A 44038-nucleotide genomic window follows, 5' to 3' on the forward strand; every position below is an offset into this window, starting at 1 on the left:
AGCCCCTCTCCTTAGCAAGGAGAGGGGTGTCGTCCGTTGACGGAGTGAGGTGAGTTTCAAGTTATTTTTTTGGTAAATGTACTGTGAAAACGCTACCTTTACCCAATTCAGAAGTAACTTTAATTGTTCCTCCGTGTAACTCGACAATGCGGCGTGATAAATGTAATCCCAAACCGCTGCCAGCACGTTTATTTTTACCTTGGCGAAATCGTTCAAATAGTGTTGGCAGATCATCAGCAGCAATTCCGTAGCCGGTATCTTCTACTTCTAACTTAATCCAGCCTTGATCTCCAGAAGATGGAGGAGTTGCTGAAATGCGAACAGTTATGCTACCTGTATCTGTAAATTTCAAAGCATTTCCGACTAAATTACTGATTAGGCGACGTAGTTCTAGCCGATCGCCCAAAATGATACAATCATTTTCATCCTGTTGATTTAATTCACTGCTATCTACTTTGAGGAGTATTTCTTTTTCATCAGCCAATGCATGCAATTCTTCAACTACTTCTGTGGCAATTTCGCAAATATTGCAGTTTTCAAATTGCAGTGTTTTTTTACCTGCTTCTAGGCGATGGACTTCTAGCAATGTGTTAACCATGTCCAACAAGTTTTGGTTGCTGCGAATCATGGCCGCGATCGCCTGTTTCATGTCTGCCGAAATTTTGCAGAAGGTTTCCTGCTGAAATAAATTTAGCATTCTGTCAGCAGCAACTAAAGGAGTCCGTAAGTCGTGAGTTAAACGTAAAACAAAGTCTTCCTGCTGACGAAATAATTTTTTTTGTTCATCAAGACTACGTTTAAGTCTGAGTAGCGATCGCACCCTTGCTAATAGTTCATCTTGATCAAATGGTTTGCGGATAAAGTCGTCAGCCCCCGCATCCAAACCTTCCACAACACTCACATCATGAAATGCTGTCAATAACAAGATGGGAATGTAATCTAGAAAAGGGTGATTACGGATGCGCCGAGTGACCTCATAGCCATCTAACCCTGGCATCATCACATCTAGTAAGATTAAATCTGGGGGAGATTCTTCGACTTGCTTTAACGCTGTTACCCCATCTGCTACTAAATCTATTTCGTACCCTTCAATTTCTAAGATTGTCTGTAGTAAGAATAGATTATCAGGCGTATCATCAACAGCAAGAATTTTTTCTACTTTAGTACCTGTAGCTGAAAACATATTTGATTTAATAATAATATTGAGGAAAGCTGTATTGTCGTCATTTCTTATTTTTCTTTTTATGCACTCAGTCGCTAGTGCATCTATAATTATTTTTCATTTAACATTTCCACTTAATCAAAAATGACTAAATACATGAAATTACTTGCCTCTTTCTCTTGGTAGTTGCTGCACTTGTTCTTGAGCCAGATGAAGTGCCTCTGGCTGTTTACTTAAGGTCTTTTTTGGTGATATTATATTAGAAGCCTTTGGCGCTCCATCTTGATTTTGCGTCCTGGATAACAGAACTTGGCGTGGCAGTGAAATCCGAAAGACTGAACCCCGATTTAATTCACTTTCTATAGCTATTTTGCCCCCCATCATTTGGACTAGTGCATCTACAATTGGCAAACCAAGACCTGTGCCGGGATATTTACGAGTAATACTCTGGTCGAGTTGGCGAAAGGCTTCAAAGATATATTTTAGGTCTGAGGGGGCAATACCAATACCTGTATCCCATACAGCAATTTCTATCTGATTATCTGGTAGTTCTGTGACATCCACGCCGATACTACCTGACTCTGTAAATTTAATCGCATTCGAGAGCAGATTCATTAAAATTTGCCGCACACGTACAGGATCATTAAATACCATACTATTTTGTAAGTTATTTTGAACCTGTACAGAAAGTTTTTTGGCCTCTGCTAGAGATAAAGCTTCAGCAACGGTAGTTTTGACTACCTGTGATAAGTCGAATATTTCTGGTTTCAGACTTAATCTACCAGACTCCAGTTTAGAGAAGTCAAGGACTTCATTTAACAACATTAATAAATGCTTGCCATTATTGAGGATACGTTCTACCATATCCCTTTGCTGGGCTGATAAATCACCACATTTGGGACGCAGCAATAGCTGAGAGAAGCCAATAATCGCATTCATTGGTGTCCGCAGTTCATGAGATATTGTTGCTAAAAATTGGGATTTTAGCAGTGAAGCTTCTTTCAGCTTGATGTTTTGTAGTTCAATTTGTTGTTGTTGTGCTTCTAATTCTTGATTTTTACGAATTAGCAATTCATTACTTTCTCGAAGTTGCTGGTTTACCAAAGCTACTTGCATTTCTGCCCGGTAAACTCGAATGGCATTTCGTAAAACCTGAGTTAGTGTGACTGGTGAGACTCTTGATTTGGAAAGATAGTCTATAGCACCAGCTTTCATCAACTCAACAGCAATTTGTTCGTCTCCTTGCCCGGTAAGTACAACCAAAGGCACTTTGATATTACGAGAACGTACATCGTTGATCAAGGTCAATCCATCTTGATCTGGTAGGCGATAATCGAGAAAAACGCAGTCAAAAGAATTATCCTGCAAATGAGCGATCGCACTTTTACAGTCATCGGCTTCAAACAGCTGTACACTTATCCCTGCTGCTTTCAAAGCCCGCCTGACTGACATGCGGTCTACTTCATCATCATCTACAACTAATACTTTTAGCGTTTCTTCCATCGCTTTTAATTATTGCTCTTATATACAGCTTCTCGTATAATATTGAAGTTTTCCAGCCATCTAGATATTTTTTAGTTAGTAGTTAGTGGTTGGTTAATAATTATTTTCAACTGACCAGTGATTCCTCAATAGAACAAGCCCCTAGATTGATCTATAGATTCAATTAGAAATCAGGCAATATCATAATTTCTCAATAGTACAAGCCGCCAGATTTATGTGTGGAACCAATCCAAAATCCAAAATCTTAAATCGGATGGCACTTCACCAACTAAGGCATTTCACAGAGAGTCCAATACTTATTGAGCGTTGCCATGAGTTCAAGAAAATTATTAAATGTCACAGGCTTCAGAAGATAACCAGCCACATTCAAATTATAAGCTTCCACTCTGTCTTTATCTTGATTGGAAGTTGTCATGACCACCACAGGAGTAGGTCTGAGTTGGGGATCAGCCCGTAGTTCTTGGAGAAATTCGATTCCACCCATTTTGGGCATATTTAAATCTAGCAATATCAAACGTCGGTCATTAGGAACCTCAGGAGGTTGACCATTACTACTACGCAGCATTGCTAGGGCTTCTATACCATTAGTAGCAATATGTAATGGATTAGTAATATTAACTTTTTTGAATGCCCGTTTGACATTCATGACATCTACTTCGTCATCCTCCACTAGTAGTATGTTAATCACTCTTTGTGCCATCACTTGTTTTAAATTGATTCAGTTGTATCCTAAATTCACTTTCCTGAGTAGAGTATCAGACTTAGACTTACGGCTAATTACCAAAACATTAATACTTCTTAAAAATTAGTAATCGTGATTTGGCAATTACCTTTAGTGAAATAGATGCTCTGATTTTTGTATGCTATTGGTTGACTATGTTGTTTTGCCTATGCAATTTTTCAGGAAAAAATTAGTTTCCCAAATTGTTCTCCCTAATAAAAGATAGGCCACGTTTGCCTTGAGTATACATTCCTAAATCACACAATTTCAAAGCAAAAAAATAGTAAAAAAAATACCTCCTATACCAGTTCATCCCAATTGTAGATTCACTGGTTGAATATCGTCTTCAGCCATTGGTCAGAGTTGCAATAAAGTTTTGCGATGAAAATATTCCACAGAGTTATTCTTTTGGTTGCTTAGGCCAAGTGAAGCGGAAGGTACTACCTGCGCCCAGCTGAGAGTTTAAGGTGATCGTACCTGTTTCAGTTTCGACAATCTTTTTCACAATTGCTAAGCCCACCCCGGTACTTTCCTTATGATCGGGCGCTTCGAGTGTTTGGAAAATTACAAATATCTTATTCTGAAACTCACAAGCAATGCCAGGCCCGTCATCTGCAACGGCAAATTCATAGTAATCTCCCCGGTCTTCTACGGAAATTTTGACGTGACCATCAGATCGATTGTGATGTTGAATTGCATTACTAATTAAATTACTAAACACCTGTTGCAGAGGCAGTCGCTTTGTTAACAGAGTGGGCATTCTTGGTTGGATTTCAATTGTAAAAGTTGGTGGTGGTGCTAAAGATTCGATCACTTCTTGCAACATCTCACCGACTTTCACCACAGACACTGGTGTTTTGATTCGCCCAATGCGGGAATATTCCAGCAATCCATTAATTAAAGCTTCCATGCGCTGCACTCGTCCCCGCAGCAGACGCATCTGTTGTCGATTTTCTTCTGGTAGTTGATCTTGCAGGTCTTCTTCTATCCATTCTGAAAGATTAGCGATCGCTCGTAAAGGCGCTTTCAAATCGTGGGATGTGACATAAGCAAATTGATCCAATTCGTCGTTGCGCTTCTTCAACATTGTTGTAGTTTGCGCCAAAATAGTATTGACTCGTGTTAATTCTTCTGCCCGTTGCTGTACAGCCAATTCTGTTTGCTTGCGATCGCTAATATCAATACACGAACCAATATACCCAGCAAAACTACCATCTTCATTCCATCTAGGTGCGCCCGTATCTAAAATCCAACGATATTCACCATCAAACCGTCGCAGACGGTACTCCATGATAAAGTTTTGCCGGGTATCAAAAGCAGTAACACAAGTATGCAAACAACGTTCTAAGTCCTCTGGATGTACTCCCTCTGCCCAGCCGCTACCTAACTCCTGTTCCATTGTCCGGCCAGTAAAATCCAACCAAGGTTTGTTAAAATAATTACAAAGCTTCTCGACTCCAGACATCCAAATCATCACAGGTGCTGTATCAGCCATCGCCTGGAATAGCTGTTTACTCTCTCGCAATGCTTGCTGATTTAGTTTGGGTTCAGTAAGTTCAACTACCTGACCTTCCCACATTAATGCAATGATTTGTCCTGTTTCACCTCGAATTGCTTGCACAGAATATTCGATGGTCGAAGTTCTATTTTCTGTACCTAGAATGTGAAGTTGATCACGGATTAATTTTCCTTGGGCTGCACAAGCGATCGCTTCACGTAATTGAGTATTAGCCTGTGGTGAAATCGACTTGCCCAGAATATACCAAACCGGACGACTAACAACTGTAGTTTTCTCAAGTCCAAAAAAAGTTAAACTTGCCTGATTGACTTCAATAACAGTACCATCCAACCCCATCAATAGGAGAAATCGCCAGGTCTGGTTAAAAAATCCACACAAGCATTGTTCTATCTTACTTGCTTCTACCTGCCCTATTTTGTTAATGTTGATTGCAGCAGATTTGGACTCTAGAACCATACCTAAATTCTTGTAAAACTTTATAACTTTATATTTATTACTTTTTCATCAATACAGAACAAATTCGTACTTGTAAATTCAATATTGATTTATTACCCAAGAAAATTTATGCTTGCCGCTTTATACTAGCAATTTTGATTCATTAGGAGTCTGTAGTCGCGGCAATTTTAGCTTAGTGTCAGTATTCCATAGTTATTTGTGATTTAGCTATATGTCCTGGGCTAGATTTTCCGATCTCACGCCAGTAAGATAACGTGGAAATGACTATTTCTATTGGTGGATGCAAATTTATCAAAATATCATCTATCTTAGGTTTTGGAAAATAAAAAAAATAAATCACTAAATGTCGGCTTACGACAGATGGAATTAGTAGAGAGTACAAGTAGCAATGAGTGAAATTAGTATTGTTTTAATTGAAGACCATGACTTGACAAGAATGGGACTAAAAGCAGCATTGCAAACCGACAGTGCAGTTAAAGTTATCGGCGAAGCTGCAAATGCTACTAAGGGTCTGAAACTTTTGGAAAGCGCGAAGCCGGATGTAGCTGTGGTAGATATCGGCTTGCCAGACATGGATGGCGTTGAACTCACCCGCAGATTTCGGCAGTGGCAAACTGAAACAGGAGATACAACAACTAAAATCCTCATCCTGACAATGGAACATTCAGAGGATACAGTACTTGCTGCTTTTGCTGCTGGTGCAGATTCTTACTACATGAAGGATACAAGCATTGAAAGATTAACAGAAGCGATCCAAGCAACATACGAAGGTAACTCCTGGATTGACCCCGCGATCGCCAATGTTGTATTACAACAAATGCGACAAGTTTTCCCTGATAATCAGTCCGTTGACAAACCCAAGACTGTAAAAATAGATGCATTAGCGCCAGAATACGAGCAAGTCTTAGAAACTTATCCCTTAACTCAACGGGAATTAGAAATTCTGGAGTTGATTGTAGCTGGATGTAGCAATGGGCAGATTGCAGAAAAACTCTACATTACAGTTGGAACTGTCAAAACCCACGTTCGCAATATCTTAAATAAACTCTGTGCAGATGACCGTACCCAAGCAGCTGTTCGCGCCCTGCGTTCAGGGTTAGTAGCGTGAACTAATCCGCGCTATACCCTGAAGGTATAGCGCAGTTTTTCATTTAATCTGTTCATGCTGCTTATGATCAAATAAATTTAATTTAATATAGTGACATTTTTATTGAATTATTTAGTCAATTTTATTTTTATTTACAAAAATTAAAATATAGAGGTTTGAGACAGAATTTGTAATGCATAAAAATAGATCAATAGATGCATTAACTGTAACCTTTTCAATCATATTTTTGAAATAATAAGTATATTCACAGATTCTACTATTATCAGTCAGTCAATATTGGATTTTAGACTTTGGAGTCACTGCGTTGCGGTGATTCCTCCCACTGTAGTGTATGGGGTAATTTTAGATTACAAATCTTATAGAACTAATTGTTGTTGACACAGAACGTTAAAAGAGATTTATTTGTTTGATTTAATACTAAATCAAATCTATTAACAGATATAGATGAATATTCTCTTCATAGGTTTATTTTACTAGTAATTTTATTGGAGATGATGACGTAGATATTATTTCTTGCGATAGAGTCTCAACTGAACTTGAGATAGAAAAAATAATATTTAGTAATTGTTATACTAATAGCAAATAGTAAATTAATTGAGGAATACATTAATTATGCTCAATCTTATTGCTTGGATAATTTTAGGTATTCTAGCAGGAGCTATTGCCAAAGCAATTTACCCTGGTCGTCAAGGTGGCGGAATAATTGCAACCATGATTTTAGGTATCATTGGCTCCTTAATTGGAGGAAGCTTATTTAATTTGCTATATACGGGTAATTTGGCCATTACAGGAGCAGGTTTTAGCATTCCAGGTTTAATTGTTGCCATCATCGGTGCAATTGTTGCTATCTTCATCTGGAGTTTGATCACACGGCGTAGTGCAGTTTAGAGTCATGTTGAATATGTATAAATTGCTGGGTTAGATCCAAGTGAGGCAGGAACTAACCTTTTTTATTAACTAAGAATAGAAATAAGAGCTTATTTATAAAGTAAATATGTAAGTAGGGGAGCTAGTGCGTTGAACTTCTTTCCCGACATAAAGCACAAGTGCGTTGTGTTACAGATATGCAAGGATTTTGGACTTTGAGAGAGTTAGGATTAGCCGCAGGGCACCATCTTTCTCGGTGCGTTAAGTGTTGCAATCATGCGCCCTACAATTTAAGGTTTACTTTATAAATCGTCTCTAATATCATGTCTGCCTGAACAGTTATATTATCCGTCCTTATAATGGGTAATTGATAATTGGTTAGACTACTTACCGTCTTGGCTTGTTGCCAGATGGCAAAGTAGCGAACCCGAAGGGTAATGGGTAATTAAAATACTGATAATTTTTTCATGCCCAATGCCCAAGCTTGATATCATAAGCAATTAATCGGACATGATATAAGAAAAACTCCCCTAAGTGTATCTTGGGGAGAATTAAATAGGTACTACTGTATAAAAGTTTTTTAACAAATGGCTCTGGCAGTCATGAGGATTTCCTAAACAATCTGGCTAAGATAATCCGCTACGACACAAGCGAAACTTATCCATAAAATTTAGTAAAAAACAAGAATTTTTCGAGCTTAGTTTTGCAAAGTTTATTTGTATGTAAACAAATTGCAACTCCCAACCAAACTATGAAATAATATTTCTCAAATATCCTCTACTTGCTAAAGCCATAAACCTTGTTTTAGCGTACTGATACTACTCTAAGGACTTTTTCACATCATCTTTGATGTTCTCAACTGTATGACGTAGCTGTGCTTCTGCTTGCTTCGCTTGACCTTCGGCTTTATCCTGGGGATTTCCAGTTACCTCACCAACCATTTCTTGAACTTTCCCTTCTATGTTTTTAGCGGTTGCTTCTACTCTATTTTCGATACTCATAATTGTTTTTCCTCAATATATGTTGATCAAATAATATTGTTAGTAATTCAAAAAAAAATCGCCCTGTAGAGATAATTTTATTGAATTACTCTTTACCAAGAGATAGATTTTTGATAAAAAACTTAAAACTAAACTATGAAATTTAAAGCTAATATCTTCCATATGATAGATACAACAGTTCATGGAAGACTTCAAGCTTTTATTTCTAAACATCATTTATTTGGTTGTAAGAGCAGTAAATTAAACACTTAATTTATGCCTACATATCTATTTTCCAAGTAAGTATTAATTATATAGACAGAGAATAATGGGTGTAAAAAATAAACAGAACAAAAATGTATGGGTACGTGAAATTAACGATATTGTTAGGGGTATATGTGGTGGTTTTTTATTTGGAACCCCCTTACTTTATACGATGGAAGTCTGGTGGATAGGATCTATTGCTAAGCCATCAATGGTAATGTTAGCGATCGCATTGACGTTTATAGTGGTTTTCTTACTCAACCGTACAGAAGGCTTTCGCAGACGTAAACATGGTAGCCGACCTTACGAAGCACTTACAGATACCATAGAAGCGATGGCAATTGGTATAGCCTGTTCTGCATTGATACTCCTGCTATTACAAGAACTGACATCAGAGACTTCCCTTAGAGAAATTCTGGGAAAAATCATATTTGAAAGCGTACCATTTACTCTTGGTGTGGCACTAGCCAATCAATTTTTGGGAGACACTCGCGGTGAAACTAATTCACAGGGACAAAAACACTTCCAGCAAAACAAAGGTATTGGAAATAGTAACTCTGATCAATTACATGTCACCTTTGCAGATATTGGTGCGACTTTAATTGGTGCAGTCGTGATTGCATTTAACATTGCCCCTACAGATGAGATTCCCATGTTGGCAGCAGGAGTTTCACCACCCCGACTTATAGCTATTATTGCCGTATCCTTACTGATTTCCTATGCCATTGTCTTTGAAGCTGGCTTTTCGGATCAGCAAAAACGCAGACAACAACGAGGTCTTTTCCAAAGACCAATCAGTGAAACGATCATGTCTTATTTAGTATCACTACTAGCAGCAGCCTTTATGCTGTGGTTTTTTCAAAAATTGACTTTGAGCGACCCGTGGAGAATGTGGTTAGAATACACCTTACTATTAGGATTGCCTGGAACAATTGGTGGCGCTGCTGGTAGGTTGGCAATATGAACACAGAACAAGAACAACCAAAACGTTCAGCTGCGGAATGGACTACTTTAGGTATTGCCTCATTCATCCTTGCTGTTATTGTCAGCTTGGTTGGTTACATTTGGCTCAATGAAAAAGATCAGCCCCCCATTATTTCTGTCAGTAATAAACAGAAAACTTGGGAAGCCGACGGGCAATTTTATGTTCCTTTTGAGGTCGTGAATACAGGCGGGGAGACAGCCGAGTCTGTTCAACTGATCGCTGAGTTAGAAATAGAAGGGAAAGTTACCCAAACAGGAGAACAACAAATCGACTTTTTATCTCGTGGTGAAAAGCAAGAAGGAGCATTTGTATTCAACCAAGACCCCCGCAAAGGTAGATTAACTATCCGAGTTGGCAGTTATAAATCACCGTAATTAGTCAAGTGTCAAGTGTCTATAGTCAAGAGTTTTTTACTATTGACAATTGACAATTGACACTGGACTAAACAGCAACTTTCTTCTTCGACCAAATACCATTATCATCTTCATCAAAATTTTGGTGAACAGCTTCCCAAGCAGCTTGTTCTGCCTTTGTTTGGTCATTTGTCTCATCTAACACAGCATTGTAGCGCTCAATAAAGGTATTCTGAGCTTCAGCGGAAAGATGAGAGCGTACCTCAGCAGATAAATCCTCGGGACTATTGCAACGACCAGGACAAGGACGGGGTAATGCTGTTTCCATTGTATGAATTTCTTCACCGCCAGCACTTTCCATCAGTATTTGAAATTCCCCACTCCGATCAGCTGGAACTTCTGCCATGACTAAGAACTCTCCAGCTTGCAGACGAGTTTGATATACTGCGGCTTTATCTTCTGGCATACCTAAGGTGGCTAACACAGATACTAAACCTGCACCCGCGCTACCTGCGATCGCTCCACTTGCAGCCCCCAATAACAACGCACCAATCGGACCTGCTGCTACAATTGGGCCAACAAAAGGAATGAATAATACACCAACACCTGTAAGCAAGCTCAAAAAAGAACCAAACAAAGAGCCAAAAATTGCTCCTGTTCTTAAACCACCAAGAATTACATCTTTTTTAGTAATGAAACCAGCAATGCGAGTTTCTGATTTAAAGTCTCTGCCCATGACCGAAATATGATCTCTAGGCACACCCCGGTCAAGCAAACGCCGAATCACGTCATCTACTTGGTTTTGTTCTTTATAAACAGCCGAAATAGTCCGTTCAGCTTTATATTCTGCCGCCATTCAACACTCCTGTTATATTGTTTTTGCACATATCCAAACAAATAGTTCGTAGTAAGTCTCTAGTCTTGATGTATTTGGCAAAGATAATACTTACTACGAACTTTCTTATTTATGAGGTGTGTATTCTATCTACCTTTAGTTACACACCTACAGGTGTTTTCTGTGTTTGTGGTTGAGAACCATCAGCTTGCAATGCCTGTCCTTCAATAAATGAACGCAACATCCAAGCAGCTTCTTCGTGACCTTCCATTAATCCAGTTAAGAAATCAGCAGTTCCTTGATCGTGGAATTCTTCAGCACAGCGATCAATATGTTCACGAAGATTGCGAATAATTTGCTCATGGTCATCTACAAGCCGAGACACCATCTCGGTTGCTGTAGGTACATTACCGCCTTCCTCCTTGATAGTACCTGCCTTCAAAAATCCCTCCATAGTGCCAATGGGATAACCACCTAAAGCACGAACCCGCTCAGCAATAGCATCAATATTTTCACTCAATTGTTGGTATTGTTCTTCCCAAATTTCATGCAAACTGCGGAACTGAGGTCCGACCACATCCCAGTGGAATTTTTTGGTTTTCACTATAAGTAGATAGGAATCTGCCAAATCTTGATTCAGCAAATTAATCACACCTTGACGTTGCTCTTCTGTCAAACCAATATTTAATGGACGCATTGTTTCTCAATCCTTAAGCTAACTCCTCTTATAACTTCAGCAATTCATTAGTGACATAACATCAATCCAAAGAATGATTATGTTTTATTTAGTAATAATGGCTTTTTTGCTCTAATAAACTATCTTGTTATTGCTGAAATTTATGTCTATATATAGATTTCATTCAAGGCTATACTTCTTTTTCAAGGATTGCTATTACAGTGATGCATATATAGGCATATAAAATATATATCAACAAAAAATTGGTCTAAATAGCTTTTTTGGCAATATGAATATCTAGCAATCCTATTTTATTGGGGAAAATTATCAGACACAAATCCCCGACTTCTTAGAGAAGTCGGGGATTTGACTTTCTGCTATATAGAGAAAATTATAGAAAATAAATCCCCAGTTAAAAATACTGGGGCGAAGGACATTTGATGCCTATTACTTATTACCGGTAACTTTTTTCAAAAAGTTACTTACTTCTTCTTCTACTGAAACTGCTTCTTGAGAATTTTCAGGACGATTCATTTTTTCAGCATCAGCAGTACCTTGAACTTCGTTCAGTCCTCCTCCACTGGTACGCTGTTGAGTTTCTTTCAATCCCAGAGGAGCAGATTTAGCTACCTCGTCAGTTTGACGCTGAGTTTCAAGCAATTGATCGGTGGCTTCTGTTGGATTGCTTTGATAGCTTTCAATTGCAGCAGCAGGAAAAGCATTAGAGAATAACAGCAAAGCACATGTAAAGGCTACAACTAGAAAACGTACTGGACGCAAAATAGAACCTAACAAAGAAATAGATTTTTGCATTTTAATTCCTCCAGGGACTGGTGTAAATAATATAAAATCAAGAGAAAATTGAGCAGTCATAAATACTAAATGCTGTTGTTGATTTAGTATTCACTTTTATTTATCTGTCTCAATAAATTTTTCTTGATTGCATTTCACATTGATTTTTTTCAATGCGTGCATAGTAATTTTATAGTCGGGAATCTAGATTTATTGAATCGACCTGTAGACTGAAAGTCTGAATACAAAAATTTACAAAATACTCTCTCTAGAGATAGATATTTTGATATATATTTGCCAGGCTAGTTATTAAATTATTACTTATAAGTAATACTAATAAATACATTTTTGAATTATCAAAAATGAAAAGGACAGCAATTGTCTCTATCTGTAGAGCAGCTTCCCATCCTCATTTTTATGTATGATGATTAGTAATTGGTTTTGATTTTTCCGATTACCAGCCTGCGCTCAAGTGGATACAATATCATTCTATCTTTGGCGGTAGACTGTTACCCGCCTACTAGGGTCTTGCTTTCTGACCCAAGATAGGAATTTCTGCATTTGCGGCTCATTTCTAAGCTTCTCTATGGAATTAAGTTCTTTTGCAAGTAGTTTTGTTATCAAAAAATGCATGAATTTGTCGATGACAGGCTGAACAAATATTCACAGTTGACCCTGGGTCTGTTTTCTTACGTTTGGTGTTTTGTCTTGGAACCAAGTGATGAACGGTAAGACATTCCATCTCTCTTTCACACAGTTCACATTGCATAGTTGATCTTTTTGCTCTTTGCTTGTAATAAGCACACTTTGTGCTTATTACACAATTATTATATTTGTTTAATTGAAGATAGTGATCGCTTCTTCAGAAAAACAACTTACGTTCCAGATAATAAGTTTGTTGGAGCTTACGAATTAATTCTATCGCTTTTTTACTTTGTTGTTGGTCAAAGTGCAAGTCATCTTGAAAGTTATGATTCTCGAATTTATTTAAGTTTTGGCTGGCTGACGGAGGTAGTTTTCGGGAAGACAGAAAGTGAATGTATAACATAGCTGTTTCAGTAATAAAATTTTTGTCTTATATCAAGTTCGGTTAATCACTAAGAATAAAAAACCTTACCCCCATCCCTTCTGTTTGGCAAACACAGAGGTGCGGTCAGCAAAGTGGGATTAAATGGAAATCGTAAGTAATCAGCCGAACTTTATATTACTTTTAAATACATATATAATACAACAATAATACAAAATAAACCAAGGTGTTTAGAAAAAATTTTTGAAATTTTCTAAACTATCGTAAATTATTCAATGTCAGTATACAAACACCAATTTGGGTGATCGCTCCAGAAAACCTGGCAAAATTTTAATGAGTTAGTAGTTACTACTAACTACTAACTACTAACTACTAACAACGGCAGATAGATATTCAACTAGATTATTCACTCAAAACAGAGGCACAAGCTTGAGCAGCGACCCAGAGTTTGTGTAGTAAAAACTCAGTGCGATCGCTCAGTGTGGTAACAAACACACCTTGGGCATTCTCAGAACCATCTGATAACCAAGAACCACTCAGAGTAACTTCAATGTACTCACAATCAGATGCACATAAAGCGAGAATTTCTCTTTCTTCCCATTGCACCTGAGTTTTGAGTTGTTCTAGTCCTGGCAAATTCGCAGGAAGCAAAAAGGAAGCAGTGCTAGGTTCAACAGACAGACTTTGACCGACTCGCAGTGTCAAAATCACTCGCTGCGCTACCCACTCCTCAAGGGACTGAGCCAGACACTCTAGGTGAAAACTCGTTTCGGTGTAAGTTAATTTCAGCATTCCTCATGCTCTCCTGTTATTCCAGGTTTATTTGCATGTCCATCCAAAACTGTTCCGCAAAAGCAATCGCGGGATGGACTGGTGCTTTTGGTTTAGTACGTAGGCGCATACCCGCTTCTTGTGGGGTTTTATCTCCTTTTTTGGAGTTACACCGTTCGCAAGCAGCAACCACGTTATCCCAGGCGTGCTGGCCACCTCGAGAACGGGGAAGCACGTGATCTAATGTCAAATGTTTACTGCTACCGCAATATTGGCAACTGTGATGGTCTCGTCGCAAAACTTCCCGTCTATTTACTGGTGGAACTTTCCACATCCGTTCCCGAGAAGCTATTTTCAAGCGAATTTGTTTTGGTACATCAATAACCAAGCTAGGAGAGTGAACTTGCCAGCCACCATTAGTGGTAATATCTAGCGGTTCCGCCTTATTTGTGATCAAAAGTACAATAGCTCGCTTGATATTTACTCGACACAGTGGCAAGTAATTTTGAGAAAACACCACCACAGATTGATCTAAAACTTGCGTTGCGATCCTCACGGTTTGACTCCTCATTAAAAAACCCCCGCTTTTTTCTTTAGTTAAAGCGGGGGTTGAGAATTGACTTCAAAAGTCTTTTATTCCTGTATCGGTACAGCATCTGGGTGTCTGTACCTCCCGCTTCTCTCTTTTAGTTGTGGTGCTCGATTAAGTACACCAATCCTGGCATATTTAGAATCATGATTACCCTCTGTAAATTTGCCCAGTTTTAGGCAAATCAGCCCCATAAATAAATACTCCACTCCCATAGGCGCTGATTCCCAACTGGTTTGGGACTGATCAGCACGTAAAGAAGTAGAGATGGGGTAAATGGATATCACAGAAAATTTCACCTATTGAACATTCCTTTAAACATACTACACTTGTATTACTATCCTGTCTATAGTTTTAAGGAGAAAAACTCATGCATACCATCACTCGCACCCCTACCACCGATATGGAAGTCACCAGCATCCGTCTTGAGCGCGAATTAAAAGATAAACTTAAAGATCTAGCAGGCAATCAGGGATATCAAGCTCTCATCCGCGATATCCTTTGGAATTATGTCCAGCAAAAATCAGGAGAGTGGAAGCCTCGATTTTCGAGATCTGATATTCGAGCAAGCATAGCTGCTACAGCCCAACAAGAAGAGCGTTGTGTACTCACAGGTCAATTAATTCAACCGCAACAACCGATGCTGTTAGGACTGACGAGGACGGGCGATATGGTTCCTCTAAGTGTCGAAAGTTTAGCCGGATAAATTTGGATTCAGGTGAATGCAGCCTGGTTAATGTTGTTTCAAGCAAAACTGGGCTGTATTCACCATAAAGCTTAGGAGAAAGAAGGCAAAGAAATAATAAGGAAGCCTATTAGGTATAATTATTAACTATATAAATCAATACTATAATTCGTTATTTTATCTATTTATTCATCAAATCAATAAACACAGGAAGCAACAGTCGTAAAAATTCTGCCCGAATCATCAGATTCTTTCCCCCAAAATTAAATTAGCTCAAAAAACAAACATTTAACAGGAACAGAAATAACTGTTCCCTATTGCCCGCTCCCCTTCCCTTTTAAATTATGTTGAAATTATTTAGAGAGTTAGTAATTTATAACACAGGGGGTCTGACTACACTTGACAGATATAAAACATCAGCCTAAAGATTAAATGATTCTAAAGATGAGGAGTAAAGTAACTAGTCTCAATACAGATTTTTCCCTACCCCCTGTTTAGTTGTCGAAAATTTTGCTAAACCCTGACACTAATTAAATTTATTGGTGTCTGACCCAACTAAAAAGTCAGTTATCGAAGCAATTTATGAATAAAATATTACATTTTTTTCATAAATTTCAGTATTAATGCGGAATTTATTTAGGAACTCTTGGCGACAAGTCTAGAAAAATTACGGTTTATGTATAGTTCTAGACAGGATAATCTAAGTAGTTGTTAGTAACAAATATAGTTGTGTGAAAAGCTTTACTTATATTTTCTTGATGCAACTAAACTAAATTTTATGTATTTTATTACTCAAGGTTTCTGATATGAGATGATTTGACGATCTGCAATAGAAAAGGGCTATAACAGGTGAGAGTAAAGTTTTGAAGACAAGATGAAAGATTCAATCACAGGGTGCAGGGTTACAAAGGGATCAAGCATATGGCAGGAGGTTGGGTACAAAGGAAATGGGTTCAATATCCAAAAGCGTACCAGGAATGAGAAAGCGTTTGTCTTCGTTGCCACAACGCCCAGATGAAATAGATAGACTCACACACTACCCGGTCAATCTGATGCAACATGAGGAAGAGGCAGCCCTCCAGTTAGCACAAAAAATCAATCACATCATTGCTAATAGCTCAACATCAGCAATGATGCTGCAAGATATTGCCCAATTGCTTGGAGTTGCATTCAAAGTAGATTGCTGCTGCTTAGTGACTGCCCAGAAAGAGGTGACTGGTGGTGAAGAAATTGCTGCAAATTGGTGTCCCCAAGAGTATTTAGATTCGTCGCCAGATGAAATATTTTCACTAGAGCAGCTGGATTTACCAGTGGTGCAATGCGCTGGTGAACCAACTATAGAGGACATTGCCACAATTCAAAACAGTCTGAAAATAGGTTGCCAACAAGTGCCTATACCAGTGAAATCGGTTCTGGCAATTACTACCCATTTTGGAAACAAAAAGAATGGTGTCATTAACTTAATCAAGTCCCAGCTATATGATTGGAGTGAGTCAGAAAAATATTTGCTCACAGCAGTAGAGTCAGTTTGCGCGATCGCTTTAGAACAAGTAGCACAAGCACAGCTGATCACCTCACAACAGCAGTTTCTCCAAACTTGTGCTAAGCATCAAAATCTGATCAAGCAATTGACAATACTTGGTCGCAGCAACTTGGAGATTAATCAAATGCTTCAGGTGGCAATCGCATCTACTGCCGAGGCTCTAGAAGCAGACCGGGGTTTGATTATATTACTCAAATATACTGATCCGCTATTTAGAAATCTACCCAAAAAACAAATTCCCAAAGCGAAAGCTACTGTTATTGGTGAATGGTCTAGACAGCCAGAAAATTTTTACATTGAGAAACAAGATAACCAAGATCATTCCTTCTGGCTTTCAGAGTGTGGAATTAGTCGCCGCGCCTTTACAGCAGAGTCTGGCAAGCCTGTAATTATTAATGACACCAAAGATAGACGCAAGGATACCTCTACAATCGCCCAAGCGTTTATTTTAGAAAAACTGCCTGCAATGCTGTTAATGAGGTTGGAGAGTCAAGGCAAAGTTTTGGGATTTTTAGCACTACAGCAAACCCAACCTCGTTACTGGCATACAGCAGAAATCAACATGGTAGAAATGGTCTGCGCTCAACTCAGCAATGCCATCATTCAAACACAGACGCTACGACAAGTACAAATGTTAGTCGATGAGCGCACATCCCAATTGCAGCGCAGTCTAGACGTTCAAGCTAAACTGTATGAAAGAACAAAGCAATATGTTGAGCAATTGCGAGAACTCAACAAACTCAAAGATGAGTTTTTGAGCAACATGAGCGATCGCCTACGCTATCCTTTAACCAACATGCGTATGGCTTTGCGTATGCTGCGTCAACCAGGAAGAACCCCCGAACAGCAAACCAGGTATCTGGATATTCTGGAGGAGGAGTGTACTAAAGAAATCAACTTAATCAATGACTTATTGACACTCCAGAAGCTAGAGAATCATCAAGAACCCCCGCAATTTGAAACTTTAGACTTAAATCGCAGAATCGAAGACATATCAGCATCTTTTGAGAAAAAGCTGGTAGAAAAAGGATTAAATATTTCTTGTGAGTTACCGGAGCAATCTCTAGAATTACAAACCGAACTAGAAAGTTTCGACCGTATCTTACAAGAACTTTTAACCAATGCGGTGAAATTCTCCGAACGAGATACTAGCATCCAAATCCAAGCTACACACCAAGTTGTTCAACAACTTGATCGAGTTATTATTAAAGTAACTAATATAGGACGTGGCATCTCAGAGGCAGAAGGCACGTATATTTTCGATGCATTCCGTCGCGGTAGAGGAAGATGGACTCCTGGCACTGGCTTAGGACTTGCTCTGGTAAAATCCTTAGTGCAGCATTTGAGTGGGGAAATTGCTGTGGAAAGTACTCCGATTGAGGATACAGATATCAGCAAAATCTGTTTTACCTTAAATCTGCCCCAATTTTCAGACCAAGACAAAACCTACTCCGAAAGTGACTGAAGAAAAATATACACCAGAAGAACTCAACTTCATCGCTATTGAAGACGAAACGAACCTCAAGGCGAAAGATTTACAAGCTGTGGCTGTTCAAATCGAGAAAATCACAGACAGACAGCGACAAATTACCGCTAAAATTCAAATTCCCCAACCACTGACAAAAGTTTGGGAAGTACTCACCAATTATGAAGCCTTAGCCGACTTTATCCCCAACTTAGCCCACAGTCGTTTACTGGAACATCCCAATGGCGGTATTCGTTTGGAACAAATAGGTTCTCAGCGCTTTTTACGCATGAATTTTTCTGCCCGTGTAGTTCTCGATCTTGAGGAACACTTTCCCAAAGAAATTACTTTCCAGATGGTAGAGGGCGATTTTAAAGACTTCTCTGGTAGCTGGTGCTTAGAACCTTATTCTCTAGGTCAAGAAACAGGGACTAATCTCTGCTACACAGTCAAAGTTTGGCCTAAACTGACTATGCCTATAGGAATTATTGAGCGCCGCCTTGCGAAAGACCTACAACTAAATCTGCTGGCAATTTACCAACGTTTGGAGGGATAAGATAGCCGATTGGTCATCCGCTAACAGGATTTTGGATGTTGGATTTTGGATTGCCTCCAGAAGTGAGATGATCTTAAAACAGAATCCACTAATAGCAAAAAACACTCCACAAACCGTTCACTTTTGCTGTGGAGTATTTTCTCTGTTAATTTTCAGATACCCCCAGGGGAATTCGAATCCCCGTTACCTCCGTGAAAGGGAGGTGTCCTAGGCCTCTAGACGATGGGGGCGCGGGTCACACTTTTATTAATTTAGCGGCTTTTACTTTTGATGTCAACAGTTTAAATGAATAATTTGATAGCAAAATTTTAAATTGCAGCAGGTTAAACTGGGTGGAAGCAAAAGTGATTCATCGCCAAGGGTTAAAAAATGAACTTAAGGAGGTAAAAATGGCACTCAAAAGCTGATAAATCAAGCATTAGAGTCGTTACCATTTTACCAATCCTCGGGAACGGCTGTATTATAGGTAACTAAGTAATAAAACTTTTCTGCCCAGCAAGGAGTATTCAAGTTGTGATATTGCATCTGGTAAATTGAGTCTTTACAATTCTTTACAAAAGATTTTGAAAAACATAGCTCAAAATCTACAACATGGAAGCATCTTTTGAAATCACCTTGCAGATGGTTATTGCCGTCGTTGCAGGCATAAGCGCTCAGGTAGTAGCTGCGTACCTGCGAGTACCCAGTATTGTATTTTTATTGCTGTTTGGTATTCTGCTTGGCTCTGACGGTTTTGGGTTATTGCATCCCCATTTGTTAGGCACTGGATTAGAAGTTATTGTCGCTTTGGGAACGGCAATAATTTTGTTTGAAGGCGGACTTAACTTAGAACTGCGAGAGTTAAACAAAGTTTCTACAAGTTTGCAATTACTCGTAACTTTAGGAACCTTAATCACGTTACTGGGTGGGAGCATGGCAGCTCATTGGCTAGGTGAATTTCCCTGGCCGATCGCTTTGCTGTTTGCCTCTCTAGTAGTGGTTACAGGCCCTACGGTAATCAGTCCTCTGCTCAAACAAATTAATGTGGAACGACAAGTTGCCACATTGCTAGAGGGTGAAGGAGTGTTGATTGACCCAGTTGGAGCCATTCTAGCTGTGGTAGTGCTGAACACGATCTTAAATGATAACACCGACCCCTTTGTTGCCATCAGCAGTTTGCTGATACGGCTGAGTATTGGTGGCATAATTGGGGCAGTCGGTGGCTGGCTGATGGCGTTAATCTGCAAATTTGCCAATTTTCTCTCTTTTGAGGTCAAAAATCTTGTAGTTTTGGCTGGTTTGTGGGGCTTATTTGTATTAGCGCAAATGCTCCGCAGTGAATCAGGATTGATGGCGACTGTAGTCGCTGGTGTGGTGTTTGGAACTGCTTCTGTTCCAGAAGAACGACTACTGCGGCACTTCAAAGGTCAGTTAACGATTTTCTGCGTTTCTGTCTTATTTATCTTACTGGCTGCTGATTTATCTATTGACAGTTTGTTTGCACTAGGTTGGGGCAGTTTATTTACTGTTTTGGCGTTAATGTTTATCGTGCGTCCAATCAACATTCTCTGTTGTACCTGGAACAGTGACTTGAACTGGCGACAAAAACTGTTTCTTAGCTGGGTTGCCCCCAGAGGGATTGTTTCTGCTTCTGTAGCTTCTTTATTTGCAATTTTGCTGACTCAACACGGCATTAACGGTGGTGATGCCATTAAAGCCCTTGTCTTCCTAACAATTATCATGACAGTTTTCTGTCAGGGGCTAACGGCTGGCTGGATTGCTAGATGGCTGCAAATTACCTCCAAAGAAGCGACAGGGGCAGTAATTGTTGGTTGCAATCCTCTGAGTATTTTAGTTGCTCGCCTGCTGCAAGAACGGGGAGAAGCAGTTGTGATGATCGACACTGATCCCGAAGCAAGTAAGCAAGCCCAAGCCGAAAATTTGCGAGTGTTAACCAGCAGTGCTTTGGATGCCAATGTTTTAGAAGAAGCAGGATTGGCTTTGATGGGAACTTTTTTGGCAATGACCAAAAATGGCGAGGTGAATTTTGTTTTGGCACAACGAGCCGCAGAAGAGTTTAACCCACCCCGCGTCTTAGCAGTTTTTCCGCGTGATCCACAAGCCACTAATGGTACAAATAATACTAAAGTCAGCCAGGCTTTCATTCCAGACTTGCAAATTAAAACCTGGAATCAATATCTCAACGATGAGCAAGTGAAGCTAGGAATGACAACACTCAAAGAACCTGGTTTTTCATTACAAAAGGTTCAGTTGCAGGCATTAATCCGGACTGGCGAGTTAGTGCCACTCTTTTTAGAACGGGATGAGAAATTGCAGATCATGCCTGCGGGTGAAGCTTGGCAAAGTGGCGATCGCATCATCTACCTATTGCACGATCCCAGACCGAAGCTTTTAAAACGCCTATCGGGTGGTAGAGACTCAAATCGCCTCTCTCTAGAAAAATTACCAGAAGTTGAGGAAATCCCGATCGGGAAATTATCTCAGCTTTCTGCCAGTGATGCTCCTGCATCTTGAATCTGACTCGGTGGCAAGTTAGCACCTTCAGAGTTGAGAAGCTGAGCTTTCATTTGTTTTTCTTGCCACAATACGCTAAATAAATGCACACCAGAAATGATAATCGCAGAAATTGAAAGAATATAGCTGTGTATGGTGTAGAGTCTTTGGATAGTTAGCGTACTAATTGCACCACCAGTCAGGATTTCGCGTAGCTGCGAACCAATCAAAGGAATCGCTTCAATGGTTCCTAACTCAATACTAAAACGCCAGAATCCTTCTTGATCCCAGCTTAAAATCATTGCTGTCCAACTTAGCCCAATGGCAATGAGAGTGAAGAAAATTGCACTAATCCAGGCTGATAACCAACTCTTGCGAAACTGTCTGCCCAAAAATAACACTACAATTTGCACAAGTGCGATCGCAATCACTCCATTACCAGCAATATTGTGGGCTTTACGGAACAACCAACCATATTGCACCTGTTCTGTAATCAGTTTCAACGACTGATATGCCCTGCCTGCTGCTGGCTCGTAGTAAAAAGACAGCAAAATGCCAGTAGAAGCTGCAACCAAAGAGAGGGTAATAATTACGACAGATAATACTGTGGCTATGCGCCGCAGCACCCTATTAAACTCGGTGCTTTCCATCACTCACCGCTCCTTTTGTTAACTAGGAACTATACTTTTATTACAATTTTATCTAAGAAATATTAAGAAAGTATAATTTACTGTTAACAATTTATAGAGTTGTCTGAAGTTCCATCTGACGTAGTAGAAAGCCGCGTCATAGTTACTTTTTTAGAAGCAAAGCCAGTTCAATCCACTCCACAAATGATGTACTTTGGCATGTTGGCTGCTTCAAATCAACACTCAAGCGAAGAAGATTTCAAGGTGGATTTGCTAAAGGAAGAGGTTTGGTTCACCGTGACTTAAAGCCAAGTAAAAAGCTGCTTGCCACATACCCTGCGGAGCATGATGTTAACGGTGTTTTCGCTTATCTTAGGCAACAGAAAACCGTGATCGCCTACACTTCAAAAATCGCATTAGAGAAATTGCTGTAACCTTTCTGGTGTAGGTGTCACAACCACAAAGGAGCGCCAATGAACTCAGAAAAGCAAATACCAACAATAGCGATCGCTACTGGTGCAAATCGAGGTATCGGACTGGAAGTTACACGTCAACTCGCTCGTCAAAATATTACTGTGATTTTAGGAGCGCGTGACCTTGAAAAGGGAAAAGCCGCAGCCGAGACATTGGCAAAGGAAGGACTTGAGGTTTTACCGCGTTGGCTGGATGTGACGAATCAAGAAAGTATTGATCGTTTAGCAGCTCAAGTCAAAGAAGAATTTGGGCGATTAGATATCCTGATTAACAATGCTGGCATTCTCTACGATACTTGGCAGCAAGCAATCAATGCTAACTTTGATACAGTACGTGAAGCCCTGGAAACAAACACCTTTGGCCCTTGGCGCATGTGTCAAGCGTTTATTCCCCTGCTACGCCAAAGCAAACATGGACGAATTGTCAATGTTTCCAGTGGAGCTGGATCTTTAACTAGTATGAGTGGTGGCACACCTGCATACAGTGTGTCAAAAGTAGCACTCAACGCCCTCACCCGAATGCTAGCTGACGAGTTAAGAAGTACTGGCATTCTGGTTAACTCAGTTTGTCCAGGCTGGGTTGCAACTGATATGGGTGGTGCAGGAGGAAGACCAGTTGAGGATGGTGCAGCAGGGATTGTGTGGGCAGCAACATTACCCGATGATGGGCCAACAGGTGGATTCTTCCGCGATGGGAAACCTCTGCCTTGGTAGGCATAGCCTGAAAAAATTATGTTTAGAAATCGAACACCGATGCACACGGATACACACAGATAGATTATCCGTTAGTGGCAGAGATCATCGGTGTTTATCGGTGTTCATCTGTGTTCGTTTTTTCTTTTATATATTGACGCTTTCTGGTGTCTCTGTCTGCAACTTCTGTCCTAATTTTGGTTCAGTACCTGCGATGATGCGCTCAATATTAGTACGATGCCGCAAAATTACATATAAACCAGCCGCAACCCCAAACAAAATGTAGGGTAGGGGTTGGTGCAGAAGTACCATGAAAATGGAAACTGCGATCGCACCAGAAATTGAACTTAAAGATACAATCCTTGATATTGCTACGACAACGGCAAATACTCCTGCTGTCGCTAAAGCGACTTGCCAATTCATCGCCAGCAAAACTCCTAAACTGGTAGCAACTGATTTACCACCAGTAAATCCCAAAAAAATAGATTTACTGTGTCCGAGTACTACTGCTAGTCCTGCTAAAGTTACCATCCATGCTTGCCAGATTCCAGGATTAACGGTTGAGGGAATTAAATCTTGATTTTGGGCAAAGTTAAACAACCAGTAAACCAGAAAGATGGCTAAAACTCCCTTGAGGCAATCAATTAACAAAACAAATGCCCCAGGCCCTTTACCCAATGTTCTTAACACATTAGTTGCTCCCGTAGAACCGGAACCAACTTCCCGAATATCAATGCCTTTTAATAGCTTCACTACTGTGTAACCAGTGGGCAGAGAACCCAACAGGTAAGCTACAAATAGAATTGCCCCACACAAAATTAACCAAGTAGACATAATTTTTAAATTGTTGTTTGTTGGTTGTTGGTTGTTGATTGTTAGTAATGAAGAATCGAAATCACCAATGACAAATGACCATTGACTAATTAAAAATCATCTTCATAACTTCTCATCATTTTGGGGTCAGGGGCAAAGGCTAACCATAAAGGAAATTGCAACAGTGCCAAGCTGATTAACTCTTCAGAATCATCAATGATAATTAAAGGCAGTTGGTTGGATTTTTCCAACCGTTCAGCTTTTTGTGCCACTGCTTCTGGAGACTCAAATAATACAACTCCCCGATCAGGGCCAAAATCTGGACGACCAATTCCTAAGCAATCTTGTAAGCCACGACGCCATTCACCCAAGCGTTCCGGTGTATTAGCTAAAACTAAAGTACGGACGCGATCGCCATAAAGTTTGTGCAGTATTGAAATAATTGCTGAGGAAACCAGTATATTTTGCAACCTGCTACCCATTGTCCGCAAAGCACCCCGTCCACCTTGGTTGAAAAACCAGTTAGAAACTCTTTCGGCGTGGACAGGTTCAAATGTACGACGCAACTGCCACGGTGGACCATAATAATCTGGTTTGGTGCGATACTGATCAATCAGGCGACGAATTTGCTTGGTAGTGTCTTGAAACTGTTGCTGGGCAAATTGTGGTGTTCCTGGTTGGGTTTCAGCAGGTCTGACTTCTTTGATGATAACTTTTTCTGGTTCTGGTTTTGGTGCGGAAACTAATTGTAATTGTTCTGCGGCGGCTGCTAAATCCTGTAAGCTACCAGTGAGATAGTCTTTAAAACCCTGTACCCGAATTGCCAATTCTTGAGAAGCACCTGCAAACGTAGTTCGCATCTCGTTGCGAATACGTTCTTGACGCCGTTCGAGCTGTTCTACAGAAATTTGCAGGGCATTTTTACGCTGTTCTAGGCTAGAAAGCGTCTCCTGCACAAAATTCCCCATCAGAATTTGCGTTTGATTCATTTGTGCTTGCAGAGTTTTATATGCAGCTTGCAAGTCGGCAATTTCTGCTTTTAGGGCTTGTTCTTGTTTTTGTAACTCAGCAAGTCGTTGTTGTGTTGCTTGGACTTCTGCTTGATCTTCTAATCCCAAAGTGGTGATTTCCTCTTGTTGCTGCACCACAAATTCATCTTTAGAGTTGCTTGCTTGTGAGTTTGCTATAGGTAAGACAGAAGTTAGATTGTTTTGTTCTGTATCCACTGTAGAGTTGTGTGTTGTTGATTCTAAAACTGGTTCAACAGATAAGTTTTCTGTTTGTTCATTTGTAGATGTAGGGCTTTCTTCTGGTGATTGCAAAGACTCATCTGTTGGTTGTGGGTTTTGATATTCCTCTGGATACATAAAAAATAGTGTAATTCCTATGACGCAATTAAAAAACTTTCAGCAAATATACAATTTAAGACTAAATCAGTTATCAGTTACCAGTTATCAGCTAGCACTTGATCACTGATAACTGACAACTGACAACTGTTCACTGACTAAATGCGTGGACAGCGTTGTTCCAAACAAGTTTTTAGAGTGTTGGGGTCAAATAAAATTGGCAAAAAATGAATACTTTTAACTTCTTTAAAGTAAAACAGGATGGGAACACGCTCCCAGAATATCCGCCAGTTTTGCCATTCTTGGTAAGGAAATCGCCGAATTAATTTTTCTCCTCTATAAACATCTAAATCAGTAGCAGTAAATTGCAGACGGAGTGTGACTGTCTGAAACATGAGAAATAACCCAAATAGTGCGATCGCACCTCCTACCCAAGGTTGCACCAAAAGCAGTGGAATAGCCAAAATCACTAACACTACAGGGATGTTGTAACTAGGCTTAAGTTCCACAGTTGATGTTGATAATGGTGTGCTTGTTGTAGTCACAGTCTTGAATCCTGTTCTGTTAGTAGACATTAATTCCTATTCTAGGAGTTAGTGGTTAGTCAGTAATTGTTGTTTGTTGTAGGTTGTAGGTTGTTTGTTCTTTGAAACCAAGCAACGATCAACCACCAACTACCAACAAATCCTAAAACCCCTGCAATAACGCACTACCTGTTCCTTGATACATTAACCAAGAAAGAAAGAAATTACTAATAAATATGATCAACAAGGCAGTCACGACAGCAGTTGTCGTCGATTGTCCCACACCTTTGGCTCCTCCCGTTGTTGTCAAACCCCAACTGCAACCAATTACAGCTATCAAAACTCCAAAGCAACACGCCTTGATCATGGCGCTGATGATATCCCAAGTGCCAAGAAAATTACGGGCAGAGTCCAGAAATTGTGTGTCAGAGAGATTGTAAATATTTGTGGCAATGATCAAACCCCCCAACATTCCTGTCACCAGAGATAGCAGGGTCAAAATTGGCATCATCAATAGGCAAGCAAGCAGACGGGGGATAACTAAATAATCCACTGGATCAGTTTTTAGCATCAATAAAGCATCTATTTGTTCAGTTACCCGCATTGTGCCAATCTCGGCTGCAAACGCCGAACCAACACGTCCTGCGATCACCACAGCTGTTAAGACTGGCGAGAGTTCCCGTGTTAAGGCTACTGCCAAGACTCCACCAACAAGGTTTCCTGCACCAAAGGTGATAAACTCCCGCGCTACCTGAATAGTAAATACTGCACCTACAAAAACAGCCGTTAATAGGGCAATAAACAGCGAATCTGGCCCTACTACAGCCATTTGTTCTAAGGTATTGCGACGATGGATTTTACCTCTGAGGAGATGGATGATAACTTGTCCACCTAAAAAAATCGCCGCCAGTAACCGCTGACTCCATTTTCCCAAACTAGATGTTGATGTAATCTCGCTCAATGTTCACCAGCTAACTCAGTAACTGCAATAAGAATAGCAATTTAGTTGATTGTTGGTTGTTGGTTGTTGATTGTTGATTGTTGATTGTTGGTTGTTGGTTGTTAGTAGTTAGTAGTTAGTAGTTAGTAGTTTAGTTGTTCTTTAACATGACTTACTCCTCACACTCCACCCTTACCTTAAGCCGCTACGCGTCTACACACTTCCTCCATCTCCTCACACTCCTCACACTCCCCATCTCTCCATCTCCCCACCTCCCCATCTCCCCACTGCCCCTAATCCCCAACGCCAGGTGCTTTATGCCGGGAAACCCGTCCACCGCACTGGCTCCTCCCTGTCGGTCGTGGGGTCCGGTGAGTTCCCCATCTCCCCACCTCGGTTAACTAACTTTAAATCTCATCTCAGAAATTCTCAGAAATTAACATTGCTTTGTCTATGGGTATGTTTGTAGCTAGTCGCGTCAGGCTTGGTTTTTAGGGATTCTCTAGATTTAGTGCTTTGTTTAGCTTGACAATACACCTGAAAATTTGTGTGTAGGTATTTTAATGAAAACTTAAGATTTTTGAAATCTCGCCCATTGAAGAGCGATCGCACTTATTGTAGAAAGTGACTACTTAGGAAAACAGCTATTGTCTCTTAATTCAGGGAGCTAGACCTTCATGACGATTTGGATTAACTTTCTGCGATCGCTACTGCTGACGATTATTTTTAGCTTTGTCGCACCTATGTTCCTGGTCGGCAGCATACTGTTAACTGTATCGCTAATGGGTCATATCCCGGTCTTACAAACTGTGACTGAAGCGATCTCTACTCCCATTATGCAGTTTCTCGCTATTTTTGGTAGCGGCAACGCGATCGGAGGATTATTTACTATTAGTTTGACCTGTAGCTTTGTCGGGGGACTGTTTGATACTTATGCTTATTATCGGTGTCAAATCTTACGTTAATCTCCCTGATGGACTGCTGAGTTCAAGCTAATATCGTTGAGGATAAAGATGCAGCCAGTAAAAGAAGATACCTCTGCTGTAGATGGGCGTAGAGTCTTAGCATTTTTCTCTACGCCGAAGCCATTCCCGTAGCCGACTTACCCTACTCTTGCTACTTCTAATGAGAGTAATAGGTAGGCTGAGATCTGTGGAAGACAACAAGCTTAAATATAGTCAAATTTTAGATATAATTTAAATAATCTTATTAATTTTCGCTGTGACGTAATATTTAACTCGTTACAAAATCAAGCAAGATTTTTATAGATAAAAATTTCTGTAATTCAGATGTTAAATGAAAAAATTGTTTATCTCTGCAACTGGGTAAATTGAATCAGAACCAAATTAAATTTTTTTATGGTGCAAGGTCTACAAAAGTCTTGTAGACTTTGGTGTCTACACCCTGACTCGCGTGTAAAACAGATTGATAGAAAAGCAAAACATCAATAATACACACGCAAACCATAAAAATTCCATTAAAATTCGGATTAGCACTTTTGCCTTTTATTGACTTTAGAAGTATTCTTGACTGCACATGGTTTGGCCTTTTAAGCCTAGATTTCGTAAACAAATAGCTCGAATTGAAATTACTGGTGCGATCGCAAGCAACACTCGCAAACGGGTACTAGAAGCCCTAGAAACCGTAGAAGAGAAAAAATTCCCGGCTTTGCTGCTACGCATTGATAGTCCTGGCGGTACAGTCGGTGATTCCCAGGAAATCTACAGCGCCCTCAAACGCTTAGGTGAAAAAGTAAAAATCGTAGCTAGTTTTGGCAATATCTCCGCGTCTGGCGGTGTCTACATTGGTATGGGCGCTGAACATATCATGGCTAACCCAGGAACAATTACGGGTAGCATTGGTGTGATTCTGCGCGGTAACAACTTAGAACGCTTGCTACAAAAAATTGGTGTTTCCTTCAAAGTAATCAAGTCTGGTCCTTACAAAGATATTTTGGCATTTGACCGAGAACTGACTGAACCAGAACAAAATATTTTGCAAGAATTGATTGATACTAGTTATCAACAGTTTGTGCAAACAGTCGCCGAAGCAAGGAATTTAGCAGTAGAAACTGTGAGAAGTTTTGCCGATGGTCGGATTTTTACTGGTCAGCAAGCCTTAGAATTGGGTATTGTAGACAGATTAGGAACAGAAGAAGATGCTCGTCGTTGGGCAGCAGAATTAGTTGGTCTTGATCCGGAAAAAACACCCGTCTTTACCCTAGAAGAACGCAAACCTCTACTGAGTCGCTTACTTCCCGGGAATAGTCAGGCTGCATCTGGAATTAGCTGGCTAGAGTTTGAAATGTCTACAAGTGGTCTACCTTTGTGGTTGTATAGACCATAAATTTGTCATTTGTTATTTGTCAAGTGTCATTTGTCATTTGTCCTTTGCTAATTGACTAATGACACTTGATCTCTTTCCTGATGACCAATGACCAATGACTAACTAAGGAGGATAAATGGTAGAGTGGCGAACGCGTGCTATTCGCGGCGCAACAACCGTTTCCGAAAATACGGTTGAGGCAATGCAAGAATCAGTAATGGAACTATTAGATGAGTTGGAAAAACGCAATCAACTGCATCCTTCAGATATCATTAGCATTACTTTTACAGTCACACAGGACTTGGATGCAATTTTTCCTGCTGCAATAGCACGCCAACGCCCCCACTGGGATACTGTCGCCATGCTGGATGTACAGCAAATGCATGTCGAAGGCAGTTTGGAACGCTGTATTCGGTTTTTAGTCCATGCTTATTTGCCAGCATCTGGGTCAGTATCTCATATCTATTTACGCCATGCCCAAAAGTTGCGTCCTGATTGGGTTGTACCCCTAGCGCATCGGGATTAAGCCAGCCTCCTCTATGATCCTTTGTCCTTGATCGGTCAACAAAAGATTTGTATAAGCCTCTCCTGCTTGCTGTTGTTGACCATTATTCTGTTTAGTAATCACATACAATTTGGTAATTATTGGATAACTGCCGTTGTTAATAACCTCCGTATTTACTTGATTGCGCTTTTGCGGACACTGATTTTTTGCTACTAAAGGTTCAATGTAGGGTGAAACTAATTTTGTAGGAACTAAACCCACATTTAAAAGTTTGACTGTACATTGAGGTACTATTGTCCGAGCCCCAGCGTAATAAATACTACCAGGAGTCTGGTTAACTCGGCGCAGTGCTTCCGTAGGAGAATAGACATACTGAATTTTAGAACCAAAAGTTTGCGGGTCTAATATTTGCTTGTCAGCAGATATGACTGTATCTGCGCTCTCTGGACGCCCAGAAAAGGCAGTAATTACTAAATCAGGACCACCTACTTGCTGCCAATTAGTGATTTTGCCGGAATAAATCTGCTGTAATTGTTCTACGGTTATACCTGAAACTTGTAGTGATGGATGAGTTGCGATCGCCACACCATCAACAGCAACTTGACGTGATGCAAGTGTGAAACCTCGCTGCCTAGCTATTTCCTGTTCTGCGGCGGTGGGGAGACGAGAAGATTCAACAAAATCTAATTCCTGATCAAGTAACATTTGAATTCCCGACCCAGAACCGGGACTGCTGTTGATGGGGTCTACATAGCGTAACTGTAGTTCCGGACGAAGATTTTGGATCTGGGCGTCTACTAACGGTCTAACAGATGCCCAAGCAGTACTCCCACCATGTTTGAATGAGCCAATGGGAACATTTGTCACTGTCTGGAAAGTTGAATCGCTAAGATCAGAGGTAGTATTTGTACTTTGACTCGCAGGTCTAGAGAAAGCACGGTTATCGATTTGCAAGCGTGGTCTGAGCCATAACCAGAGTCCACCAATAATAATAATTGTGATCAGTTCGCCGACAACTAGACCTCTGACTATCTGTACAGCGTCTCTGCTGAGTGTGACGCTTCTTCTACGTTCATTAGTCATCTTCTCTTACTGGCGTTTACTAGGTCAAAGCAATTTGGATTTGAATGCACGCTCTTGATAACTCTTGATAAGATTTAAATGTAACTTCTGGTGGTTATACCTAAAACTTTCTTTATAAGAACTATATATTAAATCTATTAAGTAAATTTGATTTAAGTAAAGTTACTTAATATAGCCGTCAGATCAATCGTGACATGTTGAGTCAGTTGCTAGGAGAACGATACCGAGTTGTTCAAGTTTTAAGTCAAGGTATATTTTGTCAAACCTATGTAGCACAAGATATTTACTCATCCGGCTGTCCTACTTGTGTAGTCAAGCATTTCTTACCAAGTGATAAATGTCCTATTCCAGTAGAAATACGTAGACGACTGTTTATTCGAGAAACAGAAGCCTTGAAAAAACTGGGTGATTATAACCTAGTTCCCAATCTTCTGACTCATTTTGAAGATAATTTAGAGTTTTATTTAGTACAAGAATTTATTGATGGGCATCCTCTAAGTGTAGAGCTTACCCTTGGTAAACAGTGGTTAGAAAAGGAAGTTTTTCAACTACTAGTAGAAGTTTTAGAAATCCTGAATTTTGTTCATAGTCACGGGTTGATTCACCGAGATGTCAAGCCAAGCAACATTCTCAGGCGTAAGCAAGATCATCGCTTAGTTCTGATTGACTTTGGTGCTGTTAAGCCCATCTGGAATCAATTGGTCAAAGATTTTATTCCCCCTGAACAAAATACTACCATTGCGATCGGCACACCTGGCTATATGCCTCATGAACAAGAACGAGGCAAACCACGGTGCAATAGTGATATTTATGCTTTGGGTATGATTGGCATCCAAGCCCTGACAGGGGTACATCCAACACAATTACCAGAAGACGGGCATACGGGTGAAGTGATTTGGCAACATTTAACTCCAGTAAGTGCTGAACTTGCCTCAGTACTTAATAAGATGGTGCATTACCACTTTAAAGACCGATATCAATCAGCACAAGAGGCGCTATTAGCATTGCTACCGTTAGCTAACCTCTACGCATCAACACAGGAGACAAAATTTACTTCTACATCGCTATTCACCTTTACATCCCAAACTTTACCGCCAGAAGCGGATACTCATCTAATTTCTGGAGAGAATAAAATATCACCACCACTGTTGGATGAGCAAACGAGTAAATTCACCATCCCAGAGACGTTACTGTCACCAAGAAATTTTTACAAAATAAGGCAAGATAACGAGGGGTTGCAACTTCAAAACCTCTCATCTGGACAAAGTGATAATCAAGATTTTGAGGATGATAGTCAGACAAGAAATACCACTATTACTATTTTTCTTAAAAAACCAGCTTTGTTAATTGGTCTAGTGCTTGGTGCTGTCTCTGGTGTAATTCTTATGGTTGTCAGCTATTGGTCTGTACAGATAGTTAATCCTACTCCGAAAGTGCAAGACTTGCAATTACATAAACATGTCTCTCCCTAAGTACTGGTTTGCATTAATTCGTAGTGTTATTAAACGCAAAGGATCGCAAAGGAGAACGCAAAGGGGCGCGAAGTTTGGCAATTTTGTACTAAGTTTTGATTATCACTAATTTATGTTCACTGAGCGCTCGATTCTGGTTTGGTTGGACACTATCTCTATAAATCAAAAACGCTACAATTCCAACCACGACTAAGTTAGTAACGAGTAGTCCAATAGTACTCCACATCCAAATTTTCATCTTCATCACCAGTGCTTACTTTAGCTAGTGTTTTGCATACCATCCTAGTAAATAGTGGTTAGTGGTCATAAGCCCACTACCAACTATTAACTATTGTACGGAAGAAGAATTTTTAGGAAAAAATTTTTTAGTTTAATCTAAGGATACATGTTGCAATGTTTCGCTCCTATTCTACTGATTTTTTTCGGTGAAAACGAATTCCTAAAAAAATGTCGTAAAGGAAATCAAAAAAATCTTTTTTTTGGAGTAATCCTAAAGATTGATAACAATCTTTCTGATCTAACAGAGGTTTCATGAGATAGTATGTAGGCTGATAATTGTACCAAGGAATAGAAGGCCACAAATGATGAATTAAGTGGTAGTTCTGTCCGAGAATCAAAATGTTGAGAATTGGATTAGCGTAGACACGAGCATTTTTCCAGCGATCGCGCTCAGCAAAAGGACGATGGGGCAAATAATCAAAAAATAATCCCAAAGCTAACCCGACGATGCCAGAAGGTACAAACCAAAAATTGAGAACGTAACCTAAAAAATGGTAATGAACTGAGGCAAAGACAATTATCACCACAAATAAACGGCTGAGAAACCATTCAAGAAGTTCATACTTGCGCCAGAGACGTCGTTTGAAGAAAAATACCTCATGGTAGAAAAAACGCACTGCGATTAACCACAGGGGACCACCTGTAGAAACAAAATGATCCGGGTCGTTTTTTGGATCATTGACATGAGCATGATGCTGCAAATGTACCCGTGTAAATACTGGAAAAGCAAAAGCTAGCATCAAAGCACTACCATGCCCCAATATCGCATTAATTATCTTGTTGCGATGGGCAGACTGGTGGCAAGCATCATGAATTACCGTACCGGAAATATGTAGGGCAATGATGTTCATGACAAATGATATCCAGTGCGGCCAGTGCCAAACCCAGTAACCAAGGCAAGATAAAACAACAATCGCCACAGCTGCCAAAAACATTAGCAGCGTCGGATTAAAACCACCGGGAGGCGCTAACAATTCTTTGGGGGGGACTGTCAGTGGCTTCTGTGCCTCCGACGTCAGCATCGTGAACTCCTTAATTAATCAAATGTTGCTAGTAAAAAAAAGGCAGAAGACAGAGGGCAGAAGGCAGAAGGGGTTCCCCACAAATTCGCTCTCCGAATCGCGAATTTGTGGGGGCCCCGCAGAAGGCAGAAGGATAAAAAAATTTCATACTTCACACTTCATCCTGGAAATTTTCTACATAGTTATCCTCCTTGGCAATTGGCTGTTGGTCAAGAGATTTCATTTTTTATAGGGTAAGGGGGAAGGCTAAAGTAAAAAACATTCCCCTTCACTTTTCCCCTAGAGGAAAAGTGATAGCACTAAATCCACTGTGAAAAATAATAAAGTTTTAAAGTTTTGTGTAGCAAGATTTATCGATAATCTTCGCATATCATGGGCAAAATAACGGTATGATTCGAGTCGAAGCTTCAAGCTTTGATCTTTAACCTGCTAGAAGTTCCCGCTATTAAATCAGTGAACAGTGAACAGTTATCAGTGAACATTGATAAAACTGACAACTGATAACTGATAACTGATAACTGAATTTGTCAGCCTCTATGCAATTGAAAGACTCTTTACGCCGAACCAAAATTGTTGCCACCATTGGCCCTGCCACCAGCAGTCCAGAAATGCTCAAAGCTATTATTGAAGCTGGTGCAACGACATTGCGATTGAACTTTTCTCACGGTTCTCATGCTGATCATCAGCGCAACATTCGCCTGATTAGGCAAACAGCCTTTGAACTTAATCAACCGGTGGGAATTCTCCAAGACTTGCAAGGGCCGAAAATTCGCTTGGGCAAGTTTGAGAATGGGTCGATAGTGCTAGCAAAAGGCGATCGCTTTACCTTAACTAATCGTCCAGTAGTTGGTACACAAGAAATTAGCTGCGTTACCTATGATTATTTAGCAGACGAAGTGCCTGTAGGAGCAAGGATTCTCCTTGATGACGGGCGCGTCGAAATGCTTGTAGAGGATATTGAAAAGGAAAAAGGCGATCTCCACTGTCGTGTTACCGTCCCTGGGACTCTTTCCAACAACAAGGGCGTAAACTTTCCTGGAGTCTACCTTTCCATCAAAGCCATGACCGACAAAGACCGTGAGGATCTGATGTTCGGTCTGGATCAAGGTGTGGACTGGGTGGCACTTTCCTTTGTTCGTAACCCCCAGGATGTGATGGAAATTAAGGAACTAATTTCTAGCACAGGTAAAAATGTTCCAGTGATTGCCAAAATCGAAAAGCACGAAGCGATCGAACAAATGGAAGCTATTTTGGCTTTGTGTGATGGCGTGATGGTTGCTAGAGGCGATTTAGGGGTGGAACTGCCAGCAGAAGATGTTCCCATGCTGCAAAAGCGATTAATTGCTACTGCTAATCGTTTGGGAATTCCCATCATTACTGCCACCCAGATGTTAGACAGCATGGTCAATAATCCCCGTCCTACCCGTGCCGAAGTGTCGGATGTGGCCAATGCGATTTTAGATGGTACGGATGCGGTGATGCTCTCCAATGAAACTGCTGTTGGTAAGTTCCCAGTCGAAGCTGTGGCGACAATGGCACGGATTGCGGAAAAAATCGAGCAAGAAAACATCCAAAACAACAACGCTAGCCAAGTTAGAGATCGCAAACGTTCCATTCCTAACGCGATTAGCCAAGCAGTAGGACAAATCGCTCAACAATTGGGAGCCGCAGCCATTATGAGCTTGACTCAAACAGGCTCCACAGCTCGCAATGTTTCCAAATTTCGTCCTTGGACACCAATCTTGGCTATCACGCCCCATGTTAATGTCGCCAGACAACTGCAACTAGTATGGGGAGTCAAACCGTTATTGGTATTAGAATTGCCCTCCACTGGTCAAACGTTCCAAGCAGCAATTAACGTAGCTTTAGAAAATAATCTCGTTTTTGAGGGAGATTTAGTAGTCATGACCGCCGGTACACTCCAAGGAGTGTCTGGCTCCACGGATTTGATTAAAGTAGAAGTTGTGACAGCTGTATTAGGACGGGGAATTGGACTTGGGCAAGGTTCAGTCAGTGGTCGTGCCAGGGTAGCACACACTAGTATGGATGTGAGTAACTTTAATCCTGGTGATATTTTGGTTGCACCCCGGACTAGTGCCGATTTTGTCGAAGTAATTCGCAAATCCGCAGGTATTATCACTGAGGAAGACAGTCTCACTTGTCACGCCGCAGTCATTGGTTTGCGTCTCGGCGTTCCTGTGATAGTTGGTGTCAAGAAGGCAACACAAGTAATTCGAGATGGATCGATTCTGACAATGGATATGCAACGGGGTTTGGTTTACTCTGGGGCAGTAGGAACTCCATAAGAATTGTTGGTTGTTGGTGGTTGGTGGTTGTTCCTATCAACAAACAGCAATCAACTATCAACATTTTCAAAGATACTGTTTCAGCACTTCTGCCGTTGCTAGTCCTGTTTTTTCCCAGCTAAATTGATTTGCCCTAGTGATGCTAGCCATAGATAGGCGATCGCGCAGTTGGATATTAGTAGCAATTTTAGCCATTGCGTCTGTAATTTCTTTGATATTGTATGGGTCGATGAGAATGGCAGCATCACCAGCAACTTCTGGGAGAGAGGAAATATTAGAGGTAATCACAGGAGTACCGCAGGCCATTGCTTCTAGAACTGGGAAACCAAAACCCTCCCAGAGACTAGGAAAGACGAGTGCGATCGCACCACTTATAATTTTTGGTAATTCACTATAGGGAACGTAATCCAAAAATTTGACTTGCTTAGCGATACCCAATTCCTCTATTTGCGCTTGCAACAGGGGAGTATAACGTTTATCCTGTGGCCCTGCTAACCACAATTGGTAATCAAAATGATTTGGTAAGCCTGCAAAAGCAGCAATCAGTCTATGTAGGTTCTTATGGGGATCATGTCTACCAATGTAGAGAAAGTAAGGGCAAGATTTTGATGACGGGGCTATGAAAACACACGAGAGATGAGAAGACAAAGAAGAAAGACTACTTCCTTGTCCCCCATGTCCTCCTTGTCTCCATATTCCCGTATCTTCCCTAACAGGTCGAAAATGATTAACATCATGTGCTAAGAGAATTGGCGTGATTTTCCTAGCAGGAACCTGGTAAAAATCAGTAATATCTGTGGCTGTAGCTTGGGAATTACAAATAATGTGTTGTGTCTGCTGAAGAACTTGGGGAATATAGTAGCGAAAATAGGGTGTCAGGGGCGAAAAGCGCTTAGGAAAACGCAACGGAATTAAGTCGTGAACCATCACGACAAAACGACAATTAGAATAAAGCGATGCTTCTGGAAGAGGGGAAAAAATCAGTTGAGATTTTAAATTTTTATATATTTTTGGTAATTTAAACTGTGTCCATAGCAAGCGATCAAAATGGCCTTTTGTCCCATCCGCAGGGGTAAGATTACCAGGAATTGAGTAACATTTAAATTCTGGATAATTTAGGGCTGTTAATAAGGTGGGATCAAGAGGTTTTAAATAAGGAAAAATATTTTTAGCATAGTTACTTATACCTGTAGGTTGAGAAAATACCACAGATAAATTAATTAATAAATCGCTCATTTATTCAAACTTAATTCGCTCATAAATTTGATGATATGGTATTTGACAGTTTACTGAAAATAGAGTCAAAACTCCATCTTTATCCTCAGATTCTCTAAATAACCAATTACCATCAGAAGTTTTACTAAACTGCTCAATGTGGGTAGAATACTGGTCAATCAAAATATATTCTTGGAATTCAGGTATAGAACGGTAATAAGTAAATTTGTCACCGCGATCGCGACTGCTTGTAGACTTTGAGAGAACTTCAAAAATTATACAGGGATTGAGGACTGTATCGTTACGTCCTTCTTCAAAAATAGGTTCATCTTTGATAATTAAGACATCAGGATAGGTGTATTGACGATAGCGAGGAATCCACAAACGTAGATCATTGGCATAAACACTGTAACATTGTTCCTTGAGAGCAAAAGTTAGAGCAATAATTAAATTAACAATGATTTGATTATGATTAATCGAACCTCCTGTCATTGGAACAATTTCTCCATCACAATATTCGCTACGGTACTCAGCAGTTTCTTCATGTGCCAAATACTCTGCTGTTGAGTAGTAACGGGGTAGAGTTTGCACAACCATAACACTAGTCTGTAGTTTCAAGCTCACTAAGATAACCTTAGCCTAACATTTAAATTATCAGTTATTAGCAATCGTAAATTAGTTGTTAAAATTGATATATTAGATACCAGACTTCTTCAAGAATTCGGGTATCTTGTTGTTTACTCATTACCTCTTTTCCAAAAATAAAGAAAAACTCCATATATTTTCCCCAACCCTATCTGAGGCTTGATGAACATTAAGAACAACGCATAAAAAAACAGTCTGGTTAATCTCAAGCTAAAAACTAGTTGATTTGTATATCTATCTAAACTTAGTAAATAACCATAAGTACTATTTTTGATTTTGCGGAAGACATATTTATTAGTTATAGAAGACGGTTGATGTATAACTCCAAATTTCTGAGTTACTGCGATTAAATGTCCTTGTTGGGTGTAACGTTGACAAAAATCAAAGTCTTCATAATAAAGAAAGTAAGCAGGGTCAAATAAAGGGCATTTCCCAAAATTGGAAAGATTAATGATGAAACTACAACCTGTTATCCAATCACATTTAATATAATCTTGGTTTTGCTCAGTGAAGAAATTACGAGACGAAATTTCACCTGTTTTAACATTAAAATAACCACCTGCAAACCAAACTTCATCAGCAGGAGTATGAATAATTGTGCCAAGAATAGAAATTTCGGGATAAGATTTAAAAAATGATTGAACTTTCTCTAAATCACTTTCTATTAAATATGCATCCGGATTAATTATCCAAACAATTGCCTGTGGTTCTTGAGCATATATAAATTTCAGACCAAGATTACAGGCATTACCAAACCCTAAATTCTTGGTAGCATTCAAGATAATTACATTCTCATCTTTTAGACTAACAATGGAATTATCATCACAAGAGTTGTTGATAATAATTACTTGGAAACCTAATTTTTTATCCCTGGGTAGAGAACTTATTAATTTGGCAATAAGATTTGTTGAATAATAGTTGACTGTTAAAAAATAAATCACGTTAATTCAATTTGACAGTCATCACCAATCATAAACCGCAAAGCTTTAGGACGCTGTGGTGCAGTAGTTAATTGCGCCCTTTGTCCAATCACACTGTCAATTATACGTTGATGAATTCCTGTTATTTTAGCACCTTCCAAAACTACACTATGCTCTATGTCGCTTTCAATAAGTTGGGTATTATCGGCAATACTGGTGTAAGGGCCGATAAAGCAGTTTTCTAAATAACAATTGCTACCTATAACTACAGGACCACGAATAGTAGTGTTCACTAGTTGAGAATTAGCACCAATTTGAACTCGTCCAATGATATTACTTTCGGCATCGATTTCCCCTAAAATTTTTGTGTTTAAGTAGGTGTCCAGAATCAGACGATTCGCTTCTAGCAAATCATCTTTTTTACCAGTATCTAGCCACCAGCCTTCCAATTGGCAGGCTAGAACTTGCTTTTGCTGATCTATTAGATATTGAATAGCATCGGTGATTTCCAGTTCACCTCTTGCGGAAGGTTGGATACAGGCGATCGCATCATGGATAACATGAGAAAAAAAGTAAACTCCTACTAATGCCAAATTAGATGGGGGTACTTTGGGTTTTTCGATTAACTGCAAAACTCGCCCTGTTTCATCAATCTTAGCTACACCAAAGGCGCTAGGATTGCTGACTTGACGCAGGAGAATAATGGCATCTTGCTGTTGAGTAGTAAATTTTTGTAAAAAGTAGCTTAAATCGCCTTGTTGAATTAAGTTATCGCCTAAGTACATGACAAAAGGCGAATTTCTTAAGAAGGGATAAGCAACTTTCACGGCGTGGGCAAGTCCAGCTGGTTTGTCTTGTAGGATATAAGTAATTTTTGCGCCAAAGCGATCGCCATTTCCGGTTTTGGCTTGTACTTCTGTTCCAGTTTCTGGGCTAATGATGATGCCAATATCAGTTATGCCAGCAGCAACCATCTCTTCAATGCCATACCACAAAATTGGTTTATTGGCAACGGGAACCAGTTGCTTTGCCCCTGTATAAGTAAGAGGGCGTAAACGAGTACCTTTACCGCCAGCCAGAATTAATGCTTTCATGTTGTTTGTTGGTGGTTGTTTGTTGGTAGTTGTTTGGTTAGGAGGGCACAGCTAGCTATGCACCCGTACAGTAATTAGTAGATAGTGGTTGTGGTAGTAGAAAATGGGGTAATAAAAATAAAAAACACATCAATTACTAATTATTAACTAACAACAACCAACAACCAACCATCAACAATCAACTAACTAACAACAACCAACAACCAACCATCAACAATCAACTAACTAACAACAACCAACAACCAACCATCAACAATCAACTAACTAACAACAACCAACAACCAACCATCAACAATCAACTAACTAACAACAACCAACAACCAACCATCAACAAGCAACAATCAACTAACTACCAACAACCAACAACCAACCATCAACAAGCAACAATCAACTAACTACCAACAACCAACAACCAACCATCAACAAGCAACAATCAACTAACTACCAACAACCAACAACCAACCATCAACAATCAACTAATTACCAACTCTTTCAACATTTTCCTTAATCTCTGCCGCCAGTGGGGTGCATGATTTCCCAAAGTCTCAGTTATTTTGGCACATGCTAGAACTGAGTATGCAGGTCGACGGGCAGGTGTGGGATATTCTGAAGTAGTTATCGGAACAATTCGCTGTACTTTCAGAGGAAACCCTAATTCTTGGGCTTCTTCAAAAATTGCAACAGCAAAGTCATACCAGCTAGCAACACCACTGTTTGTATAGTGATAGGTTCCAGCAATTTCTGAATTCAACAAAGGTATTAATTTGGTTATGCTTTCTGCTATGTCTGTTGCCCAAGTAGGACTACCAATTTGATCTGCAACAACACGAATTTCTTCTCTTTCTCTTCCTAGCCGTAGCATTGTTTTGACAAAATTGCTTTTGCCAAAAGTGCCATAAACCCAAGCAGTACGCAGGATGAGATGATGAGTGTAAGTCTCGCGAATAGCTTCTTCTCCTGCTAGTTTAGTTTGACCATAGATACTTAAAGGGTTAGTTTTATCTGTCTCTTGATAGGGACGACAGCTGTTACCATCAAAAACGTAATCGGTGGATATGTGAATTAGAAAAGCTTGTTGTTTTTTGGCTTCCTGTGCGAGAATTTGCGGGGCGATTGTATTAATAGCTTTTGCTAATTCTGGTTCACTTTCAGCTTTATCAACAGCAGTATAAGCAGCAGCATTGATAATGATTTGTGGTTGCTTTTCTCTAATTAAATTGCATACAGTATCTGGCTGGGCAAGGTCTACCGTAGGACGTGCGACTGAAATTACATTTGCGTAGGTTGATAAACTTTGTTGCAGTTCTTTGCCTAATTGACCGTTGGTGCCGATTAGTAGAATTAGTTTACTCATAAATTGATGTTTTAAATAATACTTATAAGCTCCTGATTATGCAGCAAATCACCGATTTTTTAAGGTTTTTTTAATCTTAAATCAGCGGATGTCATTATGTGAATCATGAACAAAGATATAGGCAGGTAGCGATCGCCTTTTTCATGGTTAGTACAAAAATCCTTGAGTACTACTGCAACCTTGTGTTTTATTTCTTCTATTTTTTACACTATGTTACACACTTTGTTAGGTTTTATTGATACAATTATGCCCGTGTGTTCCCTTTTTATATTTTGTTAGACCTCAGCTATAAGAATTACTGTTTTTTATAGTCTTGTTTGTCTGTGGATAAGTAGAAGGCAGACAGCAGAGGACAGATAGCAGAAGGAAAAACCCTCTTTCTAACAGAGTTCCAAAAATTAGCATTTTACATTTGATTATGTCTAGCTACTTATTTCATATCCAAAATTGTAGAAGTAGTTGACCCATCATAGCAGTGAAATAGCCAGCTAATTCGGTGTTTTCTAGCCTCTAATTTTGGGAAAATATGCCACAGATTACGCCACAACCAAAATCATCTACTTCATAGCCAAAATTGGGGATTGAGTATAAACTTCGGACTCTTTTAAAGGTTTACCTGCTTTGTCTTTAGCAGATAAGATTGGTGATGTGGTGAGACGCCAATCTATCGCCAATTCGGGATCATTCCAAAGGATGCATCGTTCATATTGGGGTGCGTAATAGTCTGTGGTTTTATAGAGGACTTCGGCAACTTCTGAAAGGACAACAAATCCGTGAGCAAAGCCTGGTGGTATCCAAAGTTGGCGTTTGTTCTCGGCATTGAGTTCACAACATATCCACTTACCAAAAGTCGAGGAGCTTTTTCTGATATCTACAGCAACATCAAATATACTACCGATTACTACTCTGACTAACTTTCCCTGTGGTTGTCGAATTTGGTAATGTAAACCACGCAAAACGTTTTGTTTAGAGTAAGAATGGTTGTCTTGAACAAAGTTAAATAAATTACTAGTTGCTTCAGCAAATTTTTGGTAATTATAGCTTTCAAAGAAAAAGCCACGATCATCTTGGAAAACTTGAGGTTCGATGATGAGAATATCAGGAATTTTAGTACGAATAATCTTCATAATAGTGGAAAATATACTTATTCATAGAGTATACAAAATTACTATAAAATAAATCAATCACATATAGCAAAAATACACTCAATATTAATTTTCAATTATCTCCTAGATTACTGCTGATTGAGCTAGTCAAATTTATGACACAACCTTGGTATTGGCGATCGCTTCCTTTAGAAAATCGCACTGGTTCCCATATTTTTAAAGCTTTATTTGGTTTTACACAGACATCAGGAATAGCAACTTTATTAGAAAGCCCATACCCGACACCCACAGATAATCCTCAATTAGCCCGTTATTCTATTTGTGCAGGTACTCCTCGATATGTGAATGGACATCCCCAAATGTGGACTCCTGCGCTGGGAAATGTTTTACCCTTTCTGGAACAGTTACTGCAAGCAAAAGTAGGGGAAGGTGGGGGACATGGGAGACAAGGAGGAGAAAATACTTTTTACACCCCTCACACTCCCCCCACCTCCCCAACCCCCCACCTCCCCTTCACCGGGGGTTGGCTGGGTTGGTTGGGATATGATATCGCCAGAGAAATTGAACGGCTACCATACACTAAATCTGATTCATTGCCATTTCCAGTTGCTTTTTGGTACGAACCAGATAGTTTTGCTGTTTTGGATCATTGGGATCAAATCTTATGGTTAGCCGCCAGTAGTCCCGATGGGTTGGATGAGTTAGAGAGGAAACTTGAACAGGAAGATGATGGGGAGATTGGGAGATTGGGAGATGCGGAGATGCAGAAAATCCACCCCATCACCCCACCACCCCACCACCCCACCCTCCGCTTCCACAGTTCTCAAGAAGAATACGAAGCAGCAGTTAACAGTGCCAAAAAATACATTCAGGCAGGAGACATCTTTCAGGCTAATTTGTCGTTGCGGTTTGAAACGCAAACAACTGCTTCTGGTTGGGAAATATATCGTGCTTTGCAGCAGATCAATCCTTCTCCCTTTGCTTGCTATTTCCAAACACCTTGGGGGGAAGTGATTAGCTGTTCACCAGAGAGACTAGTCAAGTCACAAAGACATACAGACACGACATTTCACGTCTCCACCAGGCCGATCGCAGGGACGCGATCGCGTGGGATCATGCCAGAACAAGACCAAAAATTAGCAGAAGATTTACTCAATAACACTAAAGAGCGTGCCGAACATATCATGTTGGTAGATTTAGAACGCAATGATTTAGGACGGGTGTGTGAATGGGGAAGTGTGAAGGTTGATGAATTATTAACTATTGAGCGATATAGCCACGTTATGCATCTCGTCAGCAACATCACAGGTACTCTCAGACATGATGTTAGTGCTGTTGACTTGATTCGTGCCATATTCCCTGGTGGTACAATCACAGGCTGTCCCAAAGTCCGCTGTATGGAAATCATCGAAGAACTAGAACCTGTACGGCGTAGCTTGTTCTATGGTTCCTGCGGCTACTTGGATTGGCAAGGTAACTTGGATTTAAACATCTTAATTCGCACCCTGCTGTTGGTTCCCTCCTCACCTGAAGAGGTGCGGGGAGATAGGGAGGTGGGGAGGTGGGGAGTTGAGGAAAATATCGAATTAGGTTCTCCCCATCACCCCATTGCCCCCCAACCCCACAAAGTGGGGACCCCTAGCCCCCCATCACCCCATCATAGAAACCCCATCACCCCATCACTCAACACCGTCTGGGGACAAGTGGGAGCGGGAATTGTCGCAGACAGCGATCCCGAGCGAGAATGGCATGAATCTTTACATAAAGCTCAGGCACAACTACAGGCACTAGCAAGTGTTTTCGGGGATCAGGGAATAGGAAGGGAACAAGGGAGACAAGGGAGACAAGGGAGACAAGGGAGACAACAGAAGGGGGAGTAGTAAACCACTAACCACTAACCCTACCCTTACCTTAAGCCACTACCCTGCCTTAAGCCGCTACCTG

41 protein-coding genes and 1 tRNA gene are annotated in these 44038 nt (G+C 40.2%); 16 read left to right on the forward strand and 26 right to left on the reverse strand.

Annotated features, from left to right (window positions below):
- Positions 1–61: 61 nt before the first annotated feature.
- From UYI_RS0103895 to UYI_RS0103910, 4 genes are all read right to left on the reverse strand, one after another.
- On the reverse strand, positions 62–1183 hold the full coding sequence (locus UYI_RS0103895) for an ATP-binding response regulator (protein WP_016865361.1): 1122 nt from the start codon (positions 1181–1183) through the stop codon (positions 62–64).
- 141 nt (positions 1184–1324) lie between these two features.
- The gene (locus UYI_RS0103900; protein WP_016865362.1) at positions 1325–2665 is read right to left on the reverse strand and encodes an ATP-binding response regulator; all 1341 of its coding nucleotides are present in this window, start codon (positions 2663–2665) and stop codon (positions 1325–1327) included.
- Positions 2666–2933: 268 nt separating this feature from the next.
- Complete coding sequence (locus tag UYI_RS0103905) at positions 2934–3365, reverse strand: response regulator (protein ID WP_016865363.1); 432 nt, start codon at positions 3363–3365, stop codon at positions 2934–2936.
- A 421-nt stretch (positions 3366–3786) separates the two neighbouring features.
- Entirely contained in the window at positions 3787–5361 is a 1575-nt protein-coding gene (locus UYI_RS0103910) for a sensor histidine kinase (protein ID WP_016865364.1), read from the reverse strand.
- 388 nt (positions 5362–5749) lie between these two features.
- Here UYI_RS0103910 and UYI_RS0103915 point away from each other — a divergent pair, with 388 nt between their 5' ends.
- Together UYI_RS0103915 and UYI_RS0103920 are read left to right on the forward strand one after the other, a co-directional pair.
- Positions 5750–6469, forward strand: coding sequence for a response regulator (locus UYI_RS0103915; RefSeq protein ID WP_016865365.1), 720 nt, complete (start codon positions 5750–5752; stop codon positions 6467–6469).
- Between the two features lie 612 nt (positions 6470–7081).
- On the forward strand, positions 7082–7357 hold the full coding sequence (locus UYI_RS0103920) for a GlsB/YeaQ/YmgE family stress response membrane protein (RefSeq protein ID WP_016865366.1): 276 nt from the start codon (positions 7082–7084) through the stop codon (positions 7355–7357).
- A 797-nt stretch (positions 7358–8154) separates the two neighbouring features.
- Here the strand turns inward: UYI_RS0103920 and UYI_RS0103925 are convergent.
- Positions 8155–8337 (reverse strand): CsbD family protein, encoded by a 183-nt coding sequence (locus UYI_RS0103925; RefSeq protein ID WP_016865367.1) that lies wholly within the window; start codon positions 8335–8337, stop codon positions 8155–8157.
- A 307-nt stretch (positions 8338–8644) separates the two neighbouring features.
- Here UYI_RS0103925 and UYI_RS0103930 point away from each other — a divergent pair, with 307 nt between their 5' ends.
- Together UYI_RS0103930 and UYI_RS0103935 are read left to right on the forward strand one after the other, a co-directional pair.
- On the forward strand, positions 8645–9544 hold the full coding sequence (locus UYI_RS0103930) for a TIGR02587 family membrane protein (RefSeq protein WP_016865368.1): 900 nt from the start codon (positions 8645–8647) through the stop codon (positions 9542–9544).
- Positions 9541–9939 (forward strand): TIGR02588 family protein, encoded by a 399-nt coding sequence (locus tag UYI_RS0103935; RefSeq protein ID WP_016865369.1) that lies wholly within the window; start codon positions 9541–9543, stop codon positions 9937–9939. Before UYI_RS0103930 ends, UYI_RS0103935 begins: the two co-directional genes overlap by 4 nt.
- A gap of 67 nt (positions 9940–10006) precedes the next feature.
- Here UYI_RS0103935 and UYI_RS0103940 read toward each other — a convergent pair whose 3' ends face one another.
- The 7 genes from UYI_RS0103940 to UYI_RS0103965 form a co-directional block, all read right to left on the reverse strand.
- Positions 10007–10774 (reverse strand): ChaB family protein, encoded by a 768-nt coding sequence (locus tag UYI_RS0103940; protein WP_016865370.1) that lies wholly within the window; start codon positions 10772–10774, stop codon positions 10007–10009.
- A 139-nt stretch (positions 10775–10913) separates the two neighbouring features.
- Positions 10914–11450, reverse strand: a complete 537-nt coding sequence (locus UYI_RS0103945) for a Dps family protein (RefSeq protein WP_016865371.1) — start codon at positions 11448–11450, stop codon at positions 10914–10916.
- A gap of 426 nt (positions 11451–11876) precedes the next feature.
- Positions 11877–12242: a hypothetical protein gene (locus UYI_RS0103950; RefSeq protein ID WP_026085723.1), complete on the reverse strand. Its 366-nt coding sequence runs from the start codon at positions 12240–12242 to the stop codon at positions 11877–11879.
- A gap of 571 nt (positions 12243–12813) precedes the next feature.
- Positions 12814–12990: an HNH endonuclease gene (locus UYI_RS38655; RefSeq protein WP_308410444.1), complete on the reverse strand. Its 177-nt coding sequence runs from the start codon at positions 12988–12990 to the stop codon at positions 12814–12816.
- Between the two features lie 93 nt (positions 12991–13083).
- The gene (locus UYI_RS37525; RefSeq protein ID WP_016865373.1) at positions 13084–13269 is read right to left on the reverse strand and encodes a hypothetical protein; all 186 of its coding nucleotides are present in this window, start codon (positions 13267–13269) and stop codon (positions 13084–13086) included.
- A gap of 381 nt (positions 13270–13650) precedes the next feature.
- Positions 13651–14040, reverse strand: a complete 390-nt coding sequence (locus UYI_RS0103960; protein WP_016865374.1) for an alr0857 family protein — start codon at positions 14038–14040, stop codon at positions 13651–13653.
- A 16-nt stretch (positions 14041–14056) separates the two neighbouring features.
- Entirely contained in the window at positions 14057–14575 is a 519-nt protein-coding gene (locus UYI_RS0103965; RefSeq protein WP_016865375.1) for an HNH endonuclease, read from the reverse strand.
- Positions 14576–14978: 403 nt separating this feature from the next.
- Between UYI_RS0103965 and UYI_RS0103975 the strand changes: the two genes are divergently transcribed.
- From UYI_RS0103975 to UYI_RS0103985, 3 genes are all read left to right on the forward strand, one after another.
- Complete coding sequence (locus UYI_RS0103975) at positions 14979–15314, forward strand: ribbon-helix-helix domain-containing protein (RefSeq protein ID WP_009453717.1); 336 nt, start codon at positions 14979–14981, stop codon at positions 15312–15314.
- Between the two features lie 926 nt (positions 15315–16240).
- On the forward strand, positions 16241–18301 hold the full coding sequence (locus UYI_RS0103980) for a sensor histidine kinase (RefSeq protein ID WP_026085724.1): 2061 nt from the start codon (positions 16241–16243) through the stop codon (positions 18299–18301).
- Positions 18294–18857 (forward strand): SRPBCC family protein, encoded by a 564-nt coding sequence (locus tag UYI_RS0103985; RefSeq protein ID WP_016865378.1) that lies wholly within the window; start codon positions 18294–18296, stop codon positions 18855–18857. Before UYI_RS0103980 ends, UYI_RS0103985 begins: the two co-directional genes overlap by 8 nt.
- A 157-nt stretch (positions 18858–19014) precedes the next feature.
- On the opposite strand, the gene UYI_RS0103990 is transcribed toward UYI_RS0103985, so the two are convergent.
- Positions 19015–19087, reverse strand: a tRNA-Glu gene (locus UYI_RS0103990).
- Between the two features lie 361 nt (positions 19088–19448).
- On the opposite strand from UYI_RS0103990, the gene UYI_RS0103995 reads away from it, so the two are divergent.
- A complete protein-coding gene (locus UYI_RS0103995; RefSeq protein WP_016865379.1) occupies positions 19449–21371 on the forward strand; it encodes a cation:proton antiporter in 1923 nt (640 codons plus the stop codon).
- Here the strand turns inward: UYI_RS0103995 and UYI_RS0104000 are convergent.
- Positions 21338–22000: a cytochrome b N-terminal domain-containing protein gene (locus UYI_RS0104000; RefSeq protein WP_016865380.1), complete on the reverse strand. Its 663-nt coding sequence runs from the start codon at positions 21998–22000 to the stop codon at positions 21338–21340. The genes UYI_RS0103995 and UYI_RS0104000 overlap by 34 nt on opposite strands.
- 99 nt (positions 22001–22099) lie before the next feature.
- Between UYI_RS0104000 and UYI_RS31900 the strand changes: the two genes are divergently transcribed.
- Together UYI_RS31900 and UYI_RS0104010 are read left to right on the forward strand one after the other, a co-directional pair.
- The gene (locus tag UYI_RS31900; RefSeq protein WP_016865381.1) at positions 22100–22285 is read left to right on the forward strand and encodes a hypothetical protein; all 186 of its coding nucleotides are present in this window, start codon (positions 22100–22102) and stop codon (positions 22283–22285) included.
- Between the two features lie 167 nt (positions 22286–22452).
- Positions 22453–23166, forward strand: coding sequence for an SDR family oxidoreductase (locus UYI_RS0104010; RefSeq protein WP_016865382.1), 714 nt, complete (start codon positions 22453–22455; stop codon positions 23164–23166).
- Between the two features lie 126 nt (positions 23167–23292).
- Here UYI_RS0104010 and plsY read toward each other — a convergent pair whose 3' ends face one another.
- The 4 genes from plsY to UYI_RS0104030 all read right to left on the reverse strand — a co-directional run bounded on the left by plsY (position 23293) and on the right by UYI_RS0104030 (position 26762).
- Entirely contained in the window at positions 23293–23979 is a 687-nt protein-coding gene (plsY, locus tag UYI_RS0104015; RefSeq protein ID WP_016865383.1) for a glycerol-3-phosphate 1-O-acyltransferase PlsY, read from the reverse strand.
- An 89-nt stretch (positions 23980–24068) separates the two neighbouring features.
- Positions 24069–25325 carry a DUF3086 domain-containing protein gene (locus UYI_RS0104020; protein ID WP_016865384.1) on the reverse strand — a complete coding sequence of 419 codons (1257 nt, stop codon included), beginning with the start codon at positions 25323–25325 and terminating at the stop codon, positions 24069–24071.
- Positions 25326–25462: 137 nt separating this feature from the next.
- Positions 25463–25879 (reverse strand): DUF3119 family protein, encoded by a 417-nt coding sequence (locus UYI_RS0104025; RefSeq protein WP_016865385.1) that lies wholly within the window; start codon positions 25877–25879, stop codon positions 25463–25465.
- A 112-nt stretch (positions 25880–25991) separates the two neighbouring features.
- The gene (locus UYI_RS0104030) at positions 25992–26762 is read right to left on the reverse strand and encodes an MlaE family lipid ABC transporter permease subunit (RefSeq protein WP_026085725.1); all 771 of its coding nucleotides are present in this window, start codon (positions 26760–26762) and stop codon (positions 25992–25994) included.
- 683 nt (positions 26763–27445) lie between these two features.
- Here UYI_RS0104030 and UYI_RS0104035 point away from each other — a divergent pair.
- From UYI_RS0104035 to aroH, 3 genes are all read left to right on the forward strand, one after another.
- On the forward strand, positions 27446–27733 hold the full coding sequence (locus UYI_RS0104035) for a hypothetical protein (RefSeq protein WP_016865387.1): 288 nt from the start codon (positions 27446–27448) through the stop codon (positions 27731–27733).
- A 571-nt stretch (positions 27734–28304) separates the two neighbouring features.
- Positions 28305–29114 carry a signal peptide peptidase SppA gene (gene sppA / locus UYI_RS0104040; protein ID WP_016865388.1) on the forward strand — a complete coding sequence of 270 codons (810 nt, stop codon included), beginning with the start codon at positions 28305–28307 and terminating at the stop codon, positions 29112–29114.
- Between the two features lie 115 nt (positions 29115–29229).
- On the forward strand, positions 29230–29619 hold the full coding sequence (gene aroH / locus UYI_RS0104045; RefSeq protein WP_016865389.1) for a chorismate mutase: 390 nt from the start codon (positions 29230–29232) through the stop codon (positions 29617–29619).
- On the opposite strand, the gene UYI_RS31905 is transcribed toward aroH, so the two are convergent.
- Positions 29602–30681: a PstS family phosphate ABC transporter substrate-binding protein gene (locus UYI_RS31905; RefSeq protein ID WP_016865390.1), complete on the reverse strand. Its 1080-nt coding sequence runs from the start codon at positions 30679–30681 to the stop codon at positions 29602–29604. The genes aroH and UYI_RS31905 overlap by 18 nt on opposite strands.
- 194 nt (positions 30682–30875) lie before the next feature.
- Here UYI_RS31905 and UYI_RS0104060 point away from each other — a divergent pair, with 194 nt between their 5' ends.
- Positions 30876–32153: a serine/threonine-protein kinase gene (locus tag UYI_RS0104060; RefSeq protein ID WP_016865391.1), complete on the forward strand. Its 1278-nt coding sequence runs from the start codon at positions 30876–30878 to the stop codon at positions 32151–32153.
- 404 nt (positions 32154–32557) lie between these two features.
- On the opposite strand, the gene crtR is transcribed toward UYI_RS0104060, so the two are convergent.
- The gene (gene crtR / locus UYI_RS0104070) at positions 32558–33454 is read right to left on the reverse strand and encodes a beta-carotene hydroxylase (protein WP_016865393.1); all 897 of its coding nucleotides are present in this window, start codon (positions 33452–33454) and stop codon (positions 32558–32560) included.
- Positions 33455–33990: 536 nt separating this feature from the next.
- Between crtR and pyk the strand changes: the two genes are divergently transcribed.
- The gene (pyk, locus tag UYI_RS0104075; RefSeq protein WP_016865394.1) at positions 33991–35760 is read left to right on the forward strand and encodes a pyruvate kinase; all 1770 of its coding nucleotides are present in this window, start codon (positions 33991–33993) and stop codon (positions 35758–35760) included.
- A gap of 66 nt (positions 35761–35826) precedes the next feature.
- On the opposite strand, the gene UYI_RS0104080 is transcribed toward pyk, so the two are convergent.
- From UYI_RS0104080 to rfbC, 6 genes are all read right to left on the reverse strand, one after another.
- Positions 35827–36996, reverse strand: a complete 1170-nt coding sequence (locus UYI_RS0104080; protein ID WP_016865395.1) for a glycosyltransferase family 4 protein — start codon at positions 36994–36996, stop codon at positions 35827–35829.
- Positions 36997–37572 carry a Uma2 family endonuclease gene (locus UYI_RS0104085; protein WP_016865396.1) on the reverse strand — a complete coding sequence of 192 codons (576 nt, stop codon included), beginning with the start codon at positions 37570–37572 and terminating at the stop codon, positions 36997–36999. It lies immediately after the preceding gene.
- A 140-nt stretch (positions 37573–37712) separates the two neighbouring features.
- A complete protein-coding gene (locus tag UYI_RS0104090) occupies positions 37713–38561 on the reverse strand; it encodes a glycosyltransferase (protein WP_016865397.1) in 849 nt (282 codons plus the stop codon).
- A complete protein-coding gene (locus tag UYI_RS0104095; RefSeq protein WP_016865398.1) occupies positions 38558–39634 on the reverse strand; it encodes a glucose-1-phosphate thymidylyltransferase in 1077 nt (358 codons plus the stop codon). Before UYI_RS0104095 ends, UYI_RS0104090 begins: the two co-directional genes overlap by 4 nt.
- A gap of 472 nt (positions 39635–40106) precedes the next feature.
- Positions 40107–40988 carry a dTDP-4-dehydrorhamnose reductase gene (gene rfbD, locus UYI_RS0104100; protein WP_016865399.1) on the reverse strand — a complete coding sequence of 294 codons (882 nt, stop codon included), beginning with the start codon at positions 40986–40988 and terminating at the stop codon, positions 40107–40109.
- Positions 40989–41545: 557 nt separating this feature from the next.
- On the reverse strand, positions 41546–42115 hold the full coding sequence (gene rfbC, locus UYI_RS0104105) for a dTDP-4-dehydrorhamnose 3,5-epimerase (protein ID WP_016865400.1): 570 nt from the start codon (positions 42113–42115) through the stop codon (positions 41546–41548).
- 134 nt (positions 42116–42249) lie between these two features.
- On the opposite strand from rfbC, the gene UYI_RS31910 reads away from it, so the two are divergent.
- A complete protein-coding gene (locus tag UYI_RS31910; protein WP_016865401.1) occupies positions 42250–43974 on the forward strand; it encodes an anthranilate synthase component I in 1725 nt (574 codons plus the stop codon).
- Positions 43975–44038 lie beyond the last annotated feature (64 nt).

It is taken from the genome of Fischerella muscicola PCC 7414, assembly GCF_000317205.1.
Lineage (GTDB): Bacteria > Cyanobacteriota > Cyanobacteriia > Cyanobacteriales > Nostocaceae > Fischerella > Fischerella muscicola.

What these genes read in the sequence shown, in the direction of transcription:
- UYI_RS0103895 (WP_016865361.1), bottom strand. Translation starts at nt 1,183, where the DNA reads ATGTTTTCAGCTACAGGTACTAAAGTAGAAAAAATTCTTGCTGTTGAT.
- UYI_RS0103900 (WP_016865362.1), bottom strand. Translation starts at nt 2,665, where the DNA reads ATGGAAGAAACGCTAAAAGTATTAGTTGTAGATGATGATGAAGTAGAC.
- UYI_RS0103905 (WP_016865363.1), bottom strand. Translation starts at nt 3,365, where the DNA reads ATGGCACAAAGAGTGATTAACATACTACTAGTGGAGGATGACGAAGTA.
- UYI_RS0103910 (WP_016865364.1), bottom strand. Translation starts at nt 5,361, where the DNA reads ATGGTTCTAGAGTCCAAATCTGCTGCAATCAACATTAACAAAATAGGG.
- UYI_RS0103915 (WP_016865365.1), top strand. Translation starts at nt 5,750, where the DNA reads ATGAGTGAAATTAGTATTGTTTTAATTGAAGACCATGACTTGACAAGA.
- UYI_RS0103920 (WP_016865366.1), top strand. Translation starts at nt 7,082, where the DNA reads ATGCTCAATCTTATTGCTTGGATAATTTTAGGTATTCTAGCAGGAGCT.
- UYI_RS0103925 (WP_016865367.1), bottom strand. Translation starts at nt 8,337, where the DNA reads ATGAGTATCGAAAATAGAGTAGAAGCAACCGCTAAAAACATAGAAGGG.
- UYI_RS0103930 (WP_016865368.1), top strand. Translation starts at nt 8,645, where the DNA reads ATGGGTGTAAAAAATAAACAGAACAAAAATGTATGGGTACGTGAAATT.
- UYI_RS0103935 (WP_016865369.1), top strand. Translation starts at nt 9,541, where the DNA reads ATGAACACAGAACAAGAACAACCAAAACGTTCAGCTGCGGAATGGACT.
- UYI_RS0103940 (WP_016865370.1), bottom strand. Translation starts at nt 10,774, where the DNA reads ATGGCGGCAGAATATAAAGCTGAACGGACTATTTCGGCTGTTTATAAA.
- UYI_RS0103945 (WP_016865371.1), bottom strand. Translation starts at nt 11,450, where the DNA reads ATGCGTCCATTAAATATTGGTTTGACAGAAGAGCAACGTCAAGGTGTG.
- UYI_RS0103950 (WP_026085723.1), bottom strand. Translation starts at nt 12,242, where the DNA reads ATGCAAAAATCTATTTCTTTGTTAGGTTCTATTTTGCGTCCAGTACGT.
- UYI_RS38655 (WP_308410444.1), bottom strand. Translation starts at nt 12,990, where the DNA reads ATGCAATGTGAACTGTGTGAAAGAGAGATGGAATGTCTTACCGTTCAT.
- UYI_RS37525 (WP_016865373.1), bottom strand. Translation starts at nt 13,269, where the DNA reads ATGTTATACATTCACTTTCTGTCTTCCCGAAAACTACCTCCGTCAGCC.
- UYI_RS0103960 (WP_016865374.1), bottom strand. Translation starts at nt 14,040, where the DNA reads ATGCTGAAATTAACTTACACCGAAACGAGTTTTCACCTAGAGTGTCTG.
- UYI_RS0103975 (WP_009453717.1), top strand. Translation starts at nt 14,979, where the DNA reads ATGCATACCATCACTCGCACCCCTACCACCGATATGGAAGTCACCAGC.
- UYI_RS0103980 (WP_026085724.1), top strand. Translation starts at nt 16,241, where the DNA reads ATGGGTTCAATATCCAAAAGCGTACCAGGAATGAGAAAGCGTTTGTCT.
- UYI_RS0103995 (WP_016865379.1), top strand. Translation starts at nt 19,449, where the DNA reads ATGGAAGCATCTTTTGAAATCACCTTGCAGATGGTTATTGCCGTCGTT.
- UYI_RS0104000 (WP_016865380.1), bottom strand. Translation starts at nt 22,000, where the DNA reads ATGGAAAGCACCGAGTTTAATAGGGTGCTGCGGCGCATAGCCACAGTA.
- UYI_RS0104010 (WP_016865382.1), top strand. Translation starts at nt 22,453, where the DNA reads ATGAACTCAGAAAAGCAAATACCAACAATAGCGATCGCTACTGGTGCA.
- plsY (WP_016865383.1), bottom strand. Translation starts at nt 23,979, where the DNA reads ATGTCTACTTGGTTAATTTTGTGTGGGGCAATTCTATTTGTAGCTTAC.
- UYI_RS0104020 (WP_016865384.1), bottom strand. Translation starts at nt 25,325, where the DNA reads ATGTATCCAGAGGAATATCAAAACCCACAACCAACAGATGAGTCTTTG.
- UYI_RS0104025 (WP_016865385.1), bottom strand. Translation starts at nt 25,879, where the DNA reads ATGTCTACTAACAGAACAGGATTCAAGACTGTGACTACAACAAGCACA.
- UYI_RS0104035 (WP_016865387.1), top strand. Translation starts at nt 27,446, where the DNA reads ATGACGATTTGGATTAACTTTCTGCGATCGCTACTGCTGACGATTATT.
- sppA (WP_016865388.1), top strand. Translation starts at nt 28,305, where the DNA reads ATGGTTTGGCCTTTTAAGCCTAGATTTCGTAAACAAATAGCTCGAATT.
- aroH (WP_016865389.1), top strand. Translation starts at nt 29,230, where the DNA reads ATGGTAGAGTGGCGAACGCGTGCTATTCGCGGCGCAACAACCGTTTCC.
- UYI_RS31905 (WP_016865390.1), bottom strand. Translation starts at nt 30,681, where the DNA reads ATGACTAATGAACGTAGAAGAAGCGTCACACTCAGCAGAGACGCTGTA.
- UYI_RS0104060 (WP_016865391.1), top strand. Translation starts at nt 30,876, where the DNA reads ATGTTGAGTCAGTTGCTAGGAGAACGATACCGAGTTGTTCAAGTTTTA.
- crtR (WP_016865393.1), bottom strand. Translation starts at nt 33,454, where the DNA reads ATGCTGACGTCGGAGGCACAGAAGCCACTGACAGTCCCCCCCAAAGAA.
- pyk (WP_016865394.1), top strand. Translation starts at nt 33,991, where the DNA reads ATGCAATTGAAAGACTCTTTACGCCGAACCAAAATTGTTGCCACCATT.
- UYI_RS0104080 (WP_016865395.1), bottom strand. Translation starts at nt 36,996, where the DNA reads ATGAGCGATTTATTAATTAATTTATCTGTGGTATTTTCTCAACCTACA.
- UYI_RS0104085 (WP_016865396.1), bottom strand. Translation starts at nt 37,572, where the DNA reads ATGGTTGTGCAAACTCTACCCCGTTACTACTCAACAGCAGAGTATTTG.
- UYI_RS0104095 (WP_016865398.1), bottom strand. Translation starts at nt 39,634, where the DNA reads ATGAAAGCATTAATTCTGGCTGGCGGTAAAGGTACTCGTTTACGCCCT.
- rfbD (WP_016865399.1), bottom strand. Translation starts at nt 40,988, where the DNA reads ATGAGTAAACTAATTCTACTAATCGGCACCAACGGTCAATTAGGCAAA.
- rfbC (WP_016865400.1), bottom strand. Translation starts at nt 42,115, where the DNA reads ATGAAGATTATTCGTACTAAAATTCCTGATATTCTCATCATCGAACCT.
- UYI_RS31910 (WP_016865401.1), top strand. Translation starts at nt 42,250, where the DNA reads ATGACACAACCTTGGTATTGGCGATCGCTTCCTTTAGAAAATCGCACT.